A 56,203-nucleotide genomic window follows, 5' to 3' on the forward strand; every position below is an offset into this window, starting at 1 on the left:
TCTGAATACCAATGGATTCCGGATCGGTCACGGTCATGGTGCCGTTGTTGTCCACCGTCGCACTGTCGCCGGTGATATCAATCCCGTGACCGCCGCCACTGACGTCCAGATCGCCGTCCTGGATAACTTTCCCGTTATTGCCGTTGATTTCCGTACCGGTGGAATCCTTGCCATCAACGGTGGTTTTACCGTTGTTGTTGGCGGTGGCGTCGTCACCGTTAATCTGCGAGCCGGTGCCGCCGTTGCTGATGGTGCTGTCGCCTTCGTTATTAACGACAGCCTTGTCGCCGTCAATCTGAATACCGATGGATTCCGGATCGGTCACGGTCATGGTGCCGTTGTTGTCCACCGTCGCACTGTCGCCGGTGATATCAATCCCGTGTGCCCCGCCGCTGACGTCCAGATCGCCGTCCTGGATAACGGTTCCGTTATTGCCATTGATCTCTGTGCCAGTGGAGTCGGTACCATCAACGACCGTTTTACCACTGTTATTCGCCGTGGCGTCGTCACCGTTAATCTGTGTGCCGGTGCCACCGTTGGTGATGGTGCTGTCGCCTTCGTTATTAACAACCGCCTGGTCGCCGTCAATCTGAATACCGATGGATTCCGGATCGGTCACGGTCATGGTGCCGTTGTTATCCACCGTCGCGCTGTCGCCGGTGATATCAATCCCGTGTGCCCCGCCGCTAACATCCAGATCGCCGTCCTGGATAACGGTTCCGTTATTGCCGTTGATTTCCGTGCCAGTGGCATCTTTACCGTCAACGGTGGTTGTACCGTTGTTGTTGGCGGTGGCGTCGTCACCGTTAATCTGTGTGCCGGTGCTGCCGTTGGTGATGGTGCTGTCGCCTTCGTTATTGACAACCGCCTGGTCGCCGTCAATCTGGATACCGATGGACTCCGGATCGGTAACGGTCATGGTGCCTTTGTTATCTACCGTCGCACTGTCGCCGGTGATATCAATGCCGTGACCGCCGCCGCTGACATCCAGATCGCCGTCCTGAACAACTTTCCCGTTATTACCGTTGATTTCCGTACCGCTGGAGTCTTTACCGTCAACGGTGGTTTTGCCGTTGTTATTTACTGTGGCATTATCACCCGTAATAATGAGTTCACCATTGTGATTATATTGCCACGTTATTGCGCCATCTGCGCTCACCCCTTCAAGGGCTACGGTATTATTTGCTTCATCAATCTGCCAAAGATCAATCGTTGCCTTACGCCCATTGCTATCTTGCAGAGAAATAGTCCCATCGGCATTCTCGCTATAAGTAAAAACGGTATCGCGAATCGTTAACGTTTTTGCTGTTTTATCGAAGATAACGTCATTATTAAACGAAATGGGTTTGGGGGGCTGCGGGGGATCATCTTGACCATCGTCCGGGATTATATCATCTCCGCCAGGCGTTGGGGGTACTGGAGTATCGCCTGAATCATCATCGGGTGGTGTCGGCGGTACAGGGGCATTGTTGCCATGATGATGATTACCATCGTCGTTTAGTTCGACGACCGCCAGCGCGGTGATTAACGCAAAGGCACCAGAGGCAACCCACGGCATAAGGTTTTGTTGTACTTGTGGAGAACATTCGGGAGGGATTTGCTTTAACGCTTCCGGAGTCAGCTTGTCAGGGGCTGCCGGACAAGTCACATTGGTATTTTTCTTTTCGCCTGTGGCCGTTTCTGTCTCTGTAATATCAGCCGCCCAGCCCTGACCACTCAGAGCTAATGCAATACAGGCTGATAATAGGGTTTTCCTTTGCATAATAAATCCTTCTGACAAATATAAAGAATGCCAGAATTCATAAAGATCATTGAAATCAACAACCCTTACAAATATCTGACCATAAAATATTCAAAAAATATATGAGAGGCATTCTATATTGTCAGCGGAAGATTATTCAACCTATTTCATCGACATCACCTAAATATAGATATCATGAATACATTGACAACATAAAAATAATATTTATGTATGATTAAAAATCATCGCAATGGCAATAATAATCTCGAGATCAAATTCATGCGGAGAATATTATTAATATTTAATATTTATTTAAATTATTTATTTGATAAGAAGCAATTCACTATAGTTGCGAACGCATCTCTTTTAAGACATTCATCTTTTTCTCAGGAATGTCGGTGTAATCGATGTTCTCCTTTGCAGCGACACAGTGCACTATGATCTTGTGAACTAATACCCTATTTTTCACCGACTACTACCAAATGGTGTTTGAACTACCGTTGCATGTTATTTCCGTATCCACATACCATTTATGCCCTGCACGTATTCACCGGGTTTTGCCTTTTCCACCAGCTTCGCCCCTGCCAGATTTGCCACTTCCTCCAATGGGATATTATGGCTTTCAGCGAGCTTCTGATAACTCTCTTTCCGTGCCTGGTTGATATTTGCTACCAGCTCGCGTGTTTCCGGATCAGGGCTTATAGCCGCAAGGTAGCCATTATGCCTTTCACCTACCCGCCCCTGACTTCTGGCTTCATTCAGGGTTAATGCCATCGCACTACTGCTCACCAGGCCAATAATCCATACCGCTATGAGTAATGTTCTTTTCATCATTACCTCAAAAAAGATCGCTACGGGTTTTGAGCAAATCTTCAACATCTTTGTCCGCCTTGATGATGATCTCGTGCTCAATTTTAACGTTCATATTAATGGTGATTGGCTCTTTCGGTGCAGCCACTTCAATGCGCGGCGTACAGCCAACCAACATAAAAGAGGACGCGAACGCGGCTATCACTATTTTCATTGTTTTTCCTCACACTCTTTTCCTGATGGGCAGCCAGTTTCCGGGAGTCGGGCATTCTGTTCCAGCCATGCCTGGAGATTATCGCCAAAGCGTAAACTGCGCCACAGCGTGAAAATATTCTCTTCATGGCTGTAATTGAGATTTACCGTACCGGTTTTACCATCGACGTGACTATTACCACTGATCGTCGCCTGCATGGTTAACACGCCGAGATTATCTAAATTAATTTTTGTCGATGAACGACTAATTTCCATATAGCGCAACCAGTTGATGGCAGTTCCTGCGGTCATATTGTCTTTTGCCACTGCATCGGCGGTGTCTTTATTCAGGCGCAAAGTCATGGGACCTGCGTTTGCCAGCCAGCCATCTTTCACAATCCATTTTTCATTGTTAAGCCATAGCGGCAATGCACCACTAAATGCCCCTGACATCGCGAATTGCTTCGGATTGACGGCGCTAACCAGTTCACTGGAAGAGAGATTATTCAGTCGCAACAGCGCCGGATCGTGTTGCGGCATACGTAATTGTTTCATCAGCACGTTACCGCCCAAAACATCAACACTCACATCGGTCAGTAACAAGGGTTCGTCTTCGGTCCACGGATAACGGCCCTGAAGATCGGCAGTGATATTTTTTGCCGTCACCAGGTTAACCACCTCAGCAATACGTAATGACACAGGCCGCCGCGTTCCCAGGTGCCACGCACCGTCGGCAAAACGAAATGGCAAAACAAAGTCGACACCGTTGACCTGGTTGTCTGGCATCCACGCGCTGCCACCTTTCAACACGCCATGCCCACCCGCACGGAAGCCCTGCTCAGGCGCAGCAGAAAATGCCACCTGGGCATACAACTCGCCATCACGTAAATTCATCTTCCAGTCTGGTGGCACCAGCGGCTGGAATACGGTCAGTGATTGTTTTGGCCACCAGGCGTTGCCGCGCAGGCGAATACCGTCCCAGCGACCATTCACCCGTACCGGACCAATCTCACCAGCATGTAAATCCCCTTTGAAGAGGAAATACGTCGGATCGCGTCCATCGACACTAAATTTTAACGTTGATGGCGGTAACACACTGCCGCCCGTGAAAAGTGTTTGTCCTGCATCCAGCGAAAGCGCGCCACTAAAAGACGGATTCTGGGCGTCGCGCACCCAGACAACGGGTTTATCAAGAATTAAGCGCGGTGTTTCCACTGTCATCGTGCCATATTGCAACTGATCGAACCCGGTTGAGAGATCGGTCAGCGTAATCGTGCTGTCCTGCCACTCACCTTTTCCTGCAACATCCCAGGTGGCGTGCATTGGGGTAAAACTGCCCTTGCCCCAGTAACGCCACTGCCAGCGGCCTGCGTCAGGGAGAAAATCATTCGCCAGCCCATCCATATGCAGCACAAAGTCGCCCAATTCATTTTCATGAGCCTGCAAAATGGCCTGCAAGCGACCGTCCACACCACGTTGTGTCACTTTAACACCTGCTAACGGCCAGCGGATTTCGTCAATGTCCAGCGAATCGATGACTCTCCCTTTAGAGCGTAATAATGCGCCCGGTTCAAAGGCCAGCGTTGGGTCAGCCAGACTTCCACTTAAGTGAGCAGGTAAGCGAGCATATAAAATGAGATCTGCCTGTTTCGCTTCACCGGTCAGTTGCAGCGGCATCTGACTGTTATCCATGCTTAATTTTCCTGGGCCGAAATTAAGCACCGCGTTACCCTTACCCGCTTGCCCCTGGGTCAGCACACTCAGTCGACCACTAACCAACGCGTTCTCAAGCCCTGCCTGCCAGTTGTCGACTTTGATACCCAGCCGCCCACTCAGGGGAAAACCTTCATACGGCCAGCTCCAGCGACCATCGCTAACGGTCAACTGTTGACGGGTAATTTCCCACGGCAAATCGAGCAACGGATCGCCGTTATCTCGAGCCATTACAATCAATTGCCCACTATTTTCCTGCCACTCCAGCTCGGCATCCACCAGTGACGGCTCCTGCGGCAGGTTCAACGTTGCTGTAGCATGACCACTTACCGGAAGCCCATCCGGCACAAGCGGCATGGTAAATTCGCCCACCAGTTTTACTGGAGGCTGATTTGCAAAGGCGGCAACATCCAGTTCACTGACCGTGAGTTGCTGCCCTTTAAGTTGGCCTTGAAATTTAACTTTTTCGCCCTGATAACGGAGTTGCTGGATATCGGAGGTCAACGATAGAGAGAGTTTTCCCTGCCATTCCTGCCAGGGTGAAAAAATCAGTTTATCAATATTGATCCAGGTGTTAGGCAGCATGGATTGCCACTGCGCAAGAGTTTTCGGCGCGGCTGGCGAGGGTTCTTCCTGTGGCAATTTCGCCAGGCAAGTGGAGTCAAGTTCTACTGTACCGACGTTCAATAACCAGCGGCTGGGATGCGAAAGGCTGGCATCGGTGATATGTGCCAACTGGCAATCCGCCACCAAATAACGAAGATCGGGAATAATTAAACCTTTACGCGTAATGCGTGGGCTTTCATCCAATGCAATGCGTGTACCGAGCGGTAGCCAGATACCCGCCAGCGTGGGAACCCACAGCCCGAGCGTCATCAGCAGCGTCAACGGCACAAGAATAATCAGCAATAGCAGCGCGAGAACGGCTTTATATTTACCCAACATGGGTAGTTAATATCCTGATTTAGCGAAAAATTAAGCAGTCAATACAGGTATTGTGGCATGTTTAACCGTTCAGTTGAAGGTTGCGCCTACACTAAGCATAGATGTTCCTGGAATTTTCAATATCGCCATAACTTTCAATTAAATTTTAAATTTTGTAAAATATTTTTAGTAGCTTAAATGTGATTCAACATCACTGGAGAAAGTCTTATGAAACTCGCCGTATATAGCACAAAACAGTACGACAAAAAGTACCTGCAACAGGTGAACGAGTCCTTTGGCTTTGAGCTGGAATTTTTTGACTTTCTGCTGACGGAAAAAACGGCAAAAACCGCCAATGGTTGCGAAGCAGTATGTATTTTCGTAAACGACGACGGCAGCCGTCCGGTGCTGGAAGAGCTGAAAAAGCACGGCGTTAAGTATATCGCCCTGCGCTGTGCCGGTTTCAATAACGTCGACCTCGATGCGGCAAAAGAACTGGGGTTTAAAGTGGTGCGTGTCCCGGCTTACGATCCGGAAGCCGTCGCTGAACATGCGATTGGTATGATGATGACGCTGAACCGTCGTATTCACCGCGCGTATCAGCGTACCCGTGACGCCAACTTCTCTCTGGAGGGGCTTACTGGTTTTACTATGTACGGTAAAACGGCGGGGGTGATTGGCACCGGTAAAATCGGTGTGGCAATGCTGCGTATACTGAAAGGTTTTGGTATGCGTCTGTTGGCATTCGATCCGTATCCAAGTGCGGCGGCGCTGGAACTCGGCGTGGAATATGTCGATCTGCCGACCTTGTTCTCTGAATCAGACGTTATCTCCCTGCACTGCCCGCTGACGCCGGAGAACTACCACCTGCTGAATGAGGCGGCGTTCGATCAGATGAAAAATGGTGTAATGATCATCAACACCAGCCGTGGTGCGCTGATTGATTCACAAGCCGCGATTGAAGCACTGAAAAACCAGAAAATTGGCTCGCTGGGAATGGACGTGTATGAGAATGAACGCGATCTGTTCTTTGAAGATAAATCCAACGATGTGATTCAGGATGATGTTTTCCGTCGTCTGTCAGCCTGCCATAACGTACTGTTCACCGGACACCAGGCATTCCTGACGGCAGAAGCCCTGACCAGTATTTCCCAGACAACGCTGCAAAATTTGAGCAATCTGGAAAAAGGCGAACCCTGCCCGAACGAACTGGTTTAATCTCACCGCTCCCCTGTCATACAGGGGAGCTTATTCAGATAATCCTCAAAGATATTTGATCTTCTATTCTTAAAATATGTTTTAAGGACGGATAAGACGCAATCAGCGTTGTATTCGGCAAACAGCACCAAATTTATACCTTAAGTAGAGAACTAAAATGAAGAAAGTTGCCGCGCTAGTCGCGCTAAGCCTGCTGATGGCGGGATGTGTAAGTAATGACAAAATTGCTGTAACGCCAGAACAGTTACAGCATCACCGTTTCGTACTGGAAAGTGTAAATGGTCAACCTGTTGCCAGCGAGAAAAACCCGCCAGAAATCAGCTTTGGTGAAAAGATGATGATTTCTGGCAACATGTGCAACCGCTTTAGCGGCGAAGGTAAACTTTCGGACGGCGAACTAAAAGTTAAAGGACTGGCAATGACTCGTATGATGTGTGCCAATCCACAGCTTAACGAACTCGATAACACCATCCGCGAAATGCTGAAAGAAGGTGCGCAAGTGGATCTGACCGCGAATCAGTTAACGCTGGCGACCGCAAAACAGACATTAACGTATAAGCTGGCGGATTTAATGAATTAATAACTGCCACAACTTCCGGCGGCAAGCGACTGTTCGCTACAGCGTTTGCCGTTAGGCAATGCACACATCCCGATCGCTGTACCATCCAGTTGACGGGCAACGGAAAGCGAACCGCCAATCATTGCACAATTTGCCTCTCCACTACTCGACATTGACGCTTTTAAACCTGGGGCCACATGCGCCGCGGTCGCCTGCTGAACAGGTTCACTACTACACGCCGACAACAATAAAACGGCAGCCCCTACGCACAACATTACTCGCATCTTTACTTCCTCAAATCTTTAAGTCCAACGAAACCGCCGTAATAATAGGCAGCTCAGGCGGCTACGTCGAGAACTGTATGTGAATTGCAACGTTTTTTTACTATTTTGTGGCTATTTTTTTGCCCGGGAGTTGATCAAAACATTCATTACGCTGATATAGAGAACACAAAAGCGAAAATGCAGCAGAAAGCCATTTGCTAAAATTAAAAGATTACTACTGGGCGCGCAGCTTTTTCGTGCGCCCCTCATTTGCGCAATGTAAGGGTGTCGTATGATCACAATTGACGGAAATGGCGCGGTAGCTTCGGTGGCATTTCGCACCAGTGAAGTTATCGCCATTTACCCTATTACCCCGAGTTCCACGATGGCTGAACAGGCTGATGCCTGGGCCGGAAACGGCCTGAAGAACGTATGGGGAGATACACCTCGTGTGGTTGAAATGCAGTCAGAAGCTGGCGCTATCGCAACTGTGCATGGTGCTTTGCAAACAGGCGCTCTTTCGACATCATTTACATCGTCGCAGGGTTTACTGCTGATGATCCCGACGCTGTATAAACTGGCAGGTGAGCTGACGCCGTTTGTACTGCATGTGGCAGCGCGTACTGTGGCCACGCATGCGCTCTCTATTTTTGGCGATCATTCAGATGTGATGGCGGTACGTCAGACTGGCTGTGCCATGCTGTGTGCAGCAAACGTGCAGGAAGCCCAAGACTTTGCTCTCATTTCGCACATCGCAACGCTGAAAAGCCGCGTACCATTTATTCATTTCTTTGATGGTTTCCGCACTTCCCACGAAATCAACAAAATTGTCCCACTGGCCGACGACACTATTCTTGAGCTAATGCCCCAGGCAGAAATTGATGCTCATCGCATTCGCGCACTTAACCCGGAACATCCGGTAATCCGCGGTACGTCGGCTAATCCGGACACTTACTTCCAGTCACGTGAGGCCACTAACCCGTGGTACAACGCGGTCTATGACCATGTTGAACAGGCAATGGCTGATTTCGCTGCCGCTACAGGTCGCCAGTATCAGCCGTTTGAATATTATGGTCATCCGCAAGCGGAACGGGTAATTATCCTGATGGGGTCGGCCATCGGCACCTGTGAAGAAGTCGTGGACGAATTGCTGACCCATGGCGAAAAAGTGGGCGTACTAAAAGTGCGACTTTACCGCCCTTTCTCCGCCAGATACTTACTGCAAGCATTGCCGAACTCTGTACGTACTGTGGCGGTGCTGGATCGCACCAAAGAGCCTGGTGCGCAGGCAGAACCCCTGTATCTGGATGTAATGACGGCGCTGGCTGAAGCCTTTAATAATGGCGAGCGCGAAACACTGCCACGCGTCATTGGCGGGCGCTATGGTCTTTCATCCAAAGAATTTGGCCCAGACTGTGTACTGGCGGTATTCGCCGAACTCAACGCAGCTAAACCGAAAGCGCGCTTTACGGTTGGTATTTATGACGATGTGACCAATTTGTCGCTGCCATTGCCGGAAAATACTCTGCCGAATTCCGCAAAACTGGAAGCACTCTTTTACGGGCTGGGTAGCGACGGCAGCGTTTCCGCAACTAAAAACAATATCAAAATTATCGGTAATTCCACGCCGTGGTACGCACAGGGCTATTTTGTTTACGACTCCAAAAAGGCGGGCGGCCTGACGGTTTCTCACCTTCGCGTGAGCGAGCAGCCGATTCGTTCCGCTTATCTCATTTCCCAGGCTGATTTTGTTGGCTGCCACCAGTTGCAGTTTATCGACAAATATCAAATGGCTGAGCGTTTAAAACCTGGCGGCATTTTCCTGCTCAACACGCCGTACAGCGCAGATGAAGTGTGGTCGCGACTGCCGCAAGACGTTCAGGCTGTGTTGAATCAGAAAAAAGCGCGTTTCTATGTGATTAACGCGGCGAAAATCGCCCGTGAATGTGGGCTGGCAGCTCGCATTAACACCGTCATGCAGATGGCTTTCTTCCACCTGACGCAAATTCTGCCTGGCGACAGCGCCCTCGCAGAATTGCAGGGCGCCATTGCCAAAAGTTACAGTAGCAAAGGCCAGGATCTGGTGGAACGCAACTGGCAAGCTCTGGCGCTGGCGCGCGAGTCCGTTGAAGAAGTACCACTGCAACCGGTAAATCCGCAAAGTGCCAACCGTCCACCAGTGGTATCTGATGCCGCACCTGATTTTGTCAAAACGGTTACCGCTGCGATGCTCGCCGGACTTGGCGACGCCCTCCCCGTTTCAGCGCTACCACCAGACGGCACCTGGCCGATGGGAACTACTCGCTGGGAAAAACGCAACATTGCCGAAGAGATCCCTATCTGGAAAGAGGAACTCTGTACTCAATGTAACCACTGCGTCGCCGCTTGCCCACATTCCGCCATTCGCGCGAAAGTCGTACCGCCCGAAGCGATGGAAAACGCTCCGACCAGCCTGCATTCACTGGATGTGAAATCTCGTGATATGCGCGGGCAGAAATATGTGTTGCAGGTCGCACCGGAAGATTGCACCGGTTGTAACCTGTGCGTAGAAGTTTGCCCGGCGAAAGACCGACAAAATCCAGAGATCAAAGCCATCAATATGATGTCGCGTCTGGAACATGTGGAAGAAGAGAAAATCAATTACGACTTCTTCCTGAATTTACCAGAAATCGACCGCAGCAAACTGGAACGTATTGATATTCGTACTTCGCAGTTGATCACTCCGCTGTTTGAATATTCTGGCGCTTGCTCCGGTTGTGGTGAGACGCCGTATATCAAATTGCTCACTCAGCTCTATGGCGATCGGATGTTGATTGCCAACGCTACTGGTTGTTCTTCAATTTATGGCGGCAACCTGCCCTCCACGCCATATACCACTGATGCCAACGGTCGTGGACCGGCATGGGCGAACTCGCTATTTGAAGATAATGCCGAATTCGGCCTTGGTTTCCGCCTGACGGTCGATCAACACCGTGTCCGCGTGCTGCGTCTGCTGGATCAATTTGCCGACAAAATCCCTGCTGAGTTACTGACTGCGTTGAAATCAGACGCCACGCCAGACGTTCGTCGCGAACAAGTCGCTGCTCTGCGCCAGCAACTCAAAGATGTGGCTGAAGCGCATGAACTGCTGCGTGACGCAGATGCGCTGGTGGAGAAATCAATCTGGCTGATTGGTGGTGACGGCTGGGCTTACGACATCGGCTTTGGCGGTCTGGATCATGTGTTGAGTCTGACGGAAAACGTCAACATCCTGGTGCTGGATACGCAATGCTATTCCAATACTGGTGGTCAGGCATCGAAAGCCACCCCGCTTGGCGCGGTAACTAAGTTTGGTGAACATGGCAAACGCAAAGCACGCAAAGATCTTGGTGTTAGCATGATGATGTACGGTCATGTTTATGTCGCGCAGATTTCTCTTGGCGCACAACTCAACCAAACGGTGAAAGCGATACAGGAAGCGGAAGCGTATCCGGGGCCATCGCTGATTATTGCTTACAGCCCATGTGAAGAGCACGGTTATGACCTGGCATTAAGTCACGACCAGATGCGTCAACTCACCGCAACGGGCTTCTGGCCGCTGTATCGCTTTGATCCGCGTCGAGCCGATGAAGGTAAACTGCCGCTGGCGCTGGATTCCCGCCCGCCTTCAGAAGCTCTGGAAGAAACGCTTCTTCATGAGCAGCGTTTCCGCCGTCTGAACACGCAACAGCCGGAAGTGGCAGAACAGTTATGGAAAGATGCCGCCGCTGATTTGCAAAAACGTTATGACTTCCTGGCACAAATGGCCGGAAAGGCGGAAAAAAATAGCACCGAGTAACCTTTCTGGATAACTATTATCCAATTAAAAAAAAAAGCCCGAACGAAAGTTCGGGCTTGTCTTTTTATTCGTTGGAAAAACATTAGTAATGCAATGACCCAACCGAAAATAAAATCTGTGACAATAAAGGCATATAACCCGCGCAGAATAACCCATGCTTTATTAAATGTATAATTTTTATTTTGCATGATTCCCCGGCAATACATTCATCAAACTTATTGCTATTTCCATAGAATTATTTGATTAAGGTTTTACTTAAGGCGTAACAAATGATATTTATCTGCTAACTGAACTTCTCCTTTAGGATGTTTTCATTCCCCAAACAGGGGAAATTAAGGCAAATAAAATAACTAAAGGATTTATTCAATGAAAAGCAAAGTACTGGCGCTCTTAATCCCTGCCCTGCTCGCCGCAGGTGCTGCACATGCAGCAGAAATTTATAATAAAGACGGCAATAAATTAGACCTGTACGGCAAAGTCGATGGCCTGCATTATTTTTCTGATAATGCGAATAGTGATGGCGATCAAACTTATGTACGTTTTGGTTTTAAAGGCGAAACTCAAATTACCGATCAACTGGTTGGTTATGGTCAATGGGAATATAACGTTCAGGCTAATGGCTCTGAAAATGATAAAGGCGACTCCTGGACTCGTCTGGCATTTGCCGGTCTGAAATTTGGTGACTTCGGTTCATTTGACTATGGTCGTAATTATGGTGTGATGTACGACATCGAAGGCTGGACAGATATGCTGCCTGAATTCGGTGGCGACTCTTATACCAAAGCCGATAACTATATGACCGGTCGTGCAAACGGCGTCGCAACTTACCGTAACACCGATTTCTTCGGTCTGGTTGATGGCCTGGACTTTGCGTTGCAGTATCAGGGAGCGAACGAAAACCAGGTTAGTCATGAGCAAGAAGGTACTGCAAACGGTGGCAGTCGTAATATTAAGAATGCCAATGGCGACGGTTTCGGTATCTCCTCTACCTACGACTTAGGTATGGGGGTGAGCATTGGTGCTGCGTATACCAGTTCTGATCGTACCAACCAACAGGCTGAATTCTCTACTGCAAAAGGCGATAAGGCTGACGCATGGACGGCAGGGGCAAAATACGATGCTAACAATATCTACCTTGCAACCATGTACTCTGAAACCCGTAACATGACGCCTTACGGCAATTCAGCAAATACGATTGCCAACAAAACCCAGAACTTTGAAGTTACTGCCCAGTATCAGTTTGATTTTGGCCTGCGTCCGGCTGTCTCCTTCCTGATGTCTAAAGGCAACGATTTGGTCGGTACTGATGGCGATAAAGATCTGGTTAAATACGCCGACGTTGGCGCAACATATTATTTCAACAAAAACATGTCCACCTATGTTGATTATAAAATCAACCTACTAGATGAGGATGACAGCTTCTACGCTGCGAACGGTATCTCTACCGATGATATCGTTGCTTTAGGTCTGGTATACCAGTTTTAATCTTGCCTGCCCGCCGTTTGGCGGGCATTTTCTTCATATTTATCCTCCCTTGATCTAAATTAAAAATGTGAACTCCGTCATTACACAAAATGAGTCATCTGGCGTTACACTTTATGCGGATACTAAAACAGGAGGTTTTATGAACAGAACGATTCTTGTCCCTATCGATATTTCAGATTCAGAATTAACTCAACGTGTGATTAGCCACGTTGAGGCAGAGGCAAAGATTGATGATGCAGAGGTTCATTTCCTGACGGTAATACCTTCGCTACCCTACTATGCCTCTCTGGGATTAGCGTATTCCGCAGAGTTACCGGCAATGGATGACCTGAAAGCGGAAGCCAAATCGCAACTGGAAGAAGTCATTAAAAAATTCAAACTGCCGACTGACAGAGTGCATGTCCATGTTGAAGAAGGTTCGCCAAAAGACCGTATTCTGGAAATGGCGAAAAAAATCCCTGCTCACATGATAATCATTGCTTCTCATCGACCGGATATCACCACCTACCTGCTCGGCTCTAACGCCGCTGCCGTAGTACGTCACGCAGAGTGCTCAGTGCTGGTCGTGCGCTAACACTAACGCCCGCAGACCGCTGCGGGCTTTTTGATTCATTTCGCAAATGTGCTGACATTTTCCCCTCTAATCCGTACCATACACGCCACAGTTTTTATATCAGATTTCTTATGCTGGGCGTTCCGGCATGACGCATACTTTTCTGATGCCATATAACGAATTGAGTCGCTATTAAATGTCGCAAAATCAAGAAATTAGTAAGAAAGAACAATACAACCTGAACAAGTAAGGGAAAAAATCACAACCATCTGACACATAAGTATTTTATTTGTTTTTCAATGTGTTAAGTTGAATCAGCGACTACAACAAGCCACGATAATCAACTCTTTTTTTGCCCCATTTCTGCCCCTTTTGCAGCGTTTTGCCCCATTTTTGCCACCATAAAAATCCTAAAAATACTCAATTCGTGAACTGCAGATTGCACCTCTGAATACTTTCCAATAGAATCCATTCCGGCTGGAAATTATTCAATATTCGCACTATCGAAAGTTAACCAGCCGACCGCAGCACGTTCTTGCATACGACGTGTCTGCGGTTTTTTTACATCTGCAAAACTGCACAAGACTCTTTTCATCTCCATGATTGTTTTAGGTCAAATTTCACACCGTTTCTTGTATTTATCTCATAAGCATGACTGATAAAGATTTCTACAATAAATGATGACAGGGGATTTATTTTATTGCGCTATCAGTAAACTCACCTGTCAGACACAACATCCACTCTGTACGCCTGGTACTCGTTGTGTCTTTAATTGAAATATCCCGTTTGTCAGTATGTTTGTTCAGATATTATGTTACCCCGTCTTTGTGTAGAGTCCTGTTATCCATGCTTTAGGTCTCGTTATCACGTACTTGAGACGGGGCTTTTTTTTACCATTCAGCAGAAGTCCGCTATTTTTCTTGCTCTAACTGACTACTAATTGGGCTTTAATAAATGGCGATTTGGTATTTCCGGCACAATGAAAAATGGGATTTTTACAACGCACCGGATAGCTCACCCACAATAAGAGGTTTGTCGGGAAATCTCACAGGTAATTCAGATGTGTCCGTCGCTTCAACTTTTTGGGCATACAACATCCACTCCCTGAGTGATTTTTTATCAGCTTCGCTGATAATCCCAAGTGACAGCCACGTTTGCCACAGCTGTGTTTTTTCCATTATCTCCTGAAGTAATTTTTGCTTCTCCCGTTCAGCGTCACGAATTTTCGCCGCCCTTTCGGCCTCGTCGTCTTTTATCCATTTCGCACCATCCCATTGATGGAATTCCCCCTCTGGCGGTAAAGTGGTGACATCATCCGGCAAAGCCCCCGGACGGGAAATGCACAATGTCTTCCCGGTGGCTGTGTCATATACCGTTTTCCCACGGTGATCTTCAACAACTTCCCACTGTTGCTGTGCATCGTTGAAAACGGCAACCTGGCCGGGGCCAGCCTCTGGCGGTTCGATAAGCGTGCAGTTCGCCGGTAAACCTGTATTCGGCGGAATATAAACATCTCCTGCGCCTATATACTCTTTTGTATCAGCCCGTAAGTTATAAATTTTCAGTGTCCGCGATTCCGGACTCATTTTGAAATTTGTCATGCCAGTCTCACAATGAAGTTAAACGCGATATTTTTAACTGTATTTTCTGCATTACCCGTCTCATCAACTGTGACATCATGACCATGCTCGCCCAGTGCCACGGTATGAATATGCGGGCCGATATAAACCACATGCACATGCTCGCCTCCGCTGCTGGTTGTTATATCCGCTATATATCCTGGCGTGTCCCACTTTGTTCCTCCGTTCCTCGTTGTAGAACCTGTCCAGACTCCGTTGGTAATGTGATTATGCAATCCTCCATGCTCTGTACTTTTAGAGCCATAATCAAAGGAACTTGTCTCCCTGGCTCCCAAATCCGTCGGTAATACCTTTGCCGTATGCCCGTGCCGCTTAACACCATCCTCTTCATGAGACAGTACTGCGCGCCCGTCTGGTTTGCCTTTTATTGTCCACCCCCGCATATCAGGTATTACACCTGACGGAAATACAGCTGCCAGTTGTGGATACGCAGATTTATCGAATGGCTGCCCCTGCATTATTGCAAACCCCTCCGGGGGAATATCCGCTGGCCATGCAAAAGCTATCCCTGCCGGATAAGTACCGACAGATTTCAGTTCATCGACCGCTTTTCTGGCACTGTCACTGTACTCTTTTGCATCCTCTGAACTTTTCCTGGATTCGTCGGCAAAGCGACCGGCTTCGTTTCTTAACTGCGTTGTCAGCTGTGCATTCCGCTCCACAGACTGCGCTGCATCCGTTACTGTCAGGGTATTCTGATGCACCTGGCTGGCATTCTGCGCAACTTCTGATGCCAGACGCTCAACATGCTGTACGTTCTGATAAACATCGCCTGCATTCTGTCGAATATCTGTCGCCAGGATTTCCACCTGCTTTTCAGTTTGTGCAGCATCCGAAGCGTGCTGTCCGGCACTTTGCGCGCATCCCGCAGCGATTTCGGCATTCTTCCGTGATTGTTCTTTAAATTCCTCCGCCTTATTTGTATTGTCCAGAGCTGCTGATGCTGCATTTTTTGCAGCATCAGCAGCTGCTTCTGCTTTCTCCTTGTCAATACTCACCTGTTCAGAGAGACGGTTGACTGCATCTGCAATTTCCTCAAAACGCTTCACCACATCCGGCTTCAGGTCGTCTTCATCAAGGGCGGTCAGAAAGTCGTTCAGCGTGCCGGGCTTTGAGTCGTAATAAACTGAGATATCACCAACACAGTACTCGTCGCACCAGTCCTGTTTCAGATATACGCAATATTTTCCGGTCTGCGCCTTAAAACAGTACTCGCCACAGTTTCCTGTAACCACGTCGGCAACTGTGCGCATCACCACTTCTGAGGTGTTTACCCGGGATTTCAGAATTATGTGGCATCCGGACATGGGGATGCCTGCGCCATCAATCAGCGCACCTGATATCACTACAGACATAGTTTTTCTCGCGATAAATTAAATCAGGAAAGGGTTCCCGGAGAGACGGGCCATTCAATGGCGTTATATGAGACTTTATCAGTAACGGCACTGAAATCCATCGCCTGCAGCGATTTCGCGTATATACGCCAGGCTTTCAGCTTTTCTTTGTCTTCGTCGCTGATTAGCCCCAGCAGCAGGTCTTTTTCCCATTCACCTGTCCGGACGCTGACCTGAGCCAGAAGCGACTCACGCTCATCTTCCGCTTTAAGTCTGTAATCAAAAACAAACTTATCATTGCGGTAAAACCAGTAGCCATTTTCTTCAATTCGACGGTATACGGTAATATCCGGCAACTCGATAACACTCATTCCCTTCGGGTCAATGCCAGTCACGTCCTTTTCAACGGCAAATACCCTGCCTGAAGGAAGGTACGCAATCTTGATGGTATCAGGAGAGAACTTTTTTTGTTCCTCGTACCAGTTTTCTCCGTTCTCAGAGTACAGCCACTCTATACCATGCTTTTTTGTCAGTTTGTATTGCTCTGCCGTTTTTGGATTACCGGCTGTAATATTTTTTAAATGCAGCATAATTAAAGCGCCGTCACGTTATACCAGGTTCCGTTAATTAATTTCTGAAGTGGACGGTAGCGCATATATGTTACGTGCGTCCCGCGACTCCCCCATACGTCAAGCGTTACCCCGGTCATTACACATCCTCCGGGAACATCTGTCGTCTGTGACGATGCTGTCGGAGAAGCACCCACCGAACCAAGCCTTATATCCTGCACTCCCATTTTATTTTGCAGGTAAGATGACAACCATCCACCCCACATGCCGCCGTACAGGTTACCATCTGCCGCAAGCCTTGCAGAACCGTTGCCTGACAGCAATTCACCTGTTGCGATACTATCCCCATGCACCAGCAAACCACTACCGACTGTTAATTTGTGTGACACGGAAATATCACCAGTCCGCAGGTTAATTGAGAAAGGACGCAAAGGACCAATACCGCCGTTTTCACCCTGCCCTTCCACTGTGGGGATAAGATGAAAGCTATCTTCTGAGCGACGAAAAATCATGCCTAAGGCATCATCGAAAATCCTCAGCGCATTAACGCCACGAATTTTTAGTTCCCCGGTCATCAAATCACCAGATTTTTTTACATATCGCAGATCAAAATCTGAATAAATATTGCCAGGGTTTATAACACTGAAGTAGCTTTTCTCGCTATCAAGAAGGCAAATTAAGGGAATGCCTTTAATGATATCGTTCGCTACCAGCTCGGACTGGTTCCCCTTATAAAGTGGGAACGTACCAAGAACCTTTCCGCCCAGTGTTAATTGAAGCGTCGCGGCGTTGGTATTGTTCTGAACGGGGAAAACGATAATCGGGGTTCGTAGCGTCCAGTCCGAGCCTCCATTAACAAAAAAACGTCGCGGGAAGTTCAAGCGTCAGTGCATTTGCAGTGCCGCCAGCAACACCCGCAATATAATGACCGCTCTGAAGCTGCGCTATCTGTACGAAATAGTTTTCCGAACCACGCGTGGCAAAGTTAGCCACAACGTCATTAAGGGACCAACCTTTCGCAGTTGTTCCTTCCTGCCCACGAATGACTTTCAGCACATCACCGCTTACCGATACCAGGTGACAAATCTCAAACGCAGACTCTTTATTATCGGTAAGCGTAATTTTTGCATAGACGCGTTGCTCGTTCGATTTATTTTCAAAATCGGCAGAAAGCAATTTTGCAAATTTAGCCCCCGTACCTGGCATCACAGGAATATCAGTCTGAATCGTCGTAATATCGCCAGCCAGTGCTGAAACAACATTGTTACCGAATCCAAGAATCATTTTTGTATCATCGTTGTTACATAGGAATAAATAAAAGGGAGTTTTACATATTTCTGGTCAATAGCATCTTTCAGAAAATAACCTATGCCATCGCCATACTCTGGTATCTGAATAGAAAAAACACTGTCCGATACAGTCACGCTCACATCAAAAGTGTGCTGCAACGGCGGGTCTATTCCGTTTTTTCCATGAATGAACCGCGCCACACGTCGCTTTAACCAGTCAATGCAGAAATGCGAACCGTCAGCCTTATAAAAATTCCACGTTAATATTCGTTTAAAATAATCATCAGGTACATACGATGCCTGCCCCGGAACATAATTCCGCATTGCTGCATACGGGATCGTATTGTATTCAATGGTATTGTATGCGCCTCGTGCAATAGCTTCCTCGGAAACCTGTAGTAAAGGCCTTTCAACGCCATAAATCCCGAGTGCAATCCAGTCCAGCAATTTCCCGGTTATTGATTCCGATGTCCAGCATGGCAATGCCAGATTGTTGAGTGAATCGAGGTATTCCTGAGCAATTTCATTGTATGCTTCAAAGAACGCAACAACATTCGGATCATCTCTGTACTGCACAAACGGATAAGCAGGAAGAATTTTCTCAGTCAGATATTGCATACTTGTTGACCTGAACCTGTGATGCCACCGTCGAAAAATAGGAATAGGTATCGCCATAAACCAGGCTTGTGTCTTTTGCCGGAAGAACAATTTGGCCGTTAATGCCAATGCTCACACTGATTGTTGAGATCAATGTCGAATCAACCAGCAATCTGACGGAGCTGGTAAAAATATCCTGGATTCGCAGCAGATTTATCGGGTGGCCGACCTCAATAGAATTGATGTAATCAGCAACGTTTTGCTGCACAGCCATAGCAATACCCGCCGGATCAACATAATCATCAGACACCGTGTTCCAGGTGATTAGCACCATGACGTTTTGTGATGACGGGATAACGAATGGCACCTGATAAACGTCCGGCGAAACGGTTATTGAAACCGTGCGTTTTTCCACTGCCGCACCGGATGGATTGGTTACATCGTGGGTCAGTTTCGAAATATCCGGTACAGATTTGTAAATCGCATAAGCCACATCATACGGATCACCACCACCAATAACCGCAACCCATTTCCCCAACGACGACTGCCGGAAAGAAATCAGGTTTTCTCGCACACCGCTTACTGATTTGAGCATCGCTTTAAAGCAATCCGGTGTTCCCTGCACACCAAACATGCCGGACTCCATGACTTCGGCGCGGTAAGATGCCCACGTTTGCGCCTCCTGACCGGGCATTCCTGCGCTAAGGTTCGTGCACTTTACAGGCTGGTCTTTTGGTACTGAGGTAATGACCTGCGTCACAGTCCCTTCCGGTACAGCCCATGATCCTGACGTTGTAGCCACACAGTAGACTGGCTCAGTCTGACCGCTTTCTGGTACCACCGTATCGCGGGAAACTGCATACTGGTAGTTACCGTCACCAACCACAAACCCTTTAGGGATGCCAAACCCCGGCAACGCCTCAAACACCACGTATACCGCCGTATTTGTACTTAATCCCTTCTGTGCTCCATAAATGTTTCCGAGTTGCATCAGTAACGGAATATTCGCGCCGTATGGGCTTACGGAGTTAATAAGATCAACACGCGCCTGGTCTATTAATGCCAGCGCCCCGACTGCCGTGCTGGCAAGGTCTGTAATAAGTCCCGCCGGAAGGTTGGCTGTATATCCAGGTACTTTTTCAGCAACTCTGGTGATAAGATTTGCGAGTAAATCATTGGGTGGCGTAGGCTGCGCACCCGCACTGGTCATAGTAATTGGTATTTCTGACATAATTAATCTCAAGAGGATTTTATGAAATTTAACTCATTAGGGATTTTGATTAGCTCACTGCTATTTTCTGGTGTTTCTCATGCAATTGATGCCACAGAGAGAATGAATGACATTCAACAGTTCGGTAAATGGTATTATGCTGAGTTTACCATGCCTACCACTATGGCTTATCGTATTGGTGTTGAATCCAAATTGCCGCAGGATAAATCAACTTTATTTATTGATATATCACCGTTAACTCAATGTGAGCCCGGTGATGTTACTGTCAATCATTTTATTGGATATAAACAAATGGATTTACCACCGTTCCTTCCTGTAAGCTATAAAATCAGTGGACAACAAAAGCAGGACTCTATAACAACCCCATCTATCAATGAAGGTTACTTGTTCAGTCCTATTAGCTCATTAAAGATTAGTGATTTGTTAAAAGCTAAAGGGAAAGGTAGTTTTTCTTTTTGGTACACTCCGCCAGCTGAAAGCAAAGAAAAACCACAAAAAATATTCTTCCCATTAGATGGCCTCCCGGAGGCATATAAGGCTGCAATAAATTCCTGTAAAGAAAACATGTAAAATCAGGCGGTAATTATTTATGATGCACGCCTTTCTCGAAGTAGGTAAACGCTTTGCTACTTGGATCACCGAGCGAATCAGCGAGTATGAATTCGTAGAAAATCAGGACTTTTTGATTATTTTCCAAAATCGGGAAAAAATAGATAGAAGCAGACCAGCTAAAGACTACCACCTCACCCTGGACACCGCCAAAGAACTGGCAATGGTCGAGAGCAACGAAAAAGGCCGCCAGATCCGCCGATACTTCATCGAGTGCGAGAAGAAGCTGCGCGAAGAAACCACCAGCACACAATCCCCTCTGAATGTTGACATCATCATGCGCGTCAGAAACGGTTCTGTTACCCAGATTGAGCACCACAAATCAGGCTCAGTTATCACAATAGAATTGGCAATTCACTTACTACGCAAAAGTGGATGGATTGCCATGCCTTGCGATGAACTTCTTGACACCCCCTGGCACAACTGATGCCCGAGAACTTGCCTCAAACCGGAACCTGCGTCCGGTAACTGGTTCCGTTAAAAAACACAACATCAACGTTATAGGTGGGGTTCTCTGCCCCATCTACCTTTGAAATTGCCAGCGATGCAAAATACCCGGCAAACTGTTGCTGAACCATGTTCACATAGTAGTCCGGGTAAATCTGCTGCACGATGCACTGCTGCGCTGGAATACCGTAATTCGCGTAAAACGGCGACTCCCCCAACCCCAGCTTTAACGTCTGAATGAGCGTCGTCAGCCAGCCGTAGGAGAAATCACCGCTGGCGTCAGATTCTACTGCAACCCATTTTTTGTTGCCGTTCGCGTCGGTGACGCGGCCCCATGTTCTCATCGTGCCCTCACCACCATCGGATCTGGCCAACAAAATAACCAGACGCCAGAATCAGAAAGACCAACCAAATAAGCAAAAACTTCCAGGTGGATAATTTTTCAGCCATAACTCGAATCTCCCGAATCAGTTTGCTAAAATCAAACACGACTTCTCCTTGCCTTATTCAAGGTCAGAAACAAAAAGCCCCGACTGCTGCAACAGTTCGGGGCTTTCGCTTTATGGATAGAATTTAAAGTGAAATAAACCGGTATTAACCCGGATTTGGTTGCTTCGACGTGATCGTGCTGCCGCCGCTTTGAACGCCAGTCACATCGTGGCTGTGGCCGCTGGCGCTCACGCCGTTGATAACTGCATCTTTCTCGACCTTGAGAGGGCCAATCAGCGAAGCGGTTGTATCCTTCATTTGTTCTTTGTCCTGGACGATTGGACCGTTGAGATGAATTTTCCCGTTCATGAAGATATCTTCGGCCTCGAGGTAAACAGCTTTCGACTTTAGCCTAATTTCTTCCGGTGCCACCGTTACCGAGCTACTGCCGTCCTCTGTTTTGAGGATCGCGCCATCTGGACCGTACAAAACGATTTTTTGCGGATCTTCGTCGGACCAGTCCTTGTTTGCCAGTGGCACGAAAAACAGTGGAGTGAGCGACATCGAGTAAGAGAGCGTCGCCATACCGGTTCCCAACCCGGACACACCGCGCAGGGATACATCAGCGGCAATTGTTACTCCTCGATCGCCCGGCTGTATCGGGTAACGGATATACGGGAATGTGGCGACAGGGATTGTTATCTGCGGAAAGTTGATCCCCTCCGGCAGCATATCAAACTGAACTGTCACTATCTGCCCGCTGACACCGACAACATGGCAGGGCAATTCACGACCTTTAAGCTCGGCTTGCTGGTTACCAGAACTGGTCATCATCTCCGACAGCGTTCGGAGAAACGGTAATTTTTGAGCGTTTGACATTACACCCTCGCCCAGTTCTCAGCATATGCCTCGAATACCGTCACCCAGGCATCGCCATCGGCTGTCAGATACGAACCAATATGTCTGACCGATTTCACAAGAAATTTCCCGGTGAACGTGGTCGAATTTTTTGCGATAACGCCAGGAGCCGTTGTATTAGCCATCACAATCGTCGCAGCGCCTGAATATAGCCCCTCCGGCAGTTTAACCACATCACCACATCTGATATCGCCCCTCATAGGGCATTTAAAGCTAACGGTAAACGGCGCTATCCATGTCGGCTGCCCGACCAGTTCATGGGCATGAATTGTTTTTGGCTCACCCCACTTTGCCGATGCATTATCGTAGATTCGTATTCTGTCGGAAAGAATACTGATGGCGATTCCGCTATACCTTTCATTACGCATCATCGCAATAGAGGCGTTTTTTACGACCATAGCCAGAGAACCAATCTCCGTATATTTACCCGTCCACGGCTCTGGCAAAACCAGGTTGTCGCTGACTGTGCAATCAATCAATTTATTGGGATATGCTTTTTGCAAAGCGCGGACTAAAACATCGCCAACCCTTTCGCCTGCTTCCCCCTGCCCCTCAATTGAAAAAGGTTTACCGTCATCGGTTTTGCGTATGCTTGGATTTATTACCAGGTTTAAAGTCTGGTTCGTGCCGATCCAGTTGGCATAGGCCAGATAAATTTCACCATAGATTACCTCCCCCTGTTGATCCTTATTTGCCAGTGGTAACCCCTGAACAAAGCCTGCTTTCATACGGACCAGACACCCCTGCAAGCTTACACTTTGCTTCAGCATGTCAATTGGTAATCCATAGATCGTCAGCATCGTGCCCGAACAGACTACATCCAGGCCGGTTACCTCAAAGTCAAATTCAACATGCAACCCACATCCTGGTGTTTCACTGGTATCAAAAGGTCCAATGGGTTTTCCATTGCTATCCACTGGCGGCTTGCCTGTTTTAGGATTAATAATTTCCAGTCGATAATAACGCATTACGAAACCTCAAACTGATTCGTACTTTCGCGAAAAACAAGTTTCCCCGGTGAGCAAGGCAGCGCCAGATTGATGTCGTAACTGTCAGGTGACGCAATCAGCGGCATGTAAACAATCACGTCTCCAGAACTGTCTTTCAGTTCCAGGTAGTAACGATTTGCATACAGGTTAAACGGAACGCGGGCGAATGTTTCATATTCTCCGATTCTGGCCGTGAACTGAAACGGACCTCGCCCGTCTGGTTTGAAAGGAATTAACGTTGTCATAAGCCAATACCAAACTCCTGCACGACCTGGTTCTTAATACCTGACCACGATAGCGGCCCGTCTGACGGCATCCCTTTATCAAATTTATCCAGAACGCTCGCCAGCGTTTTTACCGTTTGTTCGACAGACGATAATGGTTGCTCAAACTCAATCTGCCAGGTGTGCTGAACCTGCTTGTTCTGCTCAGAGAAACCGGATGTATCGATAAACGACCGCATCAGACAGCGCGTGTAGATAAACGAGGGAGTCAGAACGGTGTAGCAACCGCCATACTGGTTATGCATATCAAGCGCCATTTTCAGCGCCGTAAACGTCATCCCCTTAGTGGTGTAGCCACCGTCCTCCGTTGATGCCGGACGGATCATCTGCATGACTACCCGATTGGGCTTCCTGACGGTCGCATTCGCTGCCGTTACCTGGTTATAGAAATTCAGGTTGCAAATATCCTGCTGGACCAGCGTTGTCCCGGCCATTGGCGTGAATGCCGCCATCGAGCGTGTATGAATCTCTCCATGCAGCAGACCGTTCGCGATACTTAGTCCTTCGGTCAGAACAGCAATCGGCATCACCCCGCCGGGAATTTTCGACGCTATGCCATCAACTAAAAGAATGGGCGAAACTTCAAACGCCAGTTTGAAAGCTTGTCCAAAGTAATTAAGTGACATCTTTTACCCCGGTATTTGTTGCGTTCCGGCGAGTTGTGCCAGTATGTCGGAACCCGGCGATTGTCGCACCTGAAGCTCAATTATTGCGCGGGCATTTTTGCCAGCACCCTGAAGGTTATCTCTGGCATTTCTTAGCTGATTCATAATACCAGGGTGTTGATCCAAGGCTCCCTGTATCTGAGGCAATAATTTAATTAAATATTTTACAGTCTCCATTCTCAAACTTAGATTTCCATCTCTATCAATACGACCTCCGTTATATGCCGTAAGCATTTTTGCCACATCGCCTTTATAACGCCGATTCAGATCATTTAAAAAGCGGCCAGCCGCAAGAGTGGATTTATTTGGGTCATAAACATCATCACCCACCAGACCATACTGTTTTGCGGTGCTATCCCAGAATTGCCACAACCCCTTAGCGAATCTACCTTTTTCATCTGGAGTTCCTCTTGCCAGAGGATTCCACGAAGATTCAACCTCCGCGATAGCTGACATCATATTTTTAGGAAGTCGATAAGTATTATTGGCTTGCTCTACAAAGTTCTGAATATTTCTCTTTAAATCATTAGGCATACGGTAATTTTTATATACATCATCCTGTTTATAAAACTCACCCGTATACTGATTTGTCATCGGGTTTGCTCCCGGCAACGCACCACCGAGATATTTATTTCCAAATGCCGCAAGAACTGGATCTGCCTGTTCAGCACCAACTCCGGTTCCGGGGAGATATTTATCTTCCCCACCGATCCATTTGATAGCTGACCATATTGCTTTTGCAATCCGGCTCACCGCCAGAGAAAAATCGTCAAGATCATTTTTAAATTGTTCGCTATTCAGCCACTTACCAAGTTTCTCCAGCCCTTCGCCAGCCTCAGTGAGAATTTTTTTAAAATTCCCACCATTCAGAAAACCTTCAATATTGGATGTCAGCCCATCAGATGCACCTCTGATTAGTGGGTTATATCTGGCGAGAGCTGCATACCAGGAATTTGATATTCTGTTTCCATTTACCATCAGGTTACTCACCGTGTCCTGATAACCTGACTGCATAGCTGGCGTGAGGTAAGCGCCGAGTAACCTGGTATTTGCTGCAAATTTCTCATTCAGTTGGGGGATCTTGTCCAGATTCGCTTCCATCTGGTTAGTTGTCGCGACTTCAACAAATCCAAGCCCTTGTCCGTTGAGAATCCCCTGAGTAAGTCCTGAACCTTTATATTGCTTAACGAGAGATGCAAGCGCGCTCATAAGTTGGGCAGATTCTTTGCAGCACCATCTCGCGGATCAATTCCAAGACTAACCAGGCCAGCATAGTTTGGATCGTTCGGGTTTTTCTGTGCGTTAGCCAGATGCTGAACCAGCTCTTCTGTGCCCGAAAAATATGGCGAATAGGTGGCACGTGCGGCCTGCATTTGGGCGGTTTCCATCCCTAACCCCTGAGCCACGCTATACTGCGCCGCGACTTTGCTTGCCATATAGCCGTAGCCAAACGGCCCCGCTACCCCTATTGCAGCTATTTTCGCCCCCCACGAAACCGTGGTTTTAAACAGGCTTTTTAACCGGGAATTAGTCGTTTTAAGCGTTGAATTGATCTGCTTGTAAGTTTTCAGCGTCTGTTTGGCGTTTTTCCCCAGCCCGCTGAGGTACTTATCAAACATCGTTTCGCCGCGACCTTTATAGTTGCTCACCAGCGAATCCGCTGTTTTTCCGCTGCCGACAAAGCGCCCTTTTTCATCCCTTAAACGACCATCAGTGGGTGCTACCGGAACTGGCGCGGATGAAGATGGTTTTCTGGGAGCCTGATTGACTTCTCCACCTGTGGTTGTCTGACGGGATCCACCTCCTGCATCTGTATTCGAAGGTATTTTAATCGGCGCCCCGGCAGGGCCAATCATCAAGCCGTTGCGATACTTTTCAAATATCGCTTCAAGCCGCCTGAGGTGCTCTTCATTTACATCCAGCGTCAGAACAGGCATCTGATTATCTGACATTCAATAACCCTCCCGGCGTCGTGCATTTACGCAGCTCACGAAACTGAGCTGCTGTTTTTACATTCAGACCGGAATTTGCCCAGATGTCGCTGAATCCGTCTCCGGCTGAGTAGTCGAGGATGTCGCTGATAACGTGCTCGCCGTCGCGCCAGAACTGGCGACAGGCTTCAATGTCGGCAATGAAGCAATCCATTCCGTAAGACTCAAGGATGAAGTGCAACTGTTCCACATTCCACTGACTGCCAGCATCATCTGCTCCGTCTGCTCCGGTGTGTTTATCGACGAGACGCATGTAAAAAAAACGAGTTCACCTGCCACATCATCAAATTCAACGATGCCGCGCTCCAGCGCCATATCAAGCGGGATCGTGTCGTAGCCTTTCCCTTCGGCTGGGTAAACCAGATTCGCAAGGCGAATGATTTCATTCACGAGCGTATTGCGAACGCCCTTTTCGCCATCCCAGATATTCATATCTGAGGAGATCCTTTCCAGCATAAGGCAGGCGATACGCGGACCCGCAACGACGCCAAGACCTTCAGAAAAAATGGCAGAAAAGGTTTTACTCAGGATGAAGAAATGCTCTTTAAACACCTCTTTGCTGATCGGCGTGGCATGGATCCAGCCATTACCCTTTTCTGTCCGGACAGGAATAATCAGATTCAGATTTCGGGAGATTTTCATACCAGATCCCACATTTCAGAGTTGATGTAATACGTACCGGTAATGGTGATGGCCACTCCCGGCTCGCCCCCGGCGAAGGTCATATCCTGCACATTGGTGATCGCCGTGTTATAGATATCGAAGTCACCGAACACCGTGCTGTCGCTATACACTTTTGCGTCGCCGATCGTGGCGTTCTTTTCCCATTGCGCCTTGAATTGTTTTCCCAGCGCCTGGCTACGCAGCAGGTGAACACGCGCCTGCAAAATCATGTATGGCTGCGGCGACTGCACGGCTCCCGTCATAGCGGGTAAAAACTCCGTGATATTGCCCTGAAAGGACAATTCGACGCCTTCTTTTGCCAGAAATGAGGCGGACACATTCAGTTCGGAATGAGAGGTGAATTTAACGCTGGCGCGAACCCGGTTAAGGGTGCCAACGGGGATCATTGGATTAGGCACGGTTCAGTCCCTCACGAAAGCTGCATTGTCACATTGATGTTAAAAATGATTTCGACAAATCCGCGCATCGGCGTATAGGTGGCCGACAGGCCTGCATAACGCCCGATACCGTAATCATTCGGATTAGTGTTGGTATACTGGCGGAAAGGCACTGCATCGACGACAGGCTGGCCGTTGACCAGGCCGTAAGATACGCCCGTATTGAACACCGCCTGTGCGACCTGCTGTAGACGGTCGATCCCGTCCTGGTTGTAGTAAAGCGGGTTAATTGGGTTATTGCTGCCGTTGATCACCGTGTTGGCGAGCTGCATATCGACATTAATCTGCACCCAGTCCACGGAATACCAGTACGTCATATCGTTACCGTCACTGGTAACGCCTTTCACCAGAATCGTGTTGGAAATTCCACCCTCAGCCCCCGTGTCGACGTAGTTAATATTCTGCTTCGTCATCGTGGTCAGAATGGAATTTTTGCCCTTGTGGGCGTTTACCGCCTGCAGATAGCGAAATGCCATCGGCGGCACCTTGTTGATTTCTGAAGGTGATGCGGAAACATAGTTCCACATTACGGCTGCTGCCGCGTTTGTCGCCGGGTACGTATCATCCGCCGTTGCAATAACCGACTTAATACCGGCATAAGGCGAAACGTAATTCGTGTCGTCCGGCGTTTTCGTCAGCACGAAGAAATACTGCATCGCTTCGTTGGCGGTGTGGAGTTTTGCCAGACTGATAAATTCTGCGTCACCATCCCACGGCTGCGGCACCAGATACGCATAAAACCGCAGGAGCGGATCTTCCATATAAGCTTTCAGTGCAGCGATTTCCTTACTGACCCCGCCTTTCTGTACTCCCAGCTCCAGCAGGTAAATCCCAACTGAATTTCCCTGGGCAAAAAACATGTTTACTGCCGTCACCAGATTTTCACTGCCGACAATGGAAAACTGCCCCAGTGTCACTGGCGAACCGGAAAGCTGAGAATCAGCAATCGTCCAGGTCAGTGTTTTTTCATCCGTGACGGTAGCAGTATATTCGCCATTCCACGCGTCGGGCGAACACCCGGAAACAACAATTTTCACCTCAGAACTGTTTTCGCGTCGGATGTTGCTCCCTTCCGGAAGCGTCATCGTAACGGTGACGTTTGCCGCAGATTTTCCTGCGGCAGCCGCCGACAACGCAGCAATCGGATTTTTAACCAGATCGTTAATATCCTGATTGCTGGTGAGTAATACAGGCTTCCCCGGCTCATGAGTCGTGGAGCCAAACGAGAGAACCGCAGACATCTGCTGCAAATTCGAGGGTATAGCCCCGATGGTCTGGGACACATTCACCGTGACGATATTAAATCCCATTATTTAACCTCATATTTACAAATAACTTTTTCAATCAACTGCCGGGATATTTCCCGGGCGGTGCTCTGGTAGTAATTCACGTCAAAATCGACAATCTTTTTCTTCGCCAGAGCGTTGATTTCAACCTGTCCCGACTTTGCGTCCTGAACCACCGGAATATTAGTTACACCAAACTTTTCCTCCTCCAGCGCCCTGTTCACCACCGAGTCGACAAGATCCAGCGCCATTTTGTTGCTGAATCCGTAAAGCGTCAGGCGAACCGAATCCTGGACGAGCTGGAATCGCTCACCACCGAAAACAACGGGAGCCACCTGCAACGGAATGCTGTTGCGAACATCCACCGCGATATACGGAGGACGAAGGTTCTGAGGTACCAGGTAAGACGGATACACGGTCGCGGCATCTTTCATTTGCAGCCAGATCGGGATGCTGTTGGAGATGATCTGCTCGTCGCTGATATCCTCCTCGCAGTCGATAATCTGAGAACGCATAGTTGGTAAAATCGCCATGCCGCGATAATGAAAAATACCCGACTGCTGATAGCGGCTCTCCATTCGTGAAAAAGCGAACTGGACGCCGTAGTACTCACCGAGATAGATCGCATCGGGATTTTCCACATTAAAATCATCAACCTGCTGAACAGGCGTGAAAATAATGTTGTTCACATCCTTCGAGACAGACTCGTCCTGAATCGCAATAACCTGACGATGCAGGCTGCCTTTGATTTTCAGACGAGTTGGTGACTCAATATTCAGGCGACACAGTTCATCGCAACTGATGATTTCCGCATTAACCCAATAGACAAAACCATCCAGCGGCAGAACCTGCCGGACATAAAGCCTGAATGTGATTTCCTGGTCTGACGAGATGGTTTCAACTGCGGATTTAAGAACGGATGAGAGCTGCGAACTGTGCTGTTCGGCTAATTCCTCAAGACTCGGCATTGTTATCTATCCACGCTATAAAGCTGCCCTTAAACAGGCCGCCGTCTATGAATGACGGACGCCGCTCCCCGGTATATTTGTCCTTAAGCCTGGAGTTAACGCCCAGTAGCGCGGCCTGAGTTGGCACAGGGTTTCCGTTAATCGTCATCCCGGCCATTTCTTCAGTTTCAAGAAAAATATGGAAAATCTTCTCAGTCCCTTCCAGAAAATGCTCGCCTGGTAGCGGAGCCTTATGCTTAAGGTGATTGACCAACTGGTACGCCAGTTCAGTACCTGCCTCCTGGATAATCTCGTCCTTATGCATTTCCCAGAAGTGCGTAAAAATTTCGTATCGCTCCTCGAGGTCACAGGCCACGTCAAACGTGGTTTTCCCGGTTCGTCGCCGTAGTCATACGGCTGGTCGACAACACCAAAACAGAGTTTCATGGCGTGTAACCCCATACTGTGCCCATCTGCATCAGCACCGCAACAACCTGTCGTCCATACGGATCCTGCAACATCTGCAAATCCAGCAAAGACAGATTACTCAGCGCGTCGCTGATGGTGATCGAACCCGATGTCCCCTGGTCTGCTGCCGCGCTGACAAGCCCGGTAGCCAGTTTCCCAAGGTTGAGTTTTTTTCTCAGGTCAGCAAACCACGAGCCTGGGGCGAAATTCAGGAGGAATGAGGCGGCAGCGTTATAAACCGTTCGCACATAGATGATGGGTAAACGCTCCACCCCCTGATCGTGAGGGATTAGCTCCATTGCAGACTGAAAGCAACATTCCAGCGTCGGATCATCGTCAGCAATAGCGTGAACCGGTACTTTCATGTCATCACGAACAAAGCGAATAAATCCCTCCAGTGACGGACGCAGGGTCATTATTTTTTAACCTTAATATTTCGCTTTGTGCTGGGCGGATTTTCCTGTTCGGTGTTGATCGCTTCCCCGGTGATTTCCATCTCAATACCGCCAGGTTGAGGTTTTTCGCCGCTCTGAATCACTGCCTGATCCACCGCGTTATTCAGCGATACGGCGCTGGCCGCGAGAATTTCCTCTGACATGGATTCCAGATTTTCCGTTTTCTGCTCCGCGCAATCCTCAATGCGACCGACGCTCACAGGTTTATCGATGGAATAGCAGATACCGGAAAAATTCTTGTCCACCTTGTCACAACGCTGAAATCCGTAAGGTTCATGCTGTCGGATGATGTGGTCGATAATATCGGACTGATTTTCGATCATATGCTGACGTCCGGACGGAATTGTCACACCGAACGACTGCGTTTTTTCGGGGAGTTTGTAGTTGAACGTGTGCGGCTGACGTGAGCAGTTAGCGATGTAGAGCTTCATAAATTTTTCCCACAAAAAAGGGGAGCATTTAGCTCCCCGCGTTATCAGATTGAACGTTTATGCGTATTTGGCAGACAACAGGGTGATCCCCTCAGGGCGGAAGTTCCAGCCCGGCGTCGCGCGCATGGTATACAACGTGGTCAGGCCGCCATCCGGCATAGGGGACGGGATTTCCGTCGGCGCTGCCATGTCGCAGAACATCACGTTGACGGCCTGCTGGTTAGGGACCAGCGTGGAGAAAATATTGGTGTTAATAGCGTGACGCGCTTCCGGAACCTCAATCGTCGGGTTCGTAACGATGATCAGGTCACTACCACCAGCCCCCTTACCAATCAGCGTGTCATCCTGGCAGAAAATGATGTCATCGCCCGTCGCCTTATCGGCGACGTCTTTAACCATCGTTCCCACCGTTCCGGTACCACCACCAGGACGCTGGTAACTGGTCAGCTCAACAATTCCTGTCCACTCCAGCGCCTTCATGAATCGCTGTGGGCTCAGAATAACAGTCGTTAATGGCTGCCCCAACAGCAACATGCGGGTTTTCTGGTCAGCAATCAGGCCAAGCATAAATTTAGCCATCTCGCCGGAATCCCAGGTGGTATATGAATCATTGCCTTTGCTGTCGTTACCCAGATTCAGTGTCACTGCGTTCGGGGAGTTGGTGATCCCCTCGTTATTAGCTGCATTCACGCCATACAGCAGCATATTACGCAACATTTGAGCGTGTCCCTGGCGGTTAGCCAGGCGCAGGCCTTCAATCAGAGAATAGCCCCAGCGATCTGCTGCATCAGTATCGAGATAGCTGTATTGCGAACGGGAAGAAATTCGGTAAGTCATCATCCCGTCATAGCCGCCAGAGATACTGGAAGACGGTAACTGGCCCGGCAGAGACTGGCTGACCTGCGCCTGCGAGGTCATGCGCAGATATTTCTGATAGACCATCAAATCACTGGAACTGATTTTTACCGCTGGAGCACCACCAGCCAGGACTTCAAACGCCCCGGAAGCCATGCTCTGTTGCACGATCATTTCCGGCAGCACCATTGACGGCGACACAAAAGTAGTCGCGGGAGTAAATGCGCTCATTAATTAATATCCCCTTAAATTAAAAACAGGCCGCACGGCTTGCCGATTTCCCAGACAACGTTACCGCCATCCTCTTTTTTCACCGTCAGGTTTCCTTCAACTGAAACCATCAGCAACTTAATGTCCACTTTCGGGTTAGCCCCCGGCGTTCCCGTGTAAACATCAATGACGTTATTTGTCAGATCCCACACAAAACCACTGGCAGCAACGGTGTTATTGCCATCAGCCAACGCAACAACTTCTGCACTGACCGGGAGAGGAATGCGGGCGCCTGAGCCAACGCGGTAATAGTGAACAAAGCCACCCGCGAGATATAACGGCACCGGATTATCCGACGTGATAATGCCATGAAATGCCTGATTAAAGACTGTAAATGCGTTACAGGCGTCCTTCGTGGCCTGCTTGATAACCGCCCCGTTAACGCTGTCTTTCGCGGGAGCGATGCACTCGATAACACCGACACCACCCCATACCGGTTCAGTGATTTTGCTGTCCAGTCGTCCGGAGCAAAGTTGCAGACGAATTGCCGGATCATCCTGCGCATCCCCCTGCATCAGCCCACGGGATTCGACGTTAAAAAGGCCACCAAATGCTCCACGGTTTTTAAACGGATGAAAGTTAATATCAGCCATTGTTCAGGCTCCCTTGAGTGTTAATTTTTGCCAGACGACGCCCCGGAATTTTGAAGGCACTCAGCCAGACGTTCGGATCGCCCTGATATTCAGTAATGCGACGCCCGGCTTCATCGTTGCGGATACGTTTATGCAGTTGCCCCTGCGTACTCATCATTTCTTTTTCGATGGACTGACGGGCGGCACTGAAAATTGCGTCCTCAAGCACAGCCAGCGTTGCAGAATCCGCAATCGCGCGAATATTGACGTCCTTATGTGCCGGAGAGTGTTTCTGCATAGCGATTAGCGCACGCTTGCGGTAGTCCAGCGCATTTTCACCAGAAAACGGTGCTGGCGCGTTTTTACCGCAGGCACTGAATGCGGAGTCGGCTTTTGCCTGCGCTTCTGCCAGGGCAGAGTCATTGCGTTCTTTTTCTGCCTCCTCGTCAGCCTTACGCTGTTCTTCCGCTTCGGAATCAGCCTTTGCTTTCTCCTCAGCGTCTTTGGCTGCTGCCTCGTCAGCTTTGGCTTTTTCTTCCGCCTCCTTTGCCGCAGCTTCATCAGCTTTACGCTGTTCCTCTGCGGCTTCATCGGCTTTGGCCTTTTCTCCGGCCTCTTTTTTCGCCTGATCTTCGGCGTCCGCCCGCGCTTTGTCCCGCTGTTCCAGAGAGTCCATGCGCGTAACGACACCATCGATTTTCTGATTAATGCCTTGCAGGGCATCGCTCACAACCCCCTGTAACAGGGCCTGGAGTTCTTCTTTTTCCATCTCGATTTCACCTGTGTTTGTCACTTCAACCCCTGCGGGGATCCGGTCTTTATCCCACACGCCCAGCGAGCCGTGGTCTTTCGTCACCAGGGCAATGTGATCAACAAGGAAAGGAACGCCTTCGATTAAAAAATTGGTGTCACCTTCCTGTACCTCCACATTTCCTGATGTGCTGTTGAACACCACCGACGGGCTTGTCGAAACATCCCCCTCAGTGATTTCTTCAACAATGCTATGGAGGTAAACGCGGCACACCGCCCATACCTCATCACCCCGGATATACGGCAGCATGACGCTACCGACGATCCGCGATTTAAAATCCTCCTCCGTCAGAACTGCGTCGTCAGGATGGTTTGCGATAACCGGAAGGCCATTGCATCGCCTTAAAAACTCCTCATTCAGATAGAGCTTTGGAGCACGCCATACGTGCTCTTTCAGCCCGGCGCGATAGGCGAGCCCGGTTCCGGTTATTCGCAAATTCACCAGCCACATGTTGGAGAATTTCACCGGAGACGGTACGGTTCCGTCCCTGATGCGTTCTGCCACTTCAAGCTCGGTTAAACTCACGTTTGCCCTTCTCCGTTAAAAATTCGTCGGGTAGTTTCTGAGGGGCGTAGATCGGCAGTGCATCGCAACTGCAATAAACCTCCTCCCCGGCAGCAGTGATTTCGTCATAAAAACCATTTACGGGCTTTATCAGCCCCTGCTCCAGCGCCCACGAATCGCGGAGGAGATAAATTGTCTCGTCGCGCTCTTTGTGGTCCTGTCGGTATTTGTAGCCCGGACGCCGCCAGTTCGAATGCCAGCGCAGAGCAATCGCACCACTCTGAACAGCCAGCAGATACTTAACGTTGCTTGCCAGCTTATGCCCCTGGTCAATTGCCACCCGGCGACTGATAAAATCCATATCCTTCACGGATTTCTGAAACCCGGCCTTCACTTCCCGGCGATCAATTTCGCTCACCCCGCCAGGCGGAATGGACGTAACCCACCCCTGAAAACGCTGTATGGTTTTCTCGATGGCCTGTTCTCGGTTGAGTTTTATCAGGTTGGCACTGGCGAAAATTCGCCTGTCGAGTTCCTTGCGAAACTCAGGTTTCAGTTTTTCAACAGTGATTTTTTTAGGGCCGTCAGGAGGCTGATCCCGTAATGCCCCGCCGTCGATGACAAGACGGCTGTAGATAGCGGTGAGGTGTTTTCTGGCTACGGTATCATCAGGGGTTTCTCGCTGAGCGGCTACACGGAGTTTCCGGCACCATTCGAGCAATGATTTTTCGCTATCCCACCCGTGATTTACGTAGTTGTTAACGGCATCCGTCAGAACCTCATACAGCGTCCTGATCCGTTTCTTCTTCCTCACCGCCCGGCTGGAAATTGCCATCAGGCGTCTCCTGCTTCGGTGGTTCATAATTCGCCAGCGCGTCCACATCAATGATGAGTGGAGCTTCGCCATAGGTTTGCGTGGCATTAACAAGGCTTGCCAGCCATTCAGCGAGGGCGGCGCGGTTTTCAGGATCAACCTGTGGCGACACGGCAGAGAAAAGTGCTATCGCCTGTTGAATCACTTTACTGTCGCTTTCCCGGCGTTTGTCCGGCGACTCCTCCACCAGCTCCTGCCACGTCGCGGTAAATTCACGTCGCCACTGGTAAAACGTGGTTTTATAGTCGTCGGTTATGATGTCCGGGTAATCATTTTTCAGCGACTGATAAAATTCCTCGTTCCAGGCGATGTACTGCACCAGGCGTTCGAAATAATCCATCACAGGTTCAATCTGCTGGCGTACACCATCGATATACTGGCTGATGGCTTTCGAGTCCTCCTTACCTTCACCGAATCCGTTACTGAACGCTTCTTCCTTGATAATAATGGCCGGAACGTCACTCCCGGCGGCAATATCAGCAATGATGTTGTCGCGGGATGTATTCAGCGCCCCGTCGATGTTTTGCAGGTTCAGTGAACTTACGTCTTCGTCTTTTCCAATACTCAACACGCCTTTATTTTTGGCGGCTTTCACGTTTTCTCTTTTACGCCCCGTGGCAGCAGCCATGATCCCGTCAATTTTCGAACCGTTCTGCACAACTTTAGCCACCAGTACGCCTGCCTTCTGGCTGACGAGATCATTCGCCTCCATCGTATTGATATAGGATTTCAGGGAATAAAGAACTCGCTGAAACACGCTTCGCCCGGTGAATCCGAACGATGAACTCTGAAACTCCAGATAAATCGGTGTGCCGTTGAAGATTTTCAGTGTGCGTGACGGATGCCAGTCTTTTCCGCCAATCTTCAGCTTTTTATTGGCTTCCTGGAAAAACGGGCTGTTGGGGTTCTGGTCAGTCACCATCGAACCGGAAGCGTTCAACGGATCCCACGCGTTGATATACACATCCTCTTCTGTCAGTCCGAATGTCGGAAGCGGCTCACGACATGGAACACTGTCGGTGCCCACGCCGATCGCTGCAGCACCGTAGCAACGAGACAGAAAAAACAGATTTTTAATCTTCTCGTTGACCTTCATGCGTTCCCATACCTCCTGAAAACGCCGCACAACCCTCTCGTCAGGGTCTGTCTCCACGTTATACTGGCGCGGCTTACACATCGCCATCAGTATGGGTTTTTCAACAAGTTTTCCGCCCAGAGGATGGAATTGCCACAGCAGCTTACACAATTCATAGCCGATATCGGTTCCCGGCTGAATTTCTTCAGCCTCAAGAATACGCATCAGTGCTGAATCGAGGCCGCCAGTAATCTCGATCTCTGCCATCAAAATATCCTGATTTTTACAACGCCGCGTAATTACCGTGCGCGATGATCAATCCGTAGGTATAACAATCGAAAAGGTCATCAGCACGTTTATGCGCGTCTTTGTCTGCCAGGTGGAACCCGGCGATTTGTTTAACGAGGTGGTTTGCAGTGGTGCGTTTGAATGAAACGGTCTTGTCGTAAGCCTCCCGGACGATTTTGCACATCCCCTGATAGTGATATCCGGATGCCATCACCGCCCGTTCGTCTTTGCCTTTGCTGGTTAGTGCCGATTTAATCGGCGTCATATCCCAGCCTTCGGTTTCCGCCTTCTGGTTGAGGATTGCCCCCATCGCAGCGTCTTCCATAAAAATTCCCTGGCTGCCCAGACGCGGGCGGCACAATTTCTCCAGGCGTTCAAGGTTGTCATACACGCCGGGGATGTACTCCGGAAGCAGCGACGCTTTAATCTGGGTAACATCCCAGTCGATAATCGTGAGCTTCGGTTCATCAGAATACGAGGACTCATAAGCGAAATACACCACGCCAGTACCATCATTTTCGGTCCCGCCTTTCAGCGCCGTATCCATCACTGCGAAAATCATGTCGCAGTGCGGCGGCATCTCAATCGGCTGACCGTCCACCAGCAGCTTATCGACATCGAGTAACGCGTCTTTGGACCAGTCCACGAACTCGGCAAGATATTCCTGCTGCCAGACGCGCGGATCGGATTTCTTCTCCGTTTCCTCCAGTTCTTCTTTCGGAATATACGGATTCGATGAAGTTGGCGCATGGTGCATGACAAATCCCAGGGATTCATCGTGGCATATCGCGTAGAAAAAATTGCTCTCGTCGATACCGTTTGGTGTGGAAAATACCCACGCACAGCCACGGTAATCGACAAGCGTCGGGCGTATAGCGCGGGGCCAGATTTCCTCGAGCATTTCCGGCGCTTTAGTGAATGCGGCCTCATCAATCAGCACAGCGTGATACTTACGCCCACGCCCGGCCAGTTTGTTATTGTCCGTTACCCAAAAATCAATACGTCCCCCATTGCGGAGAATGATGCGCTTTTCATTTTTTGACTGGCTGAGGATCAGCGGTTGCAGAACGGCGCTAATTTCATCCCAGATTTCCTGGTACTGGCGGTATTGTGCCGTAAAAATCCCCACCCTACCCGCGATAAGCTGCCCGGTGGTAGGAACGGCAAATTTCCGCGTCGCGAAACTGGTAGCGATGTTCACCAGCATCACCGTTTTCCCCCAGCGACGACCACAGCAAACCGCGTGGAAGCGTTCCTCTATTGCCGCCATCCATGCAGCTATTTGCCCCTCATGAGGTTTTGGGAGGTAGATTTCAATTGACATTATCCACTCCCGGCATCGGCAGAGAGTTGTGGATAATTATTTCGTTATTCTCACCACCCACGCCTTTTTTAAGATTTTCAATCTCAGTGCGCAGCTTTTCGTTGCGAAGTCTCAGACCTTCAAGTTCCAGATCATTGCGGCTGTCGGCTGCACCACCTGCTGAACATCCTTTCGTCGCCATTATCAGCTTGATAAGTTCACGCCGGGCGGCAGCCTTATCCTCCAGCAGGATCTCAACGCCGAATTTTCCGAGCTTTGCCCCTGCATATAATTGCCGCGCATCCCCATCAAGCAGAGTGGTATCAGCCATATAAAGCTGTCCCGTTCCCTCACCGCAGCACTTCGGGCAGTCCGGATTGGGAATGGAGTTATCAACGAATCCGAGGCCGCCATACTCAGGCGCAGGCTTACCGTCCTTGCTGGCCTTCTCTGCGGCTTTATCGAATTCCTCGATATCGCGCCACTGGTAGAGGTGATTCTCGCCCCAGCAATAACGGCAGTTAACACGGCGAAATTGTGCCAACTGATTAGGGTCGGCCTGGACAATGGCCATCAACTGACTCACCAGTAAATCCAGGTCTGCGGTATAGCGTTTCTGGTACTGATTGCGAAAGTAACTGATGGCACGATAAACCCTGGCATTTCTAAGCATACGGCTGGCGTTGCTGTTAGCTGTCGCACCTTGCCCCTCATAACCAGCCAATCGGTATGCCTCAGTCGGCTTTTTACCCTGGGCAACCAGCATTGCGAATTTCGCCTGCTGGTCTGAAATACCGAATTCATCGGGACAGAACGAAATTTCTTCCGCATCGCCCTCATTCAGGCACGCATCGGATACTGGCTTTTTTTTCTGAGATTTTTCGTTCCGCTTTTGCGCAGTTTGCGCAGATTTTTTCTGCGCACTTTTTTGCGCAGTTTTGCGCACTTCTGCCTGCGCATTTTTCGGAGGTTTTTTTATGTAACGGCGGGCTGTTGCGTAATTCAGTCCCCTTGCTTCACACCATGCCGCCGGAGATATACCGGAGCGGGTGTATTCAGCAATATACTCCTGCTGCAACGCCCCCCAGTCCGGTCTGCTCATCAGTTAATCCTGATTTTTATCCACCCTGAGTAGTTCGCGCAGGGCAAAGGCATCCCCTTTTCTGGCAAGCTTAAACAATGCCGCCCGTAGCTCAGCTTCACCTTTCGCTCTGCCCTTACGGATGGACGCGTAAAAATTTGTCATTGCTTCCCGATTTTCTTTCAGTCGGTTCAGATCAACATCCAGCACGTCAGCGATTTGTTGTGCAGTCATCCGGCACGCTGCCAGAGACTCGACTTTCGAATACGGAATCATTTGTCACCCCCATTGATATGCAGGGTGTCTTCTTCCTGTATTTTTTATGAAGGATTTTTACTGCAGCGTTGTTCCAGGTGACCTGGTGGTGAATGCGTTTATGGCTGGCGCCCATCAGTGAGATTTTTACGCACGACGGTGCATACATGACGGAGTAAAAACTTTTAACGTAGGTTCCGGAATCCAGATACAGCTCGGTCATTCCACCACTGTTTTTCTGCGTCTGTTTCTGCCCTAACTGGACAGCACCGATCGTCATAAACAATTCACCACAGCGACCGAGATTCGTGTACGTATTCACATCCTCGTTAATGCGCCCCATGAATGAGAACGGTCGATCAACCGAACAGATAAAGCTGTTCATTGCCTTGCGTTTCACCCACGAAGCATGGCCGCCATTGTCACCAAGAAAATCCCCGCCCTGCGACATAGCGATGGAAAGCGCAGGTATTGATTCGTAGTACGCCAGCATTTCAGAAAGGATCGCATCCAGTTTCCTTATCGGAAAATAGGCCTGGTCATAGTTGCGATCCACCCGAAACTGGAACTCGTGATAATCATCATCGAGCTGAATGAAGTATTTACACCCGACCAGTTTTGCCAGGTCGAAACAGGCATTACGGGCGTAAAAAATTGAGCGGCGGTCACCGAAATTATCGGCTTCGTCAAAACTACTGGCGATATCGGCTTTGGAAAACACCAGCACCTGTTCACCAAATTCAGCCATGTACTGATGCCGTGTCTTATCTTCATCATCAACAACGATAAAAATTTTCCCGGTATAGCCAGCACGACGCAACGTCCGGTAAGTCAGAACTTTGTCCGGTCGCCCGTGAGTCAGAATAAAGGCGCAAAAATCATCACGCATATTCCTCCTCCTCCCCACCATGCATGATCTCCACCATGCGCTGCGTCATCCGGACAAATCCATTTTCAATAGCCTGCTGATAATCAATGATCACCAGCGCCGACTCCTCGAAAAAACACTGAATTTCAGCGGGGGCGTGAGCGTAATAGTCCGCAATTCTGCTGAAATTAAACACCGTGTGACGTTCTGCCGCACACAGGAGGAATTTCTCAATATCAGGCTCAAGGGACGCCGAACGTATCCTGCTGATCAGCTCCTGAGTTTTCGTATCGTCGTACAGTTCACTGATATCCGGTTTACCGCCCGACGGCTCATAAACAGGCGTATCAATTTTCGTCGTATACGGCTCCTCCTCATTTCCTGTACCGGGCAAAACATCCGTCAACAGTTCATCAATTTCTGTCGGGCTGAATCCTGTCAGGGAGATATCAAAATCAGCATTGATTAGGTCCGACAGCTCCATCCGTAACAGATCTTCATCCCACCCAGCATTCAGTGGCAGGCGATTATCTGCCAGACGGTACGCCTTTTTCTGATCATCCGTCAGACCAGACAGAACGATGACCGGAACGGAATCCATTTTGAGCACTTCAGCCGCCATAACGCGACCGTGACCAGCAATAATTTCGCCCTTTTCATCAATCAGCACTGGATTAGTCCAGCCGAATTGCTTAATGCTTTCTACCAGTTGTGCCACCTGCTCAGGGCTGTGTATCCTGGCATTGTGTGCATACAGAGACAGTTCTTGTAACGGGCGATAGACGATCTTCAATTTCTCGCTCATACAGCCTCGCTTTATGAATAAAAAAGCCCGCTATCGGCCAGTGCGCTGGGTGCGCGGCGGGTGCCGATGACGAGCTTTGGCATTATCGCAGCCCCTCACTATGAAGGGCTGCTGTAATGCTGATGTGCGGTAACTTCATTAATATTTTCAATACAATATATTCACTTATGTTCGGCGCCACCAAGAATAATATTCACACCATCATCACTCTATAATCTAATAGAAATAAAAATGCCCCACTCTGGGGCAATAAAACAACAAAAACAACTTAATTATTCAGCATCTAATTCTATAGCCCATATATGATTCGGACTATATGCTTCGCTTGCGCATAAATTCACTTTCATATCTGAAAGTATAGCAGCCATTGCAATTTTCCTCATTTCATCAGCGACATAATTGTCCGGATAGTTTTGCGCCCCAGGAATAATCCAAACACCGCCAGTTGAACTGACGACATATATACCTTTCCTATTAACGTTCGCGTCAGCAAAATATTGAGTCAATTTTACTCCTTCTACAATTCTGGCTGTAGTTCTTTCACAGTTAGTTCTAAACTCCTGGCTAACACCTGCAAATGTTTGGATAGATACCAAACTTATCATAAAAACAAAAATTTTAATCAATGCCTTAAAGTTCATCTTTATCTCCATTCTTTACCAGAAAATCATCAATACTTTGCAAAGTCAACAAAGTGGATTTGCGTTTTATGAACTTCTTAAATTTTAATAAATCAGCTTGCGATAGTTCATTAGTGATAAAATCACAGGTTAAAAAACTATTAGTTTTATTATTTTGATGGCATTGATCTGGCGCAAACTCTATCCAAGGGTACTCTCTCCAGGCTGGGAATTCATCAGGGAATCCCGCAAGATGATACCCATCTTCATTCGGTGCAACAGATAATCCACGAAATAAATCTCTTCGATAATTTCTGTTTCTGTGCATCCCCCCCTCTATCGCACCAAAAGTTACTCTATACCATCCAATTATTTGTGATAATGGAACACCACCTAATGCTGCATACTCATTTTCACTTGGGTATGGGCTGTATGTACCGAGTATGCCGTTCACATCAAATAAATTAGGCGCTGGTGCAATGACATAAATATAATACTCGTTAAAGCTCCCAAGCATATTTTGCCCGATCAAATGAGCCTGTCTTAATGTCGTTGTTGTAGATACATAACCATCATTATATCTGGTATTCCCTGTTACAGTTCCTCGGGCGTGATCATATAAATTAATATTGATTGGCGTACCACGTTCATACGCTTCATCTTGTCCTCGGGGTATTAACCCACCAGAACGTCTCACTTCATCTGGTGATCTGGAGTCTGCTCTATAAAAATCATTAGCATAAGACGTAGAAGATATGAAAACCAAGGTGACAAACAAAAAACAATTCTATTCATGATACTTATTGTGCGCTCTGAACTATGTACAATGACATTAACGCATCTGCAAAACAGATAATTGATGCAAATCAATAAATAGAATTAATCAAAAACATAAGACATATATAATTTATCCTGAGATTATAATTTCAGCTATTACGCAAATTTTTTATTTAATTTTGTAATTTCCAACTAAAGTATAAATATCAACAATTGATTCCTGATACGCGCTCTTTAATCCAGCCATATACAAACGACTCGTTAGCCTCCCGTTTCTCTGCCAGCTCCAGGTAACGGTCACCCTGCGTACAGTTCAGTGCGGTCAGCATTACCCGTTCGCCATCCCTGCCACGATTTTTCAGATATGCCCGTAACGCATTAATAGTTCGTGGGCCGATACGTCCGTCTGCATCCATATCCGGATACAGTTTCCCGCGCAGGTTGAAAACGTTCAGCCAGCGTTGAAACATTTTTGACGCCACGGTTGGCCCCATGTTGACGCCTGTGTCGCACAGCTCTGCGGCAATATCCGGGGACAAATTTGCCACCTGGTCAAAACGTGGGCCGTACCAGTAATCCGCCTCGAGTATTTCCAGCGCCTGCCCGCGCGTCAGGTCACGCATATCGCCCTGATATCCGTGCGCCCGGGCGACTTTTTCAGTAATGCCCCATTTGGTCGGACCACCTTTATCATCCGGATGGTTGACGTAACCGCCCTCTTTTCCCAGAACTTCGTCAAAAATTTCATCTTTCGACTTCATTTCAGTACCTTCGTAATGCAAGGATTTTTGAAACATTCCCACGTGCACGTATCACCAGCACGCAGAACAGCAGATTAAAAAACACCACCAGCCAGTTCGCCGCTAACAGACGACCACACAGATAGCTGAGTGGCGCAAGGGCATAAAGCAGCATCAGCAGCCAAGCCAGCCATGACATCAGCGGTTTATGTCTGGAGTCATGACGACGATAAAAAAAAAGCGTCAGCACGATAACCGTGCATAACGCTACATTCAGCAATCCAGAAAAGTTATCAGGCATTGCCGCCTCCTCCACCCCGCAGGCGGGAGAACAGGCCGGACACCAATGATGCGATATCCTGCTGGTGGATGAACGACAGAATCTTCACCGACACCACTGACACCAGCACTGCACACAATGCGTCGACAGGCGCTCCGTCAAACCCTGTATGCTTTACCAGCCAGGATGCCAGAACCTCTGCACCCAGCACGCCGATAATGAACGACACCAGAAAATGCGCCGCCACACGCCAGGCTGAAAGCGCCTGCGGTATCGTTGCCACAAATAACGCCCCGGCGAACGCACCAAACACAATCCCGAAATCCGTTCCGGTAAACAGCCCGAATACCGTCGCCCCGCCGAGAGCCGCAGCCGTGCCGGAACCGGATAAGGGTTCAGACATACTTTTTCTCCTGTAAATAAAAAAGGCCACCAGCGGCCCGTAAAAAACAACATCCCATCGAAGGAATCCGCAAATGCCTTTTGTGTGACATAGTCTGATATGAAAAGCGAAGAATTAATGTACGGGAATAAGGATTACCAGAAATTCAGATTAACTTTCCTGTTTAAACGAGAAAAATTAATTTATATACTTTTTGCACTTCCCGAGCGGGAGGTGGAAAGGAAATTCGTTATGTTTCACGGACTTTGTCCAGCGACCTTAATCCGACGGTCGCGTTTTTTTTTGCGTCATATTCATCGTTGACTTACATGGCATTGCCACACGGACATTATCAGTGTCCGTGTATTTTTTTGAATTCAACACAAAAAAAACCGCCTAGTGCGGCGGTTGAACAATGCTGAAGATGAATCATTTTTATTGTAGTGAAATTGAGATGTTGTGGACTTCCCTGAATATCTGACTTTATGCCTGATATTGTGGTTCCAAAAACAACAATGTAAACCACCCTCATACCGGGGAACATCTCTTTGGTGTTATTTACAACACCGGAATGATGCATTTCCGACTCTCCAAAGAAACACAATATTTCTACCGAAAATACACCATTCCGCTATTGTAAAATAACAGCGCAAACCACTGACTAGCCAATTACAAATCGGTGTTCCTGTTTCCTGAGCAATGTTTACTCTTCATATGAGTTCTTGTCGGGGAATAAAACCACTCACCCGGAAGACAGACGTATAATAACAAGGAATAAAATCACTTCAACTGTAATAATCTGAAAAATGATTCTTGCCACATGAAAACACCCACCAACCGTCCATTACCACAAATAAAAAAGCCTTCACCGCGTCGCGGTTTTCCATTTTCTTTACTTCTACAATAGCCTTACGGGTTTTCTTTTTGAAAATCCCAAACATCGTGAATTTTCCTTTTAGTAGGTGAGCCTCCGCCCGGGGTGACCAGTCCACAGAGAAAGTCACACTGATCATCCCGTAAGCTTACCCCTGAAAGGTTCTGTGGTTTTTGATCCGCGCCGGGCGTAGCGCAAAGAAATGAAATAAGCCTTATCTGAAATTAAGGTTAATCTGAAGATTTAAACCATTCTAAATGCTTAGTAGTATAAACATGCCTATTGAAAGAGGCAGATACTAATCCTTCTTCACGGACCTTGTCCCGCGGCTTTAATCCGACAGCCGCGCCCTTTTTCGCCAATATAAACCGGATTGAACTCATACAAAAAGCTCACCGAAGCGAGCCTGTTAAAAGTATATTTACCATTACAAGTGGACCGTCACCGGGGACTCGAACCCCGCACCACAAAACAACAATATTTGTTATGCACTCTTACCCGATGAGTTAGTGACGGCTTTTTGTTCTGCGGGAATCCAGTCTGACGAACAGAACTATCGGAACACCTTGCAAAAAAAAGCCAGCCACCAGAGACTGGCTGGCAAATTACAAAGTTTAAATGATTCATCATACAAGCGTCGTTACAGGGGAAACCTGCGGTGTAGCAAGATACAGAAATGTAAGCAAACTAACAATAAGCAAGCACAGCATATTCGGAATAAGTTATAAATTTAACGATGTAATGCTTATTCAGCGTACAATTCTGCAAATTACCGAAAAAAAACCGCCTGTTAAGGCGGTGGTCAAATCAGTAAGTGCTGAAGAGTATTATTATAATATAGGTGAGGTGTCGGGTGCCTCCCGAAATACCTGACATACCATCAGATACTGTAGTTTCCCCGCTAAACAACCACTTAAACCACCCCCGCACATGGGGCTCACCTCATTTTGTGATGTTAACAACATCGGGATAGTGCATAATCAGCCCCTGCCAGGAAACATCAAAAAAATCCCACCAATAATGCACTATTCCGATAGTATCAAAAAACACAGCACCGAAATCATAACTGGTCTCCGTTATAATTCGGGAGAGCGATAAAGGATATACGAGACCTTTCCCGCGAAAAAAACGCCAGTGCTGAAAAACCTGTGCCTCATTTGTTTTGCTGGAGCGGGCAGCGGGAATCGAACCCGCATCATCAGCTTGGAAGGCTGAGGTAATAGCCATTATACGATACCCGCATATGGTGCCGACTACCGGAATCGAACTGGTGACCTACTGATTACAAGTCAGTTGCTCTACCTACTGAGCTAAATCGGCATTATTTCCTCAGACAGGAATATATCGCAACCACTCCCCCTGAAGAACTGCGGCAAATAATACGTTTAAATAATAAAACTGCAATACACCATAACGTCAAGTTTTGTAAAGTTATTTTTAGATTTCCATTTTGTCGGCTTTGTATATAAATTTAAAAACAGTTATAAATATACACAAAATATATTTTATACAACAATTTAATCGCGCATTTTTTAATCGGGCTTCAGAAATAAAAAAACCCGCCAGTGGCGGGTTTTTAAGTTCACGTTTCTGGTTAACCTCGCGATACAGCTTTGCGAAGCGTAACTGAATTGAAGCAGCTTATTGCTCACTTTGCAATAGTTTTTTTTTGTGCCGTGAACATTGGTTTATAAAGCATAAATTCAGCAATCATCAGCCATTGATCGATACGACGTCGACAGGTAATTAATGTCCAGTCAGGATGATTTTCATTTAACTGCTCTGCCATTTTCAGTTTGCTCATTCCCCGCCCTTCATATCGTTGTCGGAGGATGCTAATTAATCCCGGATACTCGACCAGCACTTCGCTAATTACCCGATCAATACATAACGCCTCGGCATCAGTACAATGAGACAACCAGCTTTTCTGCTTACCGTCGAGCATTTCCCGCAAAAATGCCTCCAGTTCCGTCTTATCAATCCCCGCTTTTTTCATCCTGCGCAGAACTTCATTGATGGCTGTTTTCGTCAATTTTTTGGATGCCAGCAACTGGTTAAACATATTCCCCGTCTTACCGCCGCCAATATACGACCAGCGCCCCCACATACGCAGTTTTCCCTGAATCCAGACACTTTCCAGCGTGGTGAGACGAAGGTGTTCCCCGCTTTTTCCTGTATTTGTTGGGTAAATCATAAATAACCTTCCTTTCTCCAGATTTCTTGTGTGCGAAAAACACCTTCTGCATGCATCAGGCGTAATTCTTCTTTGGTGTAATCGCTGGTTTTTACTCTCCCGTCGATTAAATCGTGGCATGAGCTACAGGCAATTGCAGCCTGCATATCGTGTGGCTTTGTCACTGTTCCACACGTCCCCGCCAGTCTGTAATGCGCCAGCACGGAAGTTTCGGGATTGTGATTGCAGTAGCCAGGAATTCTGACCTGACACATCTGGCCCCGCGCCGCTTTACGTAAATCTGCCATCACGCAAACTCCAGCAGCTGTGCAGCCACATTTTCGACTTGTTCCGGAGAGGAAAATTTACGGAACAGAATCCAGTTCCACAGCACATTCAGTACAGATTTATAAACCTGCTGAAACTCGGTTTCGTCCATATTCGCAAACGCGATGGATTTCGCCCGACGCCCGCGGTTACCGTCCGGATAAAAATGCTCAGTGTAAAATCCGGCCTGAATGGTTACCCATTCACGGAAGGCGTCAAATGACTTGAGTAATGCCGTATCCTGGGTTCTGCGTGTCGCAACTGTATTCAGATATTGCTCTGCGGCTTCGCTCAGGGCTGGCGTATGTTCCCTGCCTACCGAGTCACACAGGTAATCAACGAAACCTGACACCAGTGTTCGTTCACGAGGCGTGATCGCCCCACCGACCGGAGTCCAGAAATCGAATCCCAGTTGCAGGAGTTTGAAAAAACGCTTGTGGAATGCGTAGTTACGAACACGCTTAAAGTCAGCGTGTATCCACTCGCCTATTTTGATTTGATGCAGAAAATCGCAACTCTCCGGCGTCGCCGGGAGAAGTAAACCAGAAGAAGTTTGTTTGACCAGTTGTATATGTGCCATCGGTTTTCTCCGGTGGCACGGTGTTACTCAGCAGGGGGTCAACCCTGTGCTGAATTGTAGATGAATTCACTCAGTCTCAAAAGCAAAAAATCCAGCCTTAAGTCCTATCTCTTTCAAAGCCTGTAATGATGTGACAAATTCATCTTCACGTAAAATAAAACCGTCCACCATAAGTCCATCCACAAAATAAATTAACACAGCACCGCTCTTCCTTTTCTGGGATTGTAAACATTTAATGCGGCAGTGACTGACAATAGTTCCATTCTCAACGCGCACAGCATAGAGGCCATTTTCACTAAACAATTCATGCAATTCTTCGATTTTCATCTTCAGAATCCTTCCAGATAAATAGCTCTCCCCTTTTCAGGGTCCATCCATCTTCTCCCTGCGCGCTACTCAAAACGGATGAATTCTAATTAATCTTTATTTCGAAGCAATCGCAAAAAAAATAAAGCCGAAAATAAAAACAAATACGACAAATACGACAAATACGACAAATACGACAATATCAAAAATCAACTAACCATTCGGACAACAAGGCAATATAATTTCAGTTAAAAATTATTAATCCCTTATTCATGAAAAACAAAACCCGCCGAAGCGGGTTAAGTGCGGGTGCGTTGAGGATACCTGACACATCAGAGGTGGCGGGGATTTCTCCCCGCCAGGTCTCTTACTCCTCAGGTTCGTAAGCTGTGAAGACAGCGACCTCCGTTTGGCCGGTTCGGATTCGTACCTCGCAGAGGTCTTTCCTCGTTACCAGTGCCGTCATTATGACGGTTAAACAGATGACGATCAGGGCGATTAACATCGCCTTTTGCTGCTTCATAGCCTGCTTCTCCTTGCCTTTCGGCACGTAAGAGGCTAACCTACATGTGCAAAGCATGAAATTGGCCTCAGATTAATGTTAAGCGTCTTGCCGGACGCGTAATGTTAACTGGGGCTTTTCTCTATCTGCCTTTGGTGGCATGCCCGAGGCAGATAGCCTCAAGCACCCGCAGCAATTCTACCTATCGGACATGTTGCTGCCAACAATTTTAGTTTGAAGCCTCCCCATTGAATGTTTCCTCGGAATAGTGATAATAGCGGTAAACTTTATATGGAGATTCTCAATGTATTTTTTTGCTTTACGCGTACTATTAAAGCCCAGAGATCCAGATTTGTTTCAGCATAGTGGCGAAGAGCGATGTATTGAACACTTCGAGCAAGCGATCGTTCACGCATCAAAAAATATAAAACGAGTGTCACAAACACCATCTGTCCATAAAAACTGGCAGTATAGATTAAAACTTTCTGTCGCCCCGACTGATGGCGTCATGGCAGGTTTGATTTCGAAACAAAAGAAACTGCATGGTTACAATGAGGACTTTCAAGAATACAATGTTCCAAGTTTCCCTCCTGTAGTATGGTTATGGGATCGTCAAGAACAAGTTATTTTAATTGAACGAAAAACCACTGTTTTTAAAAGTGCTCACAATGCGGCAATGATGTTTGAGGAATTATCTAACAATGATTACCTCGTCGAAAAAGGATTACGCATATTTATTGAACCTTGTCTGGAGAAGGACAACTTTTGGGTTGAATATGACAAGTTAAGGCATATTGAGCAAGTGACATTTGCTCTTGTTATGCCAAATATTTTTGGGGATAGTAAAAAAGCACTAACAGACGCCTTAAACAAAATAGAAGATGATACCAATGCTACTGCTCTAACCACAACATTTGAAAATAAAGATGGAAATCTTAATCTTCGTGATTCCACATGGGCAAATGTTTTAGTTGATTGGACTAATGATGGCGGAGGAAGTTGGCAGATAAAAGGGAAAAAGAGTCCTACAGCCAAAAGTATTACTTTAAATAGTGAGCCTACAGCAAAATTAATTTTTGTAGATGGTTCTCTTTCAGAATGCACATTAAGTGGTTATTCTGCAAATGACGTAAAGGACATTATTTCCCTAGTAAGAAAAGATTATCGGTTTGAAAAATGCAAAAACTAGCAACCTTGATGGTGAGACTAATTGTTCTTGGTGTAATTTGCTTTATTTTTTCTTCAGAGGATAAAAACACTTACTCTATAATCGAACAGTCTTCAGCTGGTATTATTGGTGCCACCTTAGGTGGCATCATCGCTGGTATATCAGTAATTTTTAGCATGCTAATCAACATCTGCCCTCAAAATAATAAACATGTATTTGATGATTATTTTGTCAAGCTGGAATCAGATTTAAAAATCCTGATTTTTTGTCTTGGTGCATCCGTTTTTATTCCTTATTTAAGGGAGATGGACATACCTTTGCTAGAATATCCAAAATGGGAGTTTTTTATGTCAAGAGCGCGATTATTTACCACGTTTGAAATATTATCCATTGCATTATCATTAAATATAACACTGGAGGTCATTAGTTCTATGATTATAGTTGTAAAAAAAGCATTACAAAACAAATAAAACAGTTTGCAACATCTAACAACCCATTTCACTTCCTGATTTCTTTAAGCGTAATAATCATCGTGTTTTATTTATATTTTCTCACCGCCCTTTCGGGCGGCCTCCTGATGTTTTGAGGGTGCAGAAATCCCTCCGGTTAAGGATTTAATAAAAACCACTTCTGATTTAAATTTTCAGTGTTTTGTTATCAGGTGGTTTATCACCTTTATGCTTCAGCCTTATTTCGCAACCAGACACAAACCGGGCCATCTTCGGTGTCATGTATTGAACCAATAAACCATCCATTGCCCTCTGGTCGTTCCGGTGCCCATGCAGAAATATCAGCATCACACGCATCAAGGTCAGCACATCCTTCGTCTCTGAAGCAGAGGACGCATTGAAGATTATTTTCCGCCATCCAGGCGTTAAACTCTTCCGTTGAAATATATTCCCTACCATCACAGAATTTTTCATATTCAGGATGCGTCCAGCAGCCATATTCATCACGTATTACTGGTATTTCTTTAATTTCATTCATTTCTGTTCTCCCACGTTTTCAGACTTTCACCACAGAACGGGCAAAAACACATTGCAACGCCACGACCGACATATTGACCAGAGTGAATTTGAGCAATGTCTAAGCCTGGCTCGCCAGTGTTTATGTTCACACGCCCCGGGATAAATATACCTTTGCTCTTAAATGTTGGATTTCCATATTCGAGTGCTTTTGCCAATGCCGCACACGGTTCTATCTGATTGCCATTAACCCTGCATTTTGATTCACTCACCGCACCACCTCCTGAAATTTCCCCTGATAAAACGCCAGCACACGCTGCATAGCTTCACTTTTCCTGCACTCGCGACAGATTATGTTCATATGCCTGTCGTAGCGGCGTATTTCTCCGTCTGGTAATGACCAGATAAGATCCTGATCAACCACAACCGGTTTCTTCACCTTTGCCCTCGATAGTTTTTTGCGGGCGTTTTGCCAGTCCTTACGAGCCTGTTCAGAGGGAAATAACCCGTAGCCAGAGTTGTATACATCACCACTGGCGACCAGCTCTCTTGCGAGAACGCTCATTAAATATCTTGTCGCACCTGTCTTAGCTTCCAGTTGTCGTAACGTCTCGCGACCGCTCAGACGTACAAGTTCAACAACCTGCCCTTTAATTATTTCCCGCTCTTCTTGTGTAAATACTTTTGCCATAAGCGCCTCCGGCAATCACTTTTCCGATGCAACACTGCGGGAAAAATCAGTAATCTGTCGAACAATATCCCTGTGCCTGTTCAACTCCCGCAGCGCGGCGCAGATACGCTCCCACTTCTGGACATGATTTTTCGCCCGACGCAGTTCGCGATTTGCCATATGCAGCGATGGCAAAACCAGGTCATCCGCTTGTGTTTCGGTGTACGATGGCAACGACTGCACAATGTCCGCTACAGTTTCTGTTTTAATATCTTCCTGTGTTGCAGCTTCCTGCACCGGTAACGCAACACCTGCTGGTTGAGGAAAGGCTTTACCATGGGTTTCCGCTATCGATTTAACTTTCGGCTCTGCTGGTAAATTACCGCCCGGCATGCAGTAACGAAATTTACCGTTCTGATTAACGCGAATCAGACGACCTTTGCTGATTGCCATTGCCAGCGTTGAAGCCACTTTGCGGGATGTTGTACCGAACAGCGTAGCCAGTTCATCCGCCGTTTGTGGGCCACGTTGTTCAATCGTCGAAGTTAAATCGCTCTCCGAAATTTTCGTCACTGTTGCCGTAGTGGTTTCTTCCGGCAGCACTGTCTGTGCTGGCTGTTCCTGCTGAACGTTGTTATCAACCACACGCCAGGTGTATACGCTTTTATCAACGAAGCCAGCCTTTTTCAGTTCCCACAGCTCGTTCAGCACTTCTTCACGACTGATATCAAGTCGCGCTGCCAGTTCTACCGACGTGGCTTTTCCCATTGCTTTCAGTGCGTCAAAAACGGTCTCCATAAAAATTTCCTCCCGGTAAAAATTACTTCTCAACTCAAACAAAACCAGCCGCTTTCCGGCGTTCGTATTCCTGTTTCAGCAACTCAATTGGAGTTGGCCCCGACGGGCGTTCTGGTGCAGCCAGTTGCCGCCGGACTGGCGGAACACTGAGGCCGTCACCAACTTGTTTTGCCCATTTCGCCAGTTGCCGTTCTGCAAGTCGTTTTAACTCCCCTTCGGTCATCTGACGCTCAATCCCTTTTGCCCGCATCTCGAGGCAAATGTGATACAGCACAGGCTGAGACCACGGGTATTTATCGCTTCCGTCGTATCGCCAGGACTCGTTGCGCCAGCGTCGGTACTCCTCCATCACGGCATCCACAGTCAAACCAAACGGATTTGCCCCACTTTCCGAAATCAACGCCACAAACTCTGCCAGGTCAGGAGGCCATGTTTCACCCGCCCGACAACGCTCCATGCACTGGCGGCAGACCTGCCGGATTTGCTGCTCAGTCATCGCGCCAATCTGTGCAATCCAGAGCTTCGAAGGTGCGGCCCCGTTCTTCTGAGTCCAGCGGTTCGAATAAACCTCCCCCATGAGTTCCCACAGCTTCCACGCCGTTTCCGTCGCTGATAAATCCGTTTTCACGTTCCCACTGTTCACGTGCTGCCCGAATTTCCCGAACTGCCCGTGATGCGGTGCCACCTGGTGCTGCTGCATAGCTCACCCCCTTGCTGACTGGTTTAACCTGCGCCCTGACGTGATTTACGTGACGGGCGAATTTCTGCTCCCACTGAACCTGCGTGAAAACTCTCCCCTCCGCCGTCCAGTAGTCCCGGAAGGCAGCAAGTTCGGCATGTGTAAATTCCGGCTCTGGCAGGGCAACGCCCCACAGTGCAGCCCGTCGTCGAAAATCCAGCGACGGATGCCAGCCATCGGTCATCGGAAATTTCCCGATGGGTTCAATCAGGCCGTCAAGATATTCGGGTTCCGTTGTCTGCGATGGCGTACCGTTCGATTCACTTGTCGGAGTACTCTCGCGTACGCGCGCGTTATGTGTGGGGTTTAATTCTTTTAGATCTGTATCTTTATTAGTTGCTTTTGTGTTGGCATCATGTTCAAACACCACTCCAACATATGTTTGAACACCTGTTAAATTTCTCTCTTGTTTTGTTTGAACATCTGCTTCCTTTCTGCTTCTTCTGGCCTGAACAGATGCTTTTCCTGCGGCTGATTTTTTGGTTAACTTTTCCCTGACTGATGCCAGATCTTCCTCAATCCGAAGATGCCCCCATTCGTCGCCGTTATCGCAAAAAAACTCCCGCAAGGATGGTTCAACATCAGCCCATCGCTCGTTAGTCAGACGGGCAATTTTTGCCAGCCTGTTTTTGGGTATTGGCTTTCCTGTTTGCCAGTAATTGAACATCAGCAACAAATACGCACCGTGTTCCTCTGCTGACAAATGCATGGTGTCAGCCAGGTAATCAGCTATGTACAGTTGCATGTATGGTAATGCGGCCATAATTGCCCCGTATGATGCTGCCCGGTGGCTTAGAATAAGCACAACCAGCATGGAAACTTTTGCTTAATGAACAATGACAGAATCGTCGGAAGACCCACCGCCGCTGAAATGCGCTTTCCGGTAAACGGCCTGAACTGCATCATCATGCGCATCAATTGCCGTACTCAACGCTTCCTGCGCCGCCAGTAATGCACGGCGTTCCAGGGTATCGAAGATGCAGAGTCGGTGACGCAGCTCGCGCGGAAGGATTGCCAGAATTGCTGGGATCAGCTTCTGAATTTTTTCCCTTTGCGCTTTTGTTTCACCTTTCAACCAGCGGTGATAGATGTTCTGCTGATTATTCCAGTCCTTGCCTGGTACCAGGGGCAATTCGCCGCCCCCCTGGCGCAGATATTCTTCAGTAATTGCGTTAGCGACCCACGCCTGCCCTTTTTCGGCTGCCAGGGCTAACAGCACTGATTCGATGTGCTCATGCCTGATTTTCATGAATCACCTTCCCAGGTCGTTTTGCCTTACGATATTCGTCATAAACTTTGGGGTCGTACTGAAGCTCCCCGCCAGATGCTTTTTGTAGACGCATCGCGCGACCTTCGGGAACCAGTTCTCCCCATTGAGAAACAGCAGATGGATCAACGCCAGCAGCTTTCGCCACTTTGGCCTTCGTGCCATAAAAATTAATTACGTCTGATTTAAACATCACTCCCCCACGCTTGAGTTTTCTCAATATTAATCACCCAAGGAATCTCAAGTCAAGGATTATTAAGATATCTAAATATGAACGAGAAAACTTTAGGTCAACGAATTAGAGAAAGACGCAAACAGGTTGGCTTAAGTCAAAACGATTTAAGCAAGGCTGCTGGCGTATCTGGCTCATCAATTTCATTGTGGGAAAGTGACCATACAGCCCCGCGCGGGCAAAATTTGCATCGCCTAGCCGAGGTATTGCAATGCTCACCGACTTGGATACTGTTTGGCGACGAGGATAAAACACCGGATCCCCCAGTTGCACTCAACAACGCCTTAGACTTATCGGAAGATGAGTTTGAGATGTTGCGATTATATCGCGCACTACCAAAATCAGAGCAACAAGCACAAATCAGCGAACTTCGTGCCCGCGTTGAGAATTTTAATCGCCTATTCACCGAGCTACTAGAAGCTCGCAAACGTAATAAGCATCAATAATCATCCCTTCATAAAAATTTAAAGCCTTACATTTCAATGTGTTGGCTTTATTTCACATTTGATATTGAGTTTTCTCATCAAAAACACTTGACCCGTAGACATGAGAAAACTAAATTACATTCCATCAAGACACCGCACGGTGTTCTCAGCAAACAGTTCCGCCACCCGGCGTTAAGGGGAGAGATAAGATGACATTTACTCAGGGTATTGATCCGCTAGAAACGAATAATGCTGTATTTTGTCTGGCGTATGAATTGTCTGTACAGGCATCAACAATGGCAAAGGAAAGAGAGTTAACTCCAGGGCAGGCACGTCTCGCACTGGAACTCGCCAGCCGGGTATCAGCAGCAAAAAAAATCGCACCAGCCGTAATGGCGCGAAACCTGGCTGATGCAATTGCAGATTTCAGGTCACTACAACCATACAATTATCATGTCGAAGAGGCATTAGAAAAATTAATCGCTGCTGCCGACGCCATCATTGATGAACTGTAATAATTGATATGCGGGAGAATTTCTATTCCTGAGAGACGCATTTTTCACGCCTGGGCAACGCCCGGCAATTGCCAGATTCAGTTTTTCACGCTGCTCTGGCGTAAGAAGTTTAACAAGTTCTTCAAGAACAAGCGCGGTAGCCTCTAATCTGGCGGAAAGATAATCAATATTTTTGTGTTGAGATTGAATAGGCATAAGTAATTCCCTACTGGTTGTGTGGAAACTCCAGTATACCACCGAGCCTGAAGTGGTAAAAAGACAGGCATACAACACGAAGGCGCATTTCCGATATCCATAAAGAGTCGGTCTTGTCTGTTAAATTTAAATGGTGGGAGTGCGCCTCCGGTTGTGAATAACAACACTGCTGTGTGTAGTCTTGGCGGCATCAGTTTTTTCTTGAAGTTCGACTGATGTCCGCCCTTTTTAAAGTGAATTTTGTGATGCGGTGAATGCGGCTAAGCGCACGCGGCACAGTTAAAAGTCATGTTAGTCCTTATTGGTTTGGGTGGGAAAGCCGACTGTAATTGTTAACTGGTTGCAGTCACCTGGAGGCACCAGGCGCCGCATCAACAAAGTTCATTTGTAAAAATGGAGATAATTATGATTGCACATCACTTCGGAACTGATGAAATACCACGTCAGTGTGTGACTCCTGGCGATTATGTTCTTCATGAAGGCCGGACATATATTGCTCGGCAAATAATATTAAAAAGAGGAAACTTTATATCCGTAGCCTGACCACAAAAACATGCATTACTGACTGCATGATCAAAGTCTTCCTCGGTCGTGATGGTTTACCTGTAAAGGCGGAGTCATGGTGAAGACTAAGAAAATAAAATGTGCTTACCACCTTTGTAATAAAGAAATTGAAGAAAGCAAAAGCATTAAAACACCACTTCATTTCATGCGTGGAGTTATCCCAACGACGGAAATGAAAAAATATTGTAGTGAAATATGTGCCGAAAAAGACCAGATGGCACACGAACTTTAATTAACTGACTATTCGAAACTGAATTTATGCCAGCAATGGCAGGGATTCGCTCAACCTAATTAAGGAGAAAAACATGATTACCAATTATGAAGCCACTGTTGTAACTACCGATGACATTGTTCACGAGGTTAATCTGGAAGGAAAGCGCATTGGCTACGTGATTAAAACAGAAAATAAAGAAACCCCATTCACTGTGGTTGATATCGACGGTCCATCAGGCAACGTAAAAACACTTGATGAAGGTGTCACAAAAATGTGCCTGGTTCACATCGGAAAGAATCTGCCCGCAGAAAAAAAAGCCGGATTTCTGGCAACTCTGATTGCAATGAAATTAAA

62 protein-coding genes, 2 tRNA genes and 8 pseudogenes (1 of these 72 cut by a window edge) are annotated in these 56,203 nt (G+C 47.8%); 14 read left to right on the forward strand and 58 right to left on the reverse strand.

Features of this window, described 5'->3' with window-relative positions; all coding sequences use genetic code 11:
* From AACU94_RS09255 to AACU94_RS09270, 4 genes are all read right to left on the reverse strand, one after another.
* Positions 1-1,762: beta strand repeat-containing protein (locus AACU94_RS09255; protein ID WP_445298348.1), on the reverse strand; the 1,762-nt coding region annotated here is incomplete at its 3' end.
* 486 nt (positions 1,763-2,248) lie between these two features.
* On the reverse strand, positions 2,249-2,572 hold the full coding sequence (locus AACU94_RS09260; RefSeq protein ID WP_135489490.1) for a YdbL family protein: 324 nt from the start codon (positions 2,570-2,572) through the stop codon (positions 2,249-2,251).
* Between the two features lie 7 nt (positions 2,573-2,579).
* Complete coding sequence (locus AACU94_RS09265) at positions 2,580-2,765, reverse strand: YnbE family lipoprotein (protein ID WP_000706310.1); 186 nt, start codon at positions 2,763-2,765, stop codon at positions 2,580-2,582.
* Positions 2,762-5,401 carry a YdbH family protein gene (locus AACU94_RS09270; RefSeq protein WP_135489326.1) on the reverse strand — a complete coding sequence of 880 codons (2,640 nt, stop codon included), beginning with the start codon at positions 5,399-5,401 and terminating at the stop codon, positions 2,762-2,764. Before AACU94_RS09270 ends, AACU94_RS09265 begins: the two co-directional genes overlap by 4 nt.
* Before the next feature lie 207 nt (positions 5,402-5,608).
* Between AACU94_RS09270 and ldhA the strand changes: the two genes are divergently transcribed.
* Together ldhA and hslJ are read left to right on the forward strand one after the other, a co-directional pair.
* Positions 5,609-6,598, forward strand: a complete 990-nt coding sequence (ldhA, locus tag AACU94_RS09275; protein ID WP_064527367.1) for a D-lactate dehydrogenase — start codon at positions 5,609-5,611, stop codon at positions 6,596-6,598.
* A gap of 157 nt (positions 6,599-6,755) precedes the next feature.
* Positions 6,756-7,178 carry a heat shock protein HslJ gene (hslJ, locus tag AACU94_RS09280; RefSeq protein WP_130208751.1) on the forward strand — a complete coding sequence of 141 codons (423 nt, stop codon included), beginning with the start codon at positions 6,756-6,758 and terminating at the stop codon, positions 7,176-7,178.
* Here the strand turns inward: hslJ and AACU94_RS09285 are convergent.
* On the reverse strand, positions 7,175-7,441 hold the full coding sequence (locus AACU94_RS09285; protein ID WP_064527363.1) for a putative hemolysin: 267 nt from the start codon (positions 7,439-7,441) through the stop codon (positions 7,175-7,177). The genes hslJ and AACU94_RS09285 overlap by 4 nt on opposite strands.
* A gap of 271 nt (positions 7,442-7,712) precedes the next feature.
* Between AACU94_RS09285 and nifJ the strand changes: the two genes are divergently transcribed.
* From nifJ to uspF, 3 genes are all read left to right on the forward strand, one after another.
* Positions 7,713-11,237, forward strand: a complete 3,525-nt coding sequence (gene nifJ, locus AACU94_RS09290) for a pyruvate:ferredoxin (flavodoxin) oxidoreductase (protein ID WP_135489327.1) — start codon at positions 7,713-7,715, stop codon at positions 11,235-11,237.
* A gap of 366 nt (positions 11,238-11,603) precedes the next feature.
* Positions 11,604-12,722: a porin OmpC gene (ompC, locus tag AACU94_RS09295; RefSeq protein WP_130222724.1), complete on the forward strand. Its 1,119-nt coding sequence runs from the start codon at positions 11,604-11,606 to the stop codon at positions 12,720-12,722.
* 139 nt (positions 12,723-12,861) lie between these two features.
* Positions 12,862-13,296 (forward strand): universal stress protein UspF, encoded by a 435-nt coding sequence (gene uspF, locus AACU94_RS09300; protein WP_130216116.1) that lies wholly within the window; start codon positions 12,862-12,864, stop codon positions 13,294-13,296.
* A 974-nt stretch (positions 13,297-14,270) separates the two neighbouring features.
* On the opposite strand, the gene AACU94_RS09305 is transcribed toward uspF, so the two are convergent.
* From AACU94_RS09305 to AACU94_RS09335, 7 genes and pseudogenes are all read right to left on the reverse strand, one after another.
* Complete coding sequence (locus AACU94_RS09305) at positions 14,271-14,876, reverse strand: tail fiber assembly protein (RefSeq protein ID WP_135489328.1); 606 nt, start codon at positions 14,874-14,876, stop codon at positions 14,271-14,273.
* Positions 14,873-15,373, reverse strand: a complete 501-nt coding sequence (locus AACU94_RS24710; protein ID WP_240726464.1) for a phage tail protein — start codon at positions 15,371-15,373, stop codon at positions 14,873-14,875. Before AACU94_RS24710 ends, AACU94_RS09305 begins: the two co-directional genes overlap by 4 nt.
* Before the next feature lie 500 nt (positions 15,374-15,873).
* A pseudogene (locus AACU94_RS09315) lies at positions 15,874-16,270 on the reverse strand (prophage tail fiber N-terminal domain-containing protein); the annotation flags it as partial.
* Positions 16,271-16,293: 23 nt separating this feature from the next.
* A complete protein-coding gene (locus AACU94_RS09320) occupies positions 16,294-16,839 on the reverse strand; it encodes a tail fiber assembly protein (protein WP_135489329.1) in 546 nt (181 codons plus the stop codon).
* Between the two features lie 278 nt (positions 16,840-17,117).
* Positions 17,118-18,102, reverse strand: a pseudogene (locus AACU94_RS09325) (phage tail protein); the annotation flags it as partial.
* The gene (locus AACU94_RS09330) at positions 18,099-18,725 is read right to left on the reverse strand and encodes a hypothetical protein (protein WP_135489330.1); all 627 of its coding nucleotides are present in this window, start codon (positions 18,723-18,725) and stop codon (positions 18,099-18,101) included. The gene AACU94_RS09330 and the pseudogene AACU94_RS09325, both read right to left, overlap by 4 nt.
* Positions 18,709-19,935 (reverse strand): baseplate J/gp47 family protein, encoded by a 1,227-nt coding sequence (locus AACU94_RS09335; RefSeq protein WP_135489331.1) that lies wholly within the window; start codon positions 19,933-19,935, stop codon positions 18,709-18,711. Before AACU94_RS09335 ends, AACU94_RS09330 begins: the two co-directional genes overlap by 17 nt.
* A 21-nt stretch (positions 19,936-19,956) precedes the next feature.
* On the opposite strand from AACU94_RS09335, the gene AACU94_RS09340 reads away from it, so the two are divergent.
* Both AACU94_RS09340 and AACU94_RS09345 read left to right on the forward strand, forming a co-directional pair.
* Positions 19,957-20,505 (forward strand): hypothetical protein, encoded by a 549-nt coding sequence (locus AACU94_RS09340; RefSeq protein ID WP_089540192.1) that lies wholly within the window; start codon positions 19,957-19,959, stop codon positions 20,503-20,505.
* Positions 20,506-20,527: 22 nt separating this feature from the next.
* Positions 20,528-21,012 (forward strand): annotated as a pseudogene (locus AACU94_RS09345) (antA/AntB antirepressor family protein); the annotation flags it as partial.
* Here the strand turns inward: AACU94_RS09345 and AACU94_RS09350 are convergent.
* From AACU94_RS09350 to hokD, 37 genes and pseudogenes are all read right to left on the reverse strand, one after another.
* Complete coding sequence (locus tag AACU94_RS09350; protein WP_135409930.1) at positions 20,988-21,335, reverse strand: hypothetical protein; 348 nt, start codon at positions 21,333-21,335, stop codon at positions 20,988-20,990. The pseudogene AACU94_RS09345 and the gene AACU94_RS09350 overlap by 25 nt on opposite strands.
* Positions 21,336-21,585: 250 nt before the next feature.
* Positions 21,586-22,299 (reverse strand): phage baseplate protein, encoded by a 714-nt coding sequence (locus AACU94_RS09355; RefSeq protein ID WP_135409929.1) that lies wholly within the window; start codon positions 22,297-22,299, stop codon positions 21,586-21,588.
* The gene (locus AACU94_RS09360) at positions 22,299-23,306 is read right to left on the reverse strand and encodes a hypothetical protein (RefSeq protein ID WP_135489332.1); all 1,008 of its coding nucleotides are present in this window, start codon (positions 23,304-23,306) and stop codon (positions 22,299-22,301) included. Before AACU94_RS09360 ends, AACU94_RS09355 begins: the two co-directional genes overlap by 1 nt.
* Positions 23,306-23,572, reverse strand: a complete 267-nt coding sequence (locus tag AACU94_RS09365; protein WP_000209262.1) for a hypothetical protein — start codon at positions 23,570-23,572, stop codon at positions 23,306-23,308. Before AACU94_RS09365 ends, AACU94_RS09360 begins: the two co-directional genes overlap by 1 nt.
* Complete coding sequence (locus tag AACU94_RS09370) at positions 23,569-24,237, reverse strand: hypothetical protein (RefSeq protein ID WP_096246994.1); 669 nt, start codon at positions 24,235-24,237, stop codon at positions 23,569-23,571. The genes AACU94_RS09365 and AACU94_RS09370 overlap by 4 nt, the downstream gene beginning before the upstream one ends.
* A gap of 3 nt (positions 24,238-24,240) precedes the next feature.
* The gene (locus AACU94_RS09375) at positions 24,241-25,485 is read right to left on the reverse strand and encodes a transglycosylase SLT domain-containing protein (RefSeq protein ID WP_240726456.1); all 1,245 of its coding nucleotides are present in this window, start codon (positions 25,483-25,485) and stop codon (positions 24,241-24,243) included.
* Positions 25,482-26,228 (reverse strand): hypothetical protein, encoded by a 747-nt coding sequence (locus AACU94_RS09380; RefSeq protein WP_240726458.1) that lies wholly within the window; start codon positions 26,226-26,228, stop codon positions 25,482-25,484. The genes AACU94_RS09375 and AACU94_RS09380 overlap by 4 nt, the downstream gene beginning before the upstream one ends.
* Positions 26,229-26,291: 63 nt before the next feature.
* Positions 26,292-26,909 (reverse strand): hypothetical protein, encoded by a 618-nt coding sequence (locus AACU94_RS09385; RefSeq protein ID WP_135489333.1) that lies wholly within the window; start codon positions 26,907-26,909, stop codon positions 26,292-26,294.
* Positions 26,906-27,337 (reverse strand): hypothetical protein, encoded by a 432-nt coding sequence (locus AACU94_RS09390; protein WP_000613368.1) that lies wholly within the window; start codon positions 27,335-27,337, stop codon positions 26,906-26,908. Before AACU94_RS09390 ends, AACU94_RS09385 begins: the two co-directional genes overlap by 4 nt.
* A gap of 23 nt (positions 27,338-27,360) precedes the next feature.
* Positions 27,361-28,698: a hypothetical protein gene (locus AACU94_RS09395; protein ID WP_135489334.1), complete on the reverse strand. Its 1,338-nt coding sequence runs from the start codon at positions 28,696-28,698 to the stop codon at positions 27,361-27,363.
* Positions 28,698-29,642: a hypothetical protein gene (locus AACU94_RS09400; protein WP_135489335.1), complete on the reverse strand. Its 945-nt coding sequence runs from the start codon at positions 29,640-29,642 to the stop codon at positions 28,698-28,700. The genes AACU94_RS09395 and AACU94_RS09400 overlap by 1 nt, the downstream gene beginning before the upstream one ends.
* Positions 29,629-30,068, reverse strand: a pseudogene (locus AACU94_RS09405) (hypothetical protein). The gene AACU94_RS09400 and the pseudogene AACU94_RS09405 overlap by 14 nt, the downstream one beginning before the upstream one ends.
* Positions 30,065-30,505 carry a hypothetical protein gene (locus AACU94_RS09410; RefSeq protein ID WP_135489336.1) on the reverse strand — a complete coding sequence of 147 codons (441 nt, stop codon included), beginning with the start codon at positions 30,503-30,505 and terminating at the stop codon, positions 30,065-30,067. Before AACU94_RS09410 ends, AACU94_RS09405 begins: the two are co-directional and overlap by 4 nt.
* Positions 30,505-30,975 carry a hypothetical protein gene (locus tag AACU94_RS09415; RefSeq protein WP_000780863.1) on the reverse strand — a complete coding sequence of 157 codons (471 nt, stop codon included), beginning with the start codon at positions 30,973-30,975 and terminating at the stop codon, positions 30,505-30,507. Before AACU94_RS09415 ends, AACU94_RS09410 begins: the two co-directional genes overlap by 1 nt.
* A 57-nt stretch (positions 30,976-31,032) precedes the next feature.
* Positions 31,033-32,061: a hypothetical protein gene (locus tag AACU94_RS09420; protein WP_001272362.1), complete on the reverse strand. Its 1,029-nt coding sequence runs from the start codon at positions 32,059-32,061 to the stop codon at positions 31,033-31,035.
* 14 nt (positions 32,062-32,075) lie between these two features.
* Positions 32,076-32,693 (reverse strand): hypothetical protein, encoded by a 618-nt coding sequence (locus AACU94_RS09425; protein WP_135489337.1) that lies wholly within the window; start codon positions 32,691-32,693, stop codon positions 32,076-32,078.
* Positions 32,686-34,008 (reverse strand): DUF2213 domain-containing protein, encoded by a 1,323-nt coding sequence (locus AACU94_RS09430; protein ID WP_135489338.1) that lies wholly within the window; start codon positions 34,006-34,008, stop codon positions 32,686-32,688. Before AACU94_RS09430 ends, AACU94_RS09425 begins: the two co-directional genes overlap by 8 nt.
* Positions 33,989-34,822, reverse strand: a complete 834-nt coding sequence (locus tag AACU94_RS09435; RefSeq protein ID WP_171022611.1) for a hypothetical protein — start codon at positions 34,820-34,822, stop codon at positions 33,989-33,991. Before AACU94_RS09435 ends, AACU94_RS09430 begins: the two co-directional genes overlap by 20 nt.
* Entirely contained in the window at positions 34,767-36,203 is a 1,437-nt protein-coding gene (locus AACU94_RS09440) for an anti-CBASS protein Acb1 family protein (RefSeq protein ID WP_135489339.1), read from the reverse strand. The genes AACU94_RS09435 and AACU94_RS09440 overlap by 56 nt, the downstream gene beginning before the upstream one ends.
* 16 nt (positions 36,204-36,219) lie before the next feature.
* Positions 36,220-37,548, reverse strand: coding sequence for a terminase (locus tag AACU94_RS09445; protein WP_135489340.1), 1,329 nt, complete (start codon positions 37,546-37,548; stop codon positions 36,220-36,222).
* Positions 37,538-38,629 (reverse strand): terminase small subunit, encoded by a 1,092-nt coding sequence (locus AACU94_RS09450; RefSeq protein ID WP_135489341.1) that lies wholly within the window; start codon positions 38,627-38,629, stop codon positions 37,538-37,540. The genes AACU94_RS09445 and AACU94_RS09450 overlap by 11 nt, the downstream gene beginning before the upstream one ends.
* A gap of 3 nt (positions 38,630-38,632) precedes the next feature.
* Entirely contained in the window at positions 38,633-38,842 is a 210-nt protein-coding gene (locus AACU94_RS09455) for a hypothetical protein (protein WP_000126790.1), read from the reverse strand.
* Complete coding sequence (locus AACU94_RS09460; RefSeq protein ID WP_135489342.1) at positions 38,820-39,752, reverse strand: GREB1-related protein; 933 nt, start codon at positions 39,750-39,752, stop codon at positions 38,820-38,822. The genes AACU94_RS09455 and AACU94_RS09460 overlap by 23 nt, the downstream gene beginning before the upstream one ends.
* A gap of 526 nt (positions 39,753-40,278) precedes the next feature.
* Positions 40,279-40,536, reverse strand: a pseudogene (locus AACU94_RS24715) (ParB/Srx family N-terminal domain-containing protein); the annotation flags it as partial.
* 272 nt (positions 40,537-40,808) lie between these two features.
* Complete coding sequence (locus tag AACU94_RS09470) at positions 40,809-41,177, reverse strand: Heat-labile enterotoxin IIA, B chain (RefSeq protein ID WP_135489344.1); 369 nt, start codon at positions 41,175-41,177, stop codon at positions 40,809-40,811.
* On the reverse strand, positions 41,167-41,934 hold the full coding sequence (locus tag AACU94_RS09475; protein ID WP_135489345.1) for an enterotoxin A family protein: 768 nt from the start codon (positions 41,932-41,934) through the stop codon (positions 41,167-41,169). The genes AACU94_RS09470 and AACU94_RS09475 overlap by 11 nt, the downstream gene beginning before the upstream one ends.
* A gap of 205 nt (positions 41,935-42,139) precedes the next feature.
* Positions 42,140-42,694 (reverse strand): glycoside hydrolase family 108 protein, encoded by a 555-nt coding sequence (locus tag AACU94_RS09480; protein WP_000836756.1) that lies wholly within the window; start codon positions 42,692-42,694, stop codon positions 42,140-42,142.
* Between the two features lies 1 nt (position 42,695).
* A complete protein-coding gene (locus AACU94_RS09485) occupies positions 42,696-42,974 on the reverse strand; it encodes a phage holin family protein (protein WP_135489346.1) in 279 nt (92 codons plus the stop codon).
* Positions 42,967-43,356, reverse strand: coding sequence for a putative holin (locus AACU94_RS09490; protein WP_135409916.1), 390 nt, complete (start codon positions 43,354-43,356; stop codon positions 42,967-42,969). The genes AACU94_RS09485 and AACU94_RS09490 overlap by 8 nt, the downstream gene beginning before the upstream one ends.
* Positions 43,357-44,195: 839 nt before the next feature.
* Positions 44,196-44,276 (reverse strand): annotated as a pseudogene (locus tag AACU94_RS09495) (tellurite/colicin resistance protein); the annotation flags it as partial.
* A 1,099-nt stretch (positions 44,277-45,375) separates the two neighbouring features.
* Positions 45,376-45,450: transfer RNA gene (locus AACU94_RS09500), tRNA-Gly, on the reverse strand.
* 3 nt (positions 45,451-45,453) lie between these two features.
* Positions 45,454-45,529 (reverse strand) — tRNA-Thr (locus AACU94_RS09505).
* A gap of 328 nt (positions 45,530-45,857) precedes the next feature.
* Positions 45,858-46,403: a DUF1133 family protein gene (locus AACU94_RS09510; RefSeq protein WP_135489347.1), complete on the reverse strand. Its 546-nt coding sequence runs from the start codon at positions 46,401-46,403 to the stop codon at positions 45,858-45,860.
* Positions 46,400-46,690, reverse strand: a complete 291-nt coding sequence (locus AACU94_RS09515) for a DUF1364 domain-containing protein (protein ID WP_135489348.1) — start codon at positions 46,688-46,690, stop codon at positions 46,400-46,402. The genes AACU94_RS09510 and AACU94_RS09515 overlap by 4 nt, the downstream gene beginning before the upstream one ends.
* Positions 46,690-47,289, reverse strand: a complete 600-nt coding sequence (locus AACU94_RS09520; protein WP_135489349.1) for a DUF1367 family protein — start codon at positions 47,287-47,289, stop codon at positions 46,690-46,692. The genes AACU94_RS09515 and AACU94_RS09520 overlap by 1 nt, the downstream gene beginning before the upstream one ends.
* A 38-nt stretch (positions 47,290-47,327) precedes the next feature.
* Positions 47,328-47,616: pseudogene (locus AACU94_RS09525) on the reverse strand (hypothetical protein).
* Between the two features lie 346 nt (positions 47,617-47,962).
* Positions 47,963-48,118, reverse strand: coding sequence for a type I toxin-antitoxin system toxin HokD (gene hokD / locus AACU94_RS09530; protein ID WP_012578894.1), 156 nt, complete (start codon positions 48,116-48,118; stop codon positions 47,963-47,965).
* Positions 48,119-48,401: 283 nt separating this feature from the next.
* On the opposite strand from hokD, the gene AACU94_RS09535 reads away from it, so the two are divergent.
* Together AACU94_RS09535 and AACU94_RS09540 are read left to right on the forward strand one after the other, a co-directional pair.
* Positions 48,402-49,286, forward strand: coding sequence for a hypothetical protein (locus AACU94_RS09535; protein WP_000273481.1), 885 nt, complete (start codon positions 48,402-48,404; stop codon positions 49,284-49,286).
* The gene (locus AACU94_RS09540; protein WP_135489351.1) at positions 49,274-49,735 is read left to right on the forward strand and encodes a hypothetical protein; all 462 of its coding nucleotides are present in this window, start codon (positions 49,274-49,276) and stop codon (positions 49,733-49,735) included. The genes AACU94_RS09535 and AACU94_RS09540 overlap by 13 nt, the downstream gene beginning before the upstream one ends.
* A 205-nt stretch (positions 49,736-49,940) precedes the next feature.
* Here AACU94_RS09540 and AACU94_RS09545 read toward each other — a convergent pair whose 3' ends face one another.
* From AACU94_RS09545 to AACU94_RS09580, 8 genes are read right to left on the reverse strand one after another with little or no spacing between them, the layout of a single operon-like run.
* A complete protein-coding gene (locus AACU94_RS09545) occupies positions 49,941-50,252 on the reverse strand; it encodes a hypothetical protein (protein ID WP_135489352.1) in 312 nt (103 codons plus the stop codon).
* Positions 50,245-50,502 (reverse strand): hypothetical protein, encoded by a 258-nt coding sequence (locus AACU94_RS09550; protein ID WP_000004330.1) that lies wholly within the window; start codon positions 50,500-50,502, stop codon positions 50,245-50,247. Before AACU94_RS09550 ends, AACU94_RS09545 begins: the two co-directional genes overlap by 8 nt.
* The gene (locus AACU94_RS09555; protein WP_135489353.1) at positions 50,499-50,921 is read right to left on the reverse strand and encodes a DUF977 family protein; all 423 of its coding nucleotides are present in this window, start codon (positions 50,919-50,921) and stop codon (positions 50,499-50,501) included. Before AACU94_RS09555 ends, AACU94_RS09550 begins: the two co-directional genes overlap by 4 nt.
* 15 nt (positions 50,922-50,936) lie before the next feature.
* Positions 50,937-51,698, reverse strand: coding sequence for a DUF1627 domain-containing protein (locus tag AACU94_RS09560; RefSeq protein ID WP_135489354.1), 762 nt, complete (start codon positions 51,696-51,698; stop codon positions 50,937-50,939).
* 34 nt (positions 51,699-51,732) lie between these two features.
* The gene (locus AACU94_RS09565; RefSeq protein WP_000139493.1) at positions 51,733-52,194 is read right to left on the reverse strand and encodes a replication protein P; all 462 of its coding nucleotides are present in this window, start codon (positions 52,192-52,194) and stop codon (positions 51,733-51,735) included.
* Positions 52,187-53,251, reverse strand: a complete 1,065-nt coding sequence (locus tag AACU94_RS09570) for a DUF1376 domain-containing protein (protein WP_135489355.1) — start codon at positions 53,249-53,251, stop codon at positions 52,187-52,189. Before AACU94_RS09570 ends, AACU94_RS09565 begins: the two co-directional genes overlap by 8 nt.
* Positions 53,252-53,263: 12 nt before the next feature.
* Positions 53,264-53,686 (reverse strand): toxin YdaT family protein, encoded by a 423-nt coding sequence (locus AACU94_RS09575; RefSeq protein ID WP_001585636.1) that lies wholly within the window; start codon positions 53,684-53,686, stop codon positions 53,264-53,266.
* Positions 53,670-53,897, reverse strand: coding sequence for a Cro/CI family transcriptional regulator (locus tag AACU94_RS09580; protein WP_000476989.1), 228 nt, complete (start codon positions 53,895-53,897; stop codon positions 53,670-53,672). Before AACU94_RS09580 ends, AACU94_RS09575 begins: the two co-directional genes overlap by 17 nt.
* Before the next feature lie 77 nt (positions 53,898-53,974).
* Here AACU94_RS09580 and AACU94_RS09585 point away from each other — a divergent pair, with 77 nt between their 5' ends.
* Both AACU94_RS09585 and AACU94_RS09590 read left to right on the forward strand, forming a co-directional pair.
* The gene (locus AACU94_RS09585; protein WP_001003377.1) at positions 53,975-54,382 is read left to right on the forward strand and encodes a helix-turn-helix domain-containing protein; all 408 of its coding nucleotides are present in this window, start codon (positions 53,975-53,977) and stop codon (positions 54,380-54,382) included.
* 188 nt (positions 54,383-54,570) lie between these two features.
* Complete coding sequence (locus AACU94_RS09590) at positions 54,571-54,876, forward strand: hypothetical protein (RefSeq protein WP_000144717.1); 306 nt, start codon at positions 54,571-54,573, stop codon at positions 54,874-54,876.
* Here the strand turns inward: AACU94_RS09590 and AACU94_RS09595 are convergent.
* Positions 54,838-55,071, reverse strand: a complete 234-nt coding sequence (locus AACU94_RS09595; protein WP_001559054.1) for a hypothetical protein — start codon at positions 55,069-55,071, stop codon at positions 54,838-54,840. The two genes, AACU94_RS09590 and AACU94_RS09595, sit on opposite strands and share 39 nt — an antisense overlap.
* A 405-nt stretch (positions 55,072-55,476) precedes the next feature.
* Here AACU94_RS09595 and kilR point away from each other — a divergent pair.
* The 3 genes and pseudogenes from kilR to AACU94_RS09610 form a co-directional block, all read left to right on the forward strand.
* Positions 55,477-55,697 (forward strand): annotated as a pseudogene (kilR, locus tag AACU94_RS09600) (killing protein KilR).
* On the forward strand, positions 55,691-55,867 hold the full coding sequence (locus AACU94_RS09605) for a YdaE family protein (protein WP_000241145.1): 177 nt from the start codon (positions 55,691-55,693) through the stop codon (positions 55,865-55,867). Before kilR ends, AACU94_RS09605 begins: the two are co-directional and overlap by 7 nt.
* Before the next feature lie 73 nt (positions 55,868-55,940).
* Positions 55,941-56,203 carry the 5' portion of a hypothetical protein gene (locus AACU94_RS09610; RefSeq protein ID WP_000632298.1) on the forward strand. 13 nt of this gene lie beyond the right edge of the window, so the window shows 263 of its 276 coding nt (coding positions 1-263); its start codon is at positions 55,941-55,943; the stop codon falls past the right edge of the window.

This window comes from Escherichia sp. E4702 (assembly GCF_963883545.1).
Taxonomy (GTDB): domain Bacteria; phylum Pseudomonadota; class Gammaproteobacteria; order Enterobacterales; family Enterobacteriaceae; genus Escherichia.

Coding starts and splice junctions, on each gene's coding strand:
- AACU94_RS09260 (WP_135489490.1), bottom strand. CDS start 2,572: ATGAAAAGAACATTACTCATAGCGGTATGGATTATTGGCCTGGTGAGC.
- AACU94_RS09265 (WP_000706310.1), bottom strand. CDS start 2,765: ATGAAAATAGTGATAGCCGCGTTCGCGTCCTCTTTTATGTTGGTTGGC.
- AACU94_RS09270 (WP_135489326.1), bottom strand. CDS start 5,401: ATGTTGGGTAAATATAAAGCCGTTCTCGCGCTGCTATTGCTGATTATT.
- ldhA (WP_064527367.1), top strand. CDS start 5,609: ATGAAACTCGCCGTATATAGCACAAAACAGTACGACAAAAAGTACCTG.
- hslJ (WP_130208751.1), top strand. CDS start 6,756: ATGAAGAAAGTTGCCGCGCTAGTCGCGCTAAGCCTGCTGATGGCGGGA.
- AACU94_RS09285 (WP_064527363.1), bottom strand. CDS start 7,441: ATGCGAGTAATGTTGTGCGTAGGGGCTGCCGTTTTATTGTTGTCGGCG.
- nifJ (WP_135489327.1), top strand. CDS start 7,713: ATGATCACAATTGACGGAAATGGCGCGGTAGCTTCGGTGGCATTTCGC.
- ompC (WP_130222724.1), top strand. CDS start 11,604: ATGAAAAGCAAAGTACTGGCGCTCTTAATCCCTGCCCTGCTCGCCGCA.
- uspF (WP_130216116.1), top strand. CDS start 12,862: ATGAACAGAACGATTCTTGTCCCTATCGATATTTCAGATTCAGAATTA.
- AACU94_RS09305 (WP_135489328.1), bottom strand. CDS start 14,876: ATGACAAATTTCAAAATGAGTCCGGAATCGCGGACACTGAAAATTTAT.
- AACU94_RS24710 (WP_240726464.1), bottom strand. CDS start 15,373: ATGCAGGGGCAGCCATTCGATAAATCTGCGTATCCACAACTGGCAGCT.
- AACU94_RS09320 (WP_135489329.1), bottom strand. CDS start 16,839: ATGCTGCATTTAAAAAATATTACAGCCGGTAATCCAAAAACGGCAGAG.
- AACU94_RS09330 (WP_135489330.1), bottom strand. CDS start 18,725: ATGCAATATCTGACTGAGAAAATTCTTCCTGCTTATCCGTTTGTGCAG.
- AACU94_RS09335 (WP_135489331.1), bottom strand. CDS start 19,935: ATGTCAGAAATACCAATTACTATGACCAGTGCGGGTGCGCAGCCTACG.
- AACU94_RS09340 (WP_089540192.1), top strand. CDS start 19,957: ATGAAATTTAACTCATTAGGGATTTTGATTAGCTCACTGCTATTTTCT.
- AACU94_RS09350 (WP_135409930.1), bottom strand. CDS start 21,335: ATGAGAACATGGGGCCGCGTCACCGACGCGAACGGCAACAAAAAATGG.
- AACU94_RS09355 (WP_135409929.1), bottom strand. CDS start 22,299: ATGTCAAACGCTCAAAAATTACCGTTTCTCCGAACGCTGTCGGAGATG.
- AACU94_RS09360 (WP_135489332.1), bottom strand. CDS start 23,306: ATGCGTTATTATCGACTGGAAATTATTAATCCTAAAACAGGCAAGCCG.
- AACU94_RS09365 (WP_000209262.1), bottom strand. CDS start 23,572: ATGACAACGTTAATTCCTTTCAAACCAGACGGGCGAGGTCCGTTTCAG.
- AACU94_RS09370 (WP_096246994.1), bottom strand. CDS start 24,237: ATGTCACTTAATTACTTTGGACAAGCTTTCAAACTGGCGTTTGAAGTT.
- AACU94_RS09375 (WP_240726456.1), bottom strand. CDS start 25,485: ATGAGCGCGCTTGCATCTCTCGTTAAGCAATATAAAGGTTCAGGACTT.
- AACU94_RS09380 (WP_240726458.1), bottom strand. CDS start 26,228: ATGTCAGATAATCAGATGCCTGTTCTGACGCTGGATGTAAATGAAGAG.
- AACU94_RS09385 (WP_135489333.1), bottom strand. CDS start 26,909: ATGAAAATCTCCCGAAATCTGAATCTGATTATTCCTGTCCGGACAGAA.
- AACU94_RS09390 (WP_000613368.1), bottom strand. CDS start 27,337: ATGATCCCCGTTGGCACCCTTAACCGGGTTCGCGCCAGCGTTAAATTC.
- AACU94_RS09395 (WP_135489334.1), bottom strand. CDS start 28,698: ATGGGATTTAATATCGTCACGGTGAATGTGTCCCAGACCATCGGGGCT.
- AACU94_RS09400 (WP_135489335.1), bottom strand. CDS start 29,642: ATGCCGAGTCTTGAGGAATTAGCCGAACAGCACAGTTCGCAGCTCTCA.
- AACU94_RS09410 (WP_135489336.1), bottom strand. CDS start 30,505: ATGACCCTGCGTCCGTCACTGGAGGGATTTATTCGCTTTGTTCGTGAT.
- AACU94_RS09415 (WP_000780863.1), bottom strand. CDS start 30,975: ATGAAGCTCTACATCGCTAACTGCTCACGTCAGCCGCACACGTTCAAC.
- AACU94_RS09420 (WP_001272362.1), bottom strand. CDS start 32,061: ATGAGCGCATTTACTCCCGCGACTACTTTTGTGTCGCCGTCAATGGTG.
- AACU94_RS09425 (WP_135489337.1), bottom strand. CDS start 32,693: ATGGCTGATATTAACTTTCATCCGTTTAAAAACCGTGGAGCATTTGGT.
- AACU94_RS09435 (WP_171022611.1), bottom strand. CDS start 34,822: ATGGCAATTTCCAGCCGGGCGGTGAGGAAGAAGAAACGGATCAGGACG.
- AACU94_RS09440 (WP_135489339.1), bottom strand. CDS start 36,203: ATGGCAGAGATCGAGATTACTGGCGGCCTCGATTCAGCACTGATGCGT.
- AACU94_RS09445 (WP_135489340.1), bottom strand. CDS start 37,548: ATGTCAATTGAAATCTACCTCCCAAAACCTCATGAGGGGCAAATAGCT.
- AACU94_RS09450 (WP_135489341.1), bottom strand. CDS start 38,629: ATGAGCAGACCGGACTGGGGGGCGTTGCAGCAGGAGTATATTGCTGAA.
- AACU94_RS09455 (WP_000126790.1), bottom strand. CDS start 38,842: ATGACTGCACAACAAATCGCTGACGTGCTGGATGTTGATCTGAACCGA.
- AACU94_RS09460 (WP_135489342.1), bottom strand. CDS start 39,752: ATGCGTGATGATTTTTGCGCCTTTATTCTGACTCACGGGCGACCGGAC.
- AACU94_RS09470 (WP_135489344.1), bottom strand. CDS start 41,177: ATGAACTTTAAGGCATTGATTAAAATTTTTGTTTTTATGATAAGTTTG.
- AACU94_RS09480 (WP_000836756.1), bottom strand. CDS start 42,694: ATGAAGTCGAAAGATGAAATTTTTGACGAAGTTCTGGGAAAAGAGGGC.
- AACU94_RS09485 (WP_135489346.1), bottom strand. CDS start 42,974: ATGCCTGATAACTTTTCTGGATTGCTGAATGTAGCGTTATGCACGGTT.
- AACU94_RS09490 (WP_135409916.1), bottom strand. CDS start 43,356: ATGTCTGAACCCTTATCCGGTTCCGGCACGGCTGCGGCTCTCGGCGGG.
- AACU94_RS09510 (WP_135489347.1), bottom strand. CDS start 46,403: ATGATTTACCCAACAAATACAGGAAAAAGCGGGGAACACCTTCGTCTC.
- AACU94_RS09515 (WP_135489348.1), bottom strand. CDS start 46,690: ATGGCAGATTTACGTAAAGCGGCGCGGGGCCAGATGTGTCAGGTCAGA.
- AACU94_RS09520 (WP_135489349.1), bottom strand. CDS start 47,289: ATGGCACATATACAACTGGTCAAACAAACTTCTTCTGGTTTACTTCTC.
- hokD (WP_012578894.1), bottom strand. CDS start 48,118: ATGAAGCAGCAAAAGGCGATGTTAATCGCCCTGATCGTCATCTGTTTA.
- AACU94_RS09535 (WP_000273481.1), top strand. CDS start 48,402: ATGTATTTTTTTGCTTTACGCGTACTATTAAAGCCCAGAGATCCAGAT.
- AACU94_RS09540 (WP_135489351.1), top strand. CDS start 49,274: ATGCAAAAACTAGCAACCTTGATGGTGAGACTAATTGTTCTTGGTGTA.
- AACU94_RS09545 (WP_135489352.1), bottom strand. CDS start 50,252: ATGAATGAAATTAAAGAAATACCAGTAATACGTGATGAATATGGCTGC.
- AACU94_RS09555 (WP_135489353.1), bottom strand. CDS start 50,921: ATGGCAAAAGTATTTACACAAGAAGAGCGGGAAATAATTAAAGGGCAG.
- AACU94_RS09560 (WP_135489354.1), bottom strand. CDS start 51,698: ATGGAGACCGTTTTTGACGCACTGAAAGCAATGGGAAAAGCCACGTCG.
- AACU94_RS09565 (WP_000139493.1), bottom strand. CDS start 52,194: ATGACTGAGCAGCAAATCCGGCAGGTCTGCCGCCAGTGCATGGAGCGT.
- AACU94_RS09570 (WP_135489355.1), bottom strand. CDS start 53,251: ATGCTGGTTGTGCTTATTCTAAGCCACCGGGCAGCATCATACGGGGCA.
- AACU94_RS09575 (WP_001585636.1), bottom strand. CDS start 53,686: ATGAAAATCAGGCATGAGCACATCGAATCAGTGCTGTTAGCCCTGGCA.
- AACU94_RS09580 (WP_000476989.1), bottom strand. CDS start 53,897: ATGTTTAAATCAGACGTAATTAATTTTTATGGCACGAAGGCCAAAGTG.
- AACU94_RS09585 (WP_001003377.1), top strand. CDS start 53,975: ATGAACGAGAAAACTTTAGGTCAACGAATTAGAGAAAGACGCAAACAG.
- AACU94_RS09590 (WP_000144717.1), top strand. CDS start 54,571: ATGACATTTACTCAGGGTATTGATCCGCTAGAAACGAATAATGCTGTA.
- AACU94_RS09595 (WP_001559054.1), bottom strand. CDS start 55,071: ATGCCTATTCAATCTCAACACAAAAATATTGATTATCTTTCCGCCAGA.
- AACU94_RS09605 (WP_000241145.1), top strand. CDS start 55,691: ATGGTGAAGACTAAGAAAATAAAATGTGCTTACCACCTTTGTAATAAA.